Annotated in this window: 59 protein-coding genes (1 of these 59 only partly in view); 22 read left to right on the top strand and 37 right to left on the bottom strand. The window is 68.5% G+C overall.

What is annotated here, in order from left to right; all coding sequences use genetic code 11:
- The 4 genes in view from RIE08_10150 to pknB are tightly spaced (at most 47 nt apart) and all read left to right on the top strand, a layout consistent with a single transcriptional unit that may run on beyond the window.
- Positions 1–41, top strand: the end of a protein-coding gene (locus tag RIE08_10150; GenBank protein ID MEQ8717960.1) for a Stp1/IreP family PP2C-type Ser/Thr phosphatase. The gene continues 865 nt to the left of window position 1, outside the view; the window shows 41 of its 906 coding nt (coding positions 866–906); the start codon falls outside the window, past its left edge; it ends in the stop codon at positions 39–41.
- Between the two features lie 5 nt (positions 42–46).
- Positions 47–1,363 carry an FtsW/RodA/SpoVE family cell cycle protein gene (locus tag RIE08_10145; protein MEQ8717959.1) on the top strand — a complete coding sequence of 439 codons (1,317 nt, stop codon included), beginning with the start codon at positions 47–49 and terminating at the stop codon, positions 1,361–1,363.
- Complete coding sequence (locus RIE08_10140; protein ID MEQ8717958.1) at positions 1,360–2,847, top strand: penicillin-binding protein 2; 1,488 nt, start codon at positions 1,360–1,362, stop codon at positions 2,845–2,847. The genes RIE08_10145 and RIE08_10140 overlap by 4 nt, the downstream gene beginning before the upstream one ends.
- 47 nt (positions 2,848–2,894) lie before the next feature.
- The gene (gene pknB / locus RIE08_10135; protein MEQ8717957.1) at positions 2,895–5,003 is read left to right on the top strand and encodes a Stk1 family PASTA domain-containing Ser/Thr kinase; all 2,109 of its coding nucleotides are present in this window, start codon (positions 2,895–2,897) and stop codon (positions 5,001–5,003) included.
- A gap of 147 nt (positions 5,004–5,150) precedes the next feature.
- On the opposite strand, the gene RIE08_10130 is transcribed toward pknB, so the two are convergent.
- Positions 5,151–5,420, bottom strand: coding sequence for a cell division protein CrgA (locus tag RIE08_10130; protein ID MEQ8717956.1), 270 nt, complete (start codon positions 5,418–5,420; stop codon positions 5,151–5,153).
- A 51-nt stretch (positions 5,421–5,471) separates the two neighbouring features.
- On the bottom strand, positions 5,472–5,729 hold the full coding sequence (locus RIE08_10125; GenBank protein ID MEQ8717955.1) for a hypothetical protein: 258 nt from the start codon (positions 5,727–5,729) through the stop codon (positions 5,472–5,474).
- Positions 5,730–5,791: 62 nt separating this feature from the next.
- Here RIE08_10125 and RIE08_10120 point away from each other — a divergent pair, with 62 nt between their 5' ends.
- The gene (locus tag RIE08_10120; protein ID MEQ8717954.1) at positions 5,792–6,334 is read left to right on the top strand and encodes a DoxX family protein; all 543 of its coding nucleotides are present in this window, start codon (positions 5,792–5,794) and stop codon (positions 6,332–6,334) included.
- Between the two features lie 3 nt (positions 6,335–6,337).
- Here the strand turns inward: RIE08_10120 and RIE08_10115 are convergent, their stop codons facing one another.
- The 3 genes from RIE08_10115 to RIE08_10105 are packed head-to-tail and all read right to left on the bottom strand — an operon-like array spanning position 6,338 to position 8,267.
- A complete protein-coding gene (locus RIE08_10115) occupies positions 6,338–7,327 on the bottom strand; it encodes an SDR family NAD(P)-dependent oxidoreductase (protein ID MEQ8717953.1) in 990 nt (329 codons plus the stop codon).
- Positions 7,324–7,767: an SRPBCC family protein gene (locus RIE08_10110; protein MEQ8717952.1), complete on the bottom strand. Its 444-nt coding sequence runs from the start codon at positions 7,765–7,767 to the stop codon at positions 7,324–7,326. Before RIE08_10110 ends, RIE08_10115 begins: the two co-directional genes overlap by 4 nt.
- 8 nt (positions 7,768–7,775) lie before the next feature.
- On the bottom strand, positions 7,776–8,267 hold the full coding sequence (locus tag RIE08_10105) for a MarR family transcriptional regulator (GenBank protein ID MEQ8717951.1): 492 nt from the start codon (positions 8,265–8,267) through the stop codon (positions 7,776–7,778).
- A 106-nt stretch (positions 8,268–8,373) separates the two neighbouring features.
- Here RIE08_10105 and RIE08_10100 point away from each other — a divergent pair, with 106 nt between their 5' ends.
- From RIE08_10100 to RIE08_10085, 4 genes are all read left to right on the top strand, one after another.
- On the top strand, positions 8,374–8,946 hold the full coding sequence (locus RIE08_10100; GenBank protein MEQ8717950.1) for a YceI family protein: 573 nt from the start codon (positions 8,374–8,376) through the stop codon (positions 8,944–8,946).
- Between the two features lie 121 nt (positions 8,947–9,067).
- Positions 9,068–9,385 carry a MarR family transcriptional regulator gene (locus RIE08_10095; protein MEQ8717949.1) on the top strand — a complete coding sequence of 106 codons (318 nt, stop codon included), beginning with the start codon at positions 9,068–9,070 and terminating at the stop codon, positions 9,383–9,385.
- A gap of 32 nt (positions 9,386–9,417) precedes the next feature.
- Entirely contained in the window at positions 9,418–9,597 is a 180-nt protein-coding gene (locus RIE08_10090) for a DUF5522 domain-containing protein (protein ID MEQ8717948.1), read from the top strand.
- A gap of 42 nt (positions 9,598–9,639) precedes the next feature.
- Positions 9,640–10,572, top strand: coding sequence for a TIGR03560 family F420-dependent LLM class oxidoreductase (locus RIE08_10085; GenBank protein ID MEQ8717947.1), 933 nt, complete (start codon positions 9,640–9,642; stop codon positions 10,570–10,572).
- Here RIE08_10085 and RIE08_10080 read toward each other — a convergent pair.
- The 4 genes from RIE08_10080 to RIE08_10065 are packed head-to-tail and all read right to left on the bottom strand — an operon-like array spanning position 10,562 to position 14,651.
- Complete coding sequence (locus RIE08_10080) at positions 10,562–11,158, bottom strand: hypothetical protein (GenBank protein ID MEQ8717946.1); 597 nt, start codon at positions 11,156–11,158, stop codon at positions 10,562–10,564. The two genes, RIE08_10085 and RIE08_10080, sit on opposite strands and share 11 nt — an antisense overlap.
- A gap of 48 nt (positions 11,159–11,206) precedes the next feature.
- The gene (locus RIE08_10075) at positions 11,207–12,619 is read right to left on the bottom strand and encodes an NAD-dependent malic enzyme (GenBank protein ID MEQ8717945.1); all 1,413 of its coding nucleotides are present in this window, start codon (positions 12,617–12,619) and stop codon (positions 11,207–11,209) included.
- A gap of 49 nt (positions 12,620–12,668) precedes the next feature.
- Positions 12,669–14,234, bottom strand: a complete 1,566-nt coding sequence (locus RIE08_10070; protein MEQ8717944.1) for a peptide chain release factor 3 — start codon at positions 14,232–14,234, stop codon at positions 12,669–12,671.
- Positions 14,235–14,255: 21 nt separating this feature from the next.
- On the bottom strand, positions 14,256–14,651 hold the full coding sequence (locus tag RIE08_10065; GenBank protein MEQ8717943.1) for an ArsI/CadI family heavy metal resistance metalloenzyme: 396 nt from the start codon (positions 14,649–14,651) through the stop codon (positions 14,256–14,258).
- A gap of 89 nt (positions 14,652–14,740) precedes the next feature.
- Between RIE08_10065 and RIE08_10060 the strand changes: the two genes are divergently transcribed.
- The 3 genes from RIE08_10060 to RIE08_10050 all read left to right on the top strand — a co-directional run bounded on the left by RIE08_10060 (position 14,741) and on the right by RIE08_10050 (position 17,763).
- Positions 14,741–15,103: a metalloregulator ArsR/SmtB family transcription factor gene (locus RIE08_10060; GenBank protein ID MEQ8717942.1), complete on the top strand. Its 363-nt coding sequence runs from the start codon at positions 14,741–14,743 to the stop codon at positions 15,101–15,103.
- A gap of 49 nt (positions 15,104–15,152) precedes the next feature.
- Positions 15,153–16,658, top strand: a complete 1,506-nt coding sequence (locus RIE08_10055; GenBank protein ID MEQ8717941.1) for a nucleoside hydrolase — start codon at positions 15,153–15,155, stop codon at positions 16,656–16,658.
- Between the two features lie 88 nt (positions 16,659–16,746).
- A complete protein-coding gene (locus RIE08_10050) occupies positions 16,747–17,763 on the top strand; it encodes a pirin family protein (protein MEQ8717940.1) in 1,017 nt (338 codons plus the stop codon).
- A 2-nt stretch (positions 17,764–17,765) separates the two neighbouring features.
- On the opposite strand, the gene RIE08_10045 is transcribed toward RIE08_10050, so the two are convergent.
- Genes RIE08_10045 through RIE08_09985 form a run of 13 tightly spaced genes read right to left on the bottom strand, consistent with a single transcriptional unit; the run spans position 17,766 to position 30,079 of the window.
- Complete coding sequence (locus tag RIE08_10045) at positions 17,766–19,226, bottom strand: SDR family oxidoreductase (protein ID MEQ8717939.1); 1,461 nt, start codon at positions 19,224–19,226, stop codon at positions 17,766–17,768.
- A gap of 21 nt (positions 19,227–19,247) precedes the next feature.
- Positions 19,248–20,735: an ABC transporter substrate-binding protein gene (locus RIE08_10040; protein MEQ8717938.1), complete on the bottom strand. Its 1,488-nt coding sequence runs from the start codon at positions 20,733–20,735 to the stop codon at positions 19,248–19,250.
- A 51-nt stretch (positions 20,736–20,786) separates the two neighbouring features.
- Positions 20,787–21,626 (bottom strand): carbohydrate ABC transporter permease, encoded by an 840-nt coding sequence (locus RIE08_10035; protein ID MEQ8717937.1) that lies wholly within the window; start codon positions 21,624–21,626, stop codon positions 20,787–20,789.
- A complete protein-coding gene (locus RIE08_10030) occupies positions 21,616–22,503 on the bottom strand; it encodes a sugar ABC transporter permease (protein MEQ8717936.1) in 888 nt (295 codons plus the stop codon). Before RIE08_10030 ends, RIE08_10035 begins: the two co-directional genes overlap by 11 nt.
- Positions 22,500–23,567 carry an ABC transporter ATP-binding protein gene (locus RIE08_10025; GenBank protein MEQ8717935.1) on the bottom strand — a complete coding sequence of 356 codons (1,068 nt, stop codon included), beginning with the start codon at positions 23,565–23,567 and terminating at the stop codon, positions 22,500–22,502. The genes RIE08_10030 and RIE08_10025 overlap by 4 nt, the downstream gene beginning before the upstream one ends.
- 21 nt (positions 23,568–23,588) lie before the next feature.
- Positions 23,589–24,257 carry an EthD domain-containing protein gene (locus RIE08_10020; protein MEQ8717934.1) on the bottom strand — a complete coding sequence of 223 codons (669 nt, stop codon included), beginning with the start codon at positions 24,255–24,257 and terminating at the stop codon, positions 23,589–23,591.
- A gap of 17 nt (positions 24,258–24,274) precedes the next feature.
- Entirely contained in the window at positions 24,275–24,658 is a 384-nt protein-coding gene (gene mnhG, locus RIE08_10015; protein MEQ8717933.1) for a monovalent cation/H(+) antiporter subunit G, read from the bottom strand.
- Positions 24,655–24,915, bottom strand: a complete 261-nt coding sequence (locus RIE08_10010) for a monovalent cation/H+ antiporter complex subunit F (protein MEQ8717932.1) — start codon at positions 24,913–24,915, stop codon at positions 24,655–24,657. Before RIE08_10010 ends, mnhG begins: the two co-directional genes overlap by 4 nt.
- The gene (locus RIE08_10005; protein MEQ8717931.1) at positions 24,912–25,409 is read right to left on the bottom strand and encodes a Na+/H+ antiporter subunit E; all 498 of its coding nucleotides are present in this window, start codon (positions 25,407–25,409) and stop codon (positions 24,912–24,914) included. The genes RIE08_10010 and RIE08_10005 overlap by 4 nt, the downstream gene beginning before the upstream one ends.
- A 23-nt stretch (positions 25,410–25,432) precedes the next feature.
- Positions 25,433–26,968 (bottom strand): Na+/H+ antiporter subunit D, encoded by a 1,536-nt coding sequence (locus tag RIE08_10000; protein ID MEQ8717930.1) that lies wholly within the window; start codon positions 26,966–26,968, stop codon positions 25,433–25,435.
- The gene (locus RIE08_09995) at positions 26,965–27,426 is read right to left on the bottom strand and encodes a Na(+)/H(+) antiporter subunit C (GenBank protein ID MEQ8717929.1); all 462 of its coding nucleotides are present in this window, start codon (positions 27,424–27,426) and stop codon (positions 26,965–26,967) included. Before RIE08_09995 ends, RIE08_10000 begins: the two co-directional genes overlap by 4 nt.
- A complete protein-coding gene (locus RIE08_09990) occupies positions 27,423–27,845 on the bottom strand; it encodes an MnhB domain-containing protein (protein MEQ8717928.1) in 423 nt (140 codons plus the stop codon). Before RIE08_09990 ends, RIE08_09995 begins: the two co-directional genes overlap by 4 nt.
- Entirely contained in the window at positions 27,842–30,079 is a 2,238-nt protein-coding gene (locus RIE08_09985) for a proton-conducting transporter membrane subunit (GenBank protein ID MEQ8717927.1), read from the bottom strand. The genes RIE08_09990 and RIE08_09985 overlap by 4 nt, the downstream gene beginning before the upstream one ends.
- A gap of 305 nt (positions 30,080–30,384) precedes the next feature.
- Here RIE08_09985 and RIE08_09980 point away from each other — a divergent pair, with 305 nt between their 5' ends.
- On the top strand, positions 30,385–30,789 hold the full coding sequence (locus RIE08_09980) for an Hsp20/alpha crystallin family protein (protein ID MEQ8717926.1): 405 nt from the start codon (positions 30,385–30,387) through the stop codon (positions 30,787–30,789).
- Positions 30,790–30,870: 81 nt separating this feature from the next.
- Here the strand turns inward: RIE08_09980 and RIE08_09975 are convergent, their stop codons facing one another.
- The 3 genes from RIE08_09975 to RIE08_09965 form a co-directional block, all read right to left on the bottom strand.
- The gene (locus RIE08_09975) at positions 30,871–31,710 is read right to left on the bottom strand and encodes a YihY/virulence factor BrkB family protein (protein ID MEQ8717925.1); all 840 of its coding nucleotides are present in this window, start codon (positions 31,708–31,710) and stop codon (positions 30,871–30,873) included.
- A 2-nt stretch (positions 31,711–31,712) separates the two neighbouring features.
- Positions 31,713–32,600: an LLM class F420-dependent oxidoreductase gene (locus tag RIE08_09970; protein MEQ8717924.1), complete on the bottom strand. Its 888-nt coding sequence runs from the start codon at positions 32,598–32,600 to the stop codon at positions 31,713–31,715.
- A 64-nt stretch (positions 32,601–32,664) separates the two neighbouring features.
- Positions 32,665–34,326, bottom strand: a complete 1,662-nt coding sequence (locus tag RIE08_09965) for an FAD-dependent oxidoreductase (protein MEQ8717923.1) — start codon at positions 34,324–34,326, stop codon at positions 32,665–32,667.
- A 91-nt stretch (positions 34,327–34,417) separates the two neighbouring features.
- On the opposite strand from RIE08_09965, the gene RIE08_09960 reads away from it, so the two are divergent.
- The 5 genes from RIE08_09960 to RIE08_09940 all read left to right on the top strand — a co-directional run bounded on the left by RIE08_09960 (position 34,418) and on the right by RIE08_09940 (position 38,422).
- Positions 34,418–35,194, top strand: a complete 777-nt coding sequence (locus RIE08_09960) for a glucose 1-dehydrogenase (protein MEQ8717922.1) — start codon at positions 34,418–34,420, stop codon at positions 35,192–35,194.
- Between the two features lie 76 nt (positions 35,195–35,270).
- Positions 35,271–36,581 (top strand): cytochrome P450, encoded by a 1,311-nt coding sequence (locus RIE08_09955; GenBank protein ID MEQ8717921.1) that lies wholly within the window; start codon positions 35,271–35,273, stop codon positions 36,579–36,581.
- Between the two features lie 17 nt (positions 36,582–36,598).
- Positions 36,599–36,793: a ferredoxin gene (locus RIE08_09950; protein MEQ8717920.1), complete on the top strand. Its 195-nt coding sequence runs from the start codon at positions 36,599–36,601 to the stop codon at positions 36,791–36,793.
- Between the two features lie 46 nt (positions 36,794–36,839).
- On the top strand, positions 36,840–37,265 hold the full coding sequence (locus RIE08_09945) for a hypothetical protein (protein MEQ8717919.1): 426 nt from the start codon (positions 36,840–36,842) through the stop codon (positions 37,263–37,265).
- 98 nt (positions 37,266–37,363) lie between these two features.
- Positions 37,364–38,422, top strand: coding sequence for a class I SAM-dependent methyltransferase (locus tag RIE08_09940; GenBank protein ID MEQ8717918.1), 1,059 nt, complete (start codon positions 37,364–37,366; stop codon positions 38,420–38,422).
- 27 nt (positions 38,423–38,449) lie between these two features.
- On the opposite strand, the gene RIE08_09935 is transcribed toward RIE08_09940, so the two are convergent.
- Positions 38,450–38,878: an Hsp20/alpha crystallin family protein gene (locus RIE08_09935; protein MEQ8717917.1), complete on the bottom strand. Its 429-nt coding sequence runs from the start codon at positions 38,876–38,878 to the stop codon at positions 38,450–38,452.
- Between the two features lie 105 nt (positions 38,879–38,983).
- On the opposite strand from RIE08_09935, the gene RIE08_09930 reads away from it, so the two are divergent.
- Entirely contained in the window at positions 38,984–39,778 is a 795-nt protein-coding gene (locus tag RIE08_09930; protein MEQ8717916.1) for a SigB/SigF/SigG family RNA polymerase sigma factor, read from the top strand.
- Between the two features lie 18 nt (positions 39,779–39,796).
- Here the strand turns inward: RIE08_09930 and ilvE are convergent, their stop codons facing one another.
- Positions 39,797–40,777 carry a branched-chain-amino-acid transaminase gene (gene ilvE, locus RIE08_09925; GenBank protein ID MEQ8717915.1) on the bottom strand — a complete coding sequence of 327 codons (981 nt, stop codon included), beginning with the start codon at positions 40,775–40,777 and terminating at the stop codon, positions 39,797–39,799.
- Between the two features lie 139 nt (positions 40,778–40,916).
- On the opposite strand from ilvE, the gene RIE08_09920 reads away from it, so the two are divergent.
- On the top strand, positions 40,917–42,539 hold the full coding sequence (locus tag RIE08_09920) for an AMP-binding protein (GenBank protein MEQ8717914.1): 1,623 nt from the start codon (positions 40,917–40,919) through the stop codon (positions 42,537–42,539).
- A gap of 15 nt (positions 42,540–42,554) precedes the next feature.
- Here RIE08_09920 and RIE08_09915 read toward each other — a convergent pair whose 3' ends face one another.
- Together RIE08_09915 and RIE08_09910 are read right to left on the bottom strand one after the other, a co-directional pair.
- Positions 42,555–44,342, bottom strand: coding sequence for a hypothetical protein (locus RIE08_09915; GenBank protein MEQ8717913.1), 1,788 nt, complete (start codon positions 44,340–44,342; stop codon positions 42,555–42,557).
- Between the two features lie 146 nt (positions 44,343–44,488).
- Positions 44,489–45,361, bottom strand: a complete 873-nt coding sequence (locus RIE08_09910) for an SDR family NAD(P)-dependent oxidoreductase (GenBank protein ID MEQ8717912.1) — start codon at positions 45,359–45,361, stop codon at positions 44,489–44,491.
- Positions 45,362–45,516: 155 nt separating this feature from the next.
- On the opposite strand from RIE08_09910, the gene RIE08_09905 reads away from it, so the two are divergent.
- On the top strand, positions 45,517–46,281 hold the full coding sequence (locus tag RIE08_09905; GenBank protein ID MEQ8717911.1) for a class I SAM-dependent methyltransferase: 765 nt from the start codon (positions 45,517–45,519) through the stop codon (positions 46,279–46,281).
- Positions 46,271–47,437 (top strand): epoxide hydrolase, encoded by a 1,167-nt coding sequence (locus RIE08_09900; protein ID MEQ8717910.1) that lies wholly within the window; start codon positions 46,271–46,273, stop codon positions 47,435–47,437. The genes RIE08_09905 and RIE08_09900 overlap by 11 nt, the downstream gene beginning before the upstream one ends.
- A 31-nt stretch (positions 47,438–47,468) precedes the next feature.
- Here RIE08_09900 and RIE08_09895 read toward each other — a convergent pair whose 3' ends face one another.
- From RIE08_09895 to RIE08_09860, 8 genes are all read right to left on the bottom strand, one after another.
- Complete coding sequence (locus RIE08_09895; GenBank protein ID MEQ8717909.1) at positions 47,469–48,626, bottom strand: acyl-CoA dehydrogenase family protein; 1,158 nt, start codon at positions 48,624–48,626, stop codon at positions 47,469–47,471.
- A 54-nt stretch (positions 48,627–48,680) separates the two neighbouring features.
- A complete protein-coding gene (locus tag RIE08_09890; GenBank protein ID MEQ8717908.1) occupies positions 48,681–49,613 on the bottom strand; it encodes a DMT family transporter in 933 nt (310 codons plus the stop codon).
- A gap of 55 nt (positions 49,614–49,668) precedes the next feature.
- The gene (locus tag RIE08_09885; protein MEQ8717907.1) at positions 49,669–50,370 is read right to left on the bottom strand and encodes a hypothetical protein; all 702 of its coding nucleotides are present in this window, start codon (positions 50,368–50,370) and stop codon (positions 49,669–49,671) included.
- Positions 50,371–50,644: 274 nt separating this feature from the next.
- Positions 50,645–51,043, bottom strand: coding sequence for a DoxX family protein (locus RIE08_09880; protein ID MEQ8717906.1), 399 nt, complete (start codon positions 51,041–51,043; stop codon positions 50,645–50,647).
- A 347-nt stretch (positions 51,044–51,390) separates the two neighbouring features.
- Positions 51,391–52,962 (bottom strand): GMC family oxidoreductase, encoded by a 1,572-nt coding sequence (locus RIE08_09875; protein MEQ8717905.1) that lies wholly within the window; start codon positions 52,960–52,962, stop codon positions 51,391–51,393.
- Entirely contained in the window at positions 52,959–53,756 is a 798-nt protein-coding gene (locus RIE08_09870) for a hypothetical protein (protein ID MEQ8717904.1), read from the bottom strand. The genes RIE08_09875 and RIE08_09870 overlap by 4 nt, the downstream gene beginning before the upstream one ends.
- Positions 53,757–54,375: 619 nt before the next feature.
- Positions 54,376–55,365 carry a zinc-binding alcohol dehydrogenase family protein gene (locus RIE08_09865; protein ID MEQ8717903.1) on the bottom strand — a complete coding sequence of 330 codons (990 nt, stop codon included), beginning with the start codon at positions 55,363–55,365 and terminating at the stop codon, positions 54,376–54,378.
- Positions 55,362–55,535 carry a hypothetical protein gene (locus RIE08_09860; GenBank protein MEQ8717902.1) on the bottom strand — a complete coding sequence of 58 codons (174 nt, stop codon included), beginning with the start codon at positions 55,533–55,535 and terminating at the stop codon, positions 55,362–55,364. Before RIE08_09860 ends, RIE08_09865 begins: the two co-directional genes overlap by 4 nt.
- Positions 55,536–55,860 lie beyond the last annotated feature (325 nt).

Here is a 55,860-nt window from a genome sequence, read left to right as displayed (position 1 = left end):
GGCCCTGGTGGCGACGGATGTTCGGTCGCGGCGGCGCCTGAGCACCGTGCGCCGGAGCCGCCGCAACACCGAGCTCGGCCTTCTCGTCGGCGCAGCGGCCATCACGACGGGGATCTACGTCCTGGCCAGCCTCGGCCGGTTCTCGACGATCCCCGCCAATGTCGGCCCGTTCCTCGGCGTCGTGCTCGGGCTCCTGATCGTCGCCCACATCGCCACGCGGCGTCTCGCCCCCCAGGCCGACGGCCTGCTCCTTCCCCTGGCCGGGCTCCTCAACGGGATCGGCTACGTCTTCATCGCACGCCTCGATGACGGCCTGGCGGCACTTCAGTCCACGTGGACCTTCGTCGGTGTCGGGGCGTACGTCGCAACCCTCGTCCTCGTCCGGCGCACGCGTGACCTCCAGCGCTACCGCTACACGTTCATGCTCGCGGGACTCGTGTTGCTGGGGCTGCCGCTGTTGCCGGTGCTGGGCCAGGAGGTCAACGGCGCCCGCATCTGGGTGAACCTGGGCCCGCTGAACTTCCAGCCAGGTGAGTTCGCGAAGCTCGCCCTGGCGGTCTTCTTCGCGAGCTACCTGGTCGACAAGCGCGAGCTCCTTCGGGTCAGCACCTACAAGCTCGGGCCGCTGAACCTGCCCGAACCGAAATACCTGGGCCCGGTCCTGTTGGGCTGGGGGGCCTCGCTCATCGTCATGTTCTACGAGCGCGACCTGGGGTCGTCGCTGTTGTTCTTCACGCTGTTCCTCGTCGTGCTGTGGATCGCTACGGAGCGGGCCGCGTACCTGTTGATGGGCGGGACGTTGTTCCTCGGCGGGGCCGTGTTCGCGTGGAGCCAGTTCACCCACGTGCAGACCCGTGTCGACGTGTGGCTCGACCCCTGGCAGGACCCCCGGGGGGACGGTTTCCAGATCGTCGAGGCCGCCTTTGCCTTCGGTTCGGGAGGGCTCACGGGCACCGGACCGGGCCTGGGTGACCCCGGTCGGATCCCCTTCGCCGAGACCGACTTCATCTTCGCGGCGATCGGTGAGGAGCTGGGTCTTCTGGGCGCGACCGCTGTCCTGGTCACGTTCATGTTGATGATCGGCACCGGCCTCCGGATCGCCCTGGCCGTCGAGAACGACTTCACCAAGCTGCTCGCAGCGGGCCTGACCACGCTGCTCGGCGTCCAGGCCTTCATCATCATCGCCGGGGTCATCCGGGTCCTGCCGCTGACGGGCGTCACCTTGCCGTTCGTGTCCTACGGGGGCTCTTCGCTCGTCGCCAACTACGTGCTGTTGGCTCTGCTCGTGCGGATCTCCGACGAGGCCATCACGCTGCAGAAGGTCGAACCAGGCCGCCCGCGCGAGACCTTGTCACCGCGATGAACCGCCAGATCCGCCTGGTCGGGCTCGGCCTCCTCGTATGTTTCGCCGTGCTGTTCGTGCAGCTGAACCGGCTGCAGTTCTTCGAGCGGTCCGAGCTCGAGGAGAACCCGCTCAACACCCGTGACATCGTCCGCGACTTCGGCGAGCCCCGGGGCGACATTCTCACCATCGACGGTGAGATCGTGGCGACCACCGTCGATGTCGGCGGCCAGCTCCGCCGGGAGCGGCAGTATCCGTTCGGGGAGCTCTTCGCCCACGTCACCGGCTACTTCTCCTTCGACTTCGGCGCCGACGGTGTCGAACGGATCTACAACGACGAGCTCGCGGGACAGACGGCGGGCCAGCAGTTCGGCAGCTTCGCCGACCTGTTCCGCGACAACGACACCACCGGCGATCTGGTCCTCACCCTCGACGCCACGGTGCAGGAGGCGGCCCGCGCGGCTCTCGGTGACCGCAACGGCTCGGTCGTGGTGATGGACCCGCGCGACGGTTCGATCGTCGCTCTCTGGTCGTTCCCGAGCTACGACCCGGGACCCCTGTCAGGCACCGATCTCGCAGTGGCGCGTGCGGCCCGCGAAGCGCTGCTCGACGATCCGACGAAGCCGGACCTCGCCCGCAGCTACCGAGAGCGGTATCCGCCGGGTTCCACGTTCAAGATCGTCACGGCGTCAGCGGGCCTGAGTAGCGGGATCGTCGGTCTCGCCGATCCGGTGTTCCCGGCGGTGGCGGAGTACGTCCCACCGCTCACCACGGTCCCGATCACCAACTTCCGGGGGTCGATCTGCGGGGGCGCCCTGCCGGAGATCCTCCGGGTCTCGTGCAACACGGCGTTCGCGGAGATGGGTGCCGAGGTGCTCGGCCCCGAGGTCATGGTCGAGACGGCCGAGGACTTCGGCTTCAACGATGCGCCACCGGTAGACCTTCCCGCCGCGGCCGAGTCGGTCTTCCCCACCGACTTCGAACGCGACATCCCCCGACTCGCCCAGTCCTCGATCGGCCAGAACGACGTTGCGGCGACCCCTCTGCAGATGGCTCTCGCCACGGCGGCCATCGCCAACGGCGGGGTGATCATGGAGCCCCACGTCATGGATCGGATCGTTGCAGCCGACGGCGACATCATCGACGAGTGGGGGGCGAGGTCCTGGCGGCGGGCGCTGCGCGAGGTCGACGCGGCCACGATGCGTGAACTCATGATCGGAGTGGTCGAGGCGGGCACCGCGACGTCCATGGCGATCCCGGGAGTCGTCGTCGGGGCCAAGACCGGTACGGCCCAGACCACCGCGTCCGACGGCGGGACGGCCGACGACACCCACGCCTGGCTCGTGGCGTTCGCGGGGCCGGCGGAGGGCCCGGCGGAACTCGTCGTGGCGGTCATCGTGGAGGCGGTACCCGGCGGCGGGGAACAGACCGGTGGGGGCGTCGCCGCCCCGGTTGCGAGGGCTGTGCTCGAAGCGGCCATCGCCGCAGGCGGCGTGGGCGGGTGACTCTGTGCCACCAAGGCCGGAGTCACGGTCCCTAGACTTCGTCCACGATGTCCGACCAGGGACCCACCATCCTCGGCGGCCGTTACGAGCTCCACCGGCGGTTGGCTCGCGGCGGCATGGCCGATGTCTTCCTCGCCCGTGACCAGCTCCTCGACCGCGCCGTAGCGGTCAAGGTGCTGTTCGCGGAGTTCGCCGCGGACCCGACCTTCGTCGAGCGTTTCCGCCGGGAGGCGCAGGCCGCCGCGAACCTCAGCCACCCCAACATCGTCGGGGTCTACGACTGGGGCCGCGAGGGCTCCACCTACTACATCGTCATGGAGTACGTGGAGGGCCGGAGCCTCGCTGACGTTCTGCGCTCCGAGGGTCGCCTCCATCCCGACCGTGCCGCCCGGATCACCTACGAGGTGGCCGGTGCACTCGCCTTCGCCCACCGCAACGAACTGGTCCACCGCGACATCAAGCCGGGCAACGTCCTCATCTCGCCTCAGAACCAGGTGAAGGTCGCCGACTTCGGCATCGCCACCGCCATCGCCGCCGGCGTCAACACCGACCTCACCAAGGCCGGCACCGTCATGGGGACGGCGACCTACTTCTCCCCTGAGCAAGCCCAGGGCCAGCGCGTCGACGCCCGTAGTGATCTCTACTCGCTCGGCGTCGTCCTCTACGAGATGTTGACCGGCGAGGCGCCGTTCACCGGTGATTCGCCCGTGGCCATCGCCTACAAGCACGTACAGGAGGCGCCGACACCTCCGAGCCAGTCGGGAGCCACAGTTCCCCGGCCGCTCGAGGCAATCACGATGCGGCTCCTGTTCAAGGACCCCGAGCGCCGCTACCCGTCCGCCGACGCCCTGCGTGCCGATCTGCGCCGCTACCGCGACGGGGCAGCCGGGCCGGGTCGGGCCGCGGGCGCAGCCGGTGCAGCCGCGGCGCCGGGATCGACCGACCCGACGACGGTCTCGCGCCCCGTGTCGGGTTCACAGCCGGCCTCGGGCTCTCAGCCGACGACGGCGTTGCCGGCCAACCGGGGTAAGCGGCAGGCGGGTCGCCCGTCGGGTCAGACCCCGGCGAACTACGCTCCGCCGGCCTACCCCCCCGGCTACGACGCGGCGACGCCGGTGTACCCCTACGGCGCATACGACCGCACGGGTCAGACCCGCCGCACGGGGCTGTTCGTCCTCGGCGTGGTCCTGTTGATCCTCGCGATCGTCATCGCCGCGGTCATCCTCGTGCAGGTGCTGGAGGACTCCAGCGGTAACGGCAACGACGACGGCGACACGGTGGTCGACGTCGGCCAGATCGCGGTCCCGTCCGTAATCGGCCTGGACCAGTTCGAGGCGATACGTGAGCTCGAGAACGCCGGGTTCGTGGTCCGGCCCGAACAGGTGGAGAACGCAGAGGTCCCCGAGGGCCAGGTCTTCGCCCAGAACCCCCAGGGCGGGATCCGGATCGACGAGGGCTCGGTGGTCACAGTGACGGTGAGCGCGGGCGCCGAGGCGGTCGCGATCCCCAACGTCGTCGGTCAGCAGGCCACCGACGCGGCGCAGCTCCTGGACAGTCTCGGGTTCACGGTCGTCACCGAGGAGATCCCCGACGAGGACGCCGAGCCGGGCGAGGTACTCGCCCAGTCGCCGGCCCCGGGTGAATCGGGGAAAGAAGGCGACGTGATCACCCTGACGCTGTCGGAGGGCCCCGAAATGCGCCCGGTGCCGAATGTGGGCGGCAACGACCCCGCCACGGCGGCCGCGGCACTGACGGCTGCCGGATTCCAGATCCTCCAGGAACGTGAGACCTCGCTCGAGGTCCCCGAGGGCCAGGTCATCCGCACCGAGCCCGCCGCCGGTACGGAGTTGGAGAAGGACGCGGTCGTCACCATGTTCATCTCCGACGGCGAGCCGCTGGCGACGGTGCCCAGTGTCGTCGGCCTCGACGTGAGCTCGGCCATCGCGCAGATCTCCGCGGCCGGCCTCGAGGTGTCCCAGAGCGAAGCGGTCACGACCGATGCCGCCGAGGGAACCGTGATCGACCAGTCCCCGAACGCCTTCGCGGAGGTCGAACCCGGATCGGTGGTGGGCATCGTCGTGGCGAGGGCCCCCGACCCGACACCGACGCCGACTCCTTCGCCATCTCCGACCCCGACGGCGACGCCCGGGGCCTAGTCGCTGTCCACCGGAGTTGTCCACAGGTTGTGGATCAACCTGGGGGAAATGACAGTTCTGTGATTACGACAGGGTTGCCTGCAGGCAAACCGCACCTGTCGCCCGACCGAATATAGACGCGAAGCGGTTAGATCATCACGCAGGGCGTCAATGCCACTGGGTGGCGGTGATGATCGAGGCGAGAACGAATCCGAGGCCCAGCAGCAGGTACCAGTTGTCGGTCTCGCCGAAGGCACCGAGGTAGTTGAGGATGATGACCAGGCCGCCGACGGCCATGAACACGGCCATGAGAACCGGCACCCACGTGGGAGAGATCTTGTCGGCGTTCGAGGTGGGCGGCGTGTAGCGGCCGCTCGGTTGGGTCCCCTTCTCGGTCACCCGACCGCCCTGGACCTTGCGTTTCGGAGGCTTGGCCATGCCGCAAGGATAGAGGCTCGGGCAGCGGTCGGCCTCCCGGGCCGTGTCGAGCTACTCGATGGGCGCGACGAGGTCCATGTCCTCGAGGCAGTGCCGGGGCGGCGGGGGGTCCTCGTCGGGGGCGACCGTCATACGGACCTCGGTCCCACACATCGAGCAGCGGAACGCGATCTTCACCTTCCGGAGCTCGCCGGGAGGGGGAGGTTCGGGCATCGGTTGGGCCAGGGCCCGCAGCACGGCCAGGCCCGACCAGATGATCGCCACACCGATCGCGATGGCGATCAGGATCTGGATCACGGTGCCGAACATGGTCTCCAGGCTAGGTTCGGGCCGGCGACGTCGGACCGGTACGCCGGAGTAGGGGAGCACACGTGATCGCAGACGCGGATCTCGACGCCATCAACCTGGCACTGCTGATGCTGCGGGTCGTCCTGGGTGTCGTCATGGTCGCCCACGGGTACAACCACGTGTTCGGCGGTGGGAAGATCAAGGGAACGGCGGGCTGGTTCGAGAGCATGGGCATGCGGCCCGGGATCGTCCATGCCTGGACGGCGAGTATCACCGAGATGGGAGCGGGCGCTCTGCTCCTGGCAGGTTTCCTCACCCCCGTCGCGTCCGCAGGCGTCATCGGGGTCCTCGTGGTCGCCTGGGTCACCAACCACCGCGATGCGGGTTTCTGGGTCTTCAACCGCCCGACCGAGGGTTGGGAGTACCTCATGACGCTCACCGTCCTCTCGCTGGTGGTGGCGACGCTGGGGGCGGGGCAGTGGTCGATCGACGACGCGACCGGATTGGACGACCTGACGGGCTGGACCGGACTGCTGATCGCGCTCGTGGCCGGGGTGGGTGGCGCGTTGATCACACTCGTGGCCTTCTGGCGCCCTCCCGAGGCCACCGACGGTGGGGACGACTGAGCCTCAGACGAGCGAGGCGGGATCCACGCCGGCCAGCTCGCAACAGCGCTCCCACAGGCGGGCGCGGCGTTCGGGCGTGTCGCTGCGGCGGGTCGTCGGGAGCTTGTGGATGGAACGGCGACGCCGGTCGAGCCAGAAGTCGCCGGAGCTGGCCAGCGGTTCCCCGTCGTCGGCCGCGAGCCACACGAGCGTGTCCGCGCCGTCTTCGGGTGTGCGTAGCAGCGGTCCGACGATCCGCCTGAACGTCGGCAGCGACGCCTCCACCCCCGGGGTGTCGGCCCAGCCGGGGTGCAGCGCGTGGAACCGGACGCCGGAGCCGGCGAAGCGCTCCGCCCACATCTCGTTGAGGGTCACCTGGGCCCGCTTCGCGCGCGCGTACTGCTCCGAACCGCCGTAGTCGTCGAGGCTCATCTCGAGATCGCTGACGGTCAACGGCGCGGCGTACATCCCGCCTGAGGCCATCGTCAGCACCCGGGCCGGACTCGACGCCTCGAGTCGGGCGAGGAGTAGTGAGGTCAACAGGAACGGCCCCACCACCTGACTCGCGATGGTCACCTCGGTACCGGCAGCCGTCTCGCGGCGCTCGTCGGAGAGCGCGCCGGCGTTGTGGACGAGAACGTCGAGTCGGTCGTGGTCGGCGAGGATCGTCGCGGCAGCCGCCCGTACTGCATCGAGGTCACCGGTGTCGATCGTGACCGTGGTGAAGCGGTCCGAGCCGGTTTCGGCGACGAGCTCGCTCCGCACACGGGCCGTCTTGTCCGGGTTCCGGCCGGCGAGGACGACGGTGGCTCCGCAGCGGCCCAGTTGGCGGGCGGCGGCGAGTCCGAGTCCGGAGGTGGCGCCGGTGATCACGATGACCCGGCCGCCGAGGTCGTAGTCGTCGAGGTCGGTCCAGTCGTCGAGGCGTCGGCGCAGCGAGGACCCGATGCTCGTGAAGGAGGTCACCACGGGGACCTCCAGCGCCGTGTCCGCGAGGTCCGTCCAGCGGCTCACGGTCGTGCGTCGGCGTCGAACACCCGCCGCAGGCCCGCCGCGGCCTTGTCCCCGGTGCGACGGAAGGCCCGCTCGAGCAGGCTGTCGAGTAGCGAAAGGCCCGACGGCAGATGGAGAACGGCGTCGTAGGTGATCTCGCAGCCCGCTCCCACCGGGGTCACGTTGATGGTGTCGATCGAGGTGAGCAGGCGGCTCTCGGCTTTCACTCGTACCCGGCGCGGCGGATCGTGGACCTCGGTGCGGTAGCGCAGGGTGAGCGTGCGTGGCCCGACCTCCACGCTGACGTCGAATTCGGCGTCGGGGCCCGGTTCGGTGCCGGTGACGAGGTCGGCCCGGCTGACGCTCGGGTCCCACTCGGCGAAGTTGCGCAGATCCGCCAGGTAGGCGAACGCGTCGTCGGGGGAGCGCGAGGTGCGGAGACTGGTGACGTATCGGGCCATGGTGGATTCTACGGGTGGCTCTCGCGCAGGGATGCGGCCACCTTCGAGAGCCATCGACCCATCTCGAGGAAGTCGGCCCGGTCGAAGTGGGCGACGAGGTGGTCACGTACCCCGGTTACGTGAACCCGCGCCGCCCGTTCGAGCAGGGCGAACCCCTCGTCGGTGAGGCGGGCGTGGATTCCTCTGCCGTCGGTGGGGCACGCCTCGCGACACACGAGGCCCGCCTTCTCGAGTCGGTCGATGCGGTAGGTGAGACGCGACTTCGAGGTGAGCAGTCGGTGAGCGAGATCGGTCATCCGGGCCCGGCGCTCGTCGCTCTCGGAGAGGAACACGAGGATCTCGTAGTCGTCGAGGGTGATTCCGAACTCACGGAGGTCGTCGTCGAGTCGCTCGGTGAGGCGGCTGAGCGCCTCGATGGTGGCGCGCCATGCGACCTGCTCGTCGGCGTCGAGCCAGTCGACGTCGACGTCGGCGTCGGTGCGGTCGGGCGGGGCTTCCATACGGACAGCCTAGCCGACGGGTTGTCAAAGTTTGAACTACCCGCTACGGTGGACATACAAGTTCAAATCTAAACAGATTGGCCCTCGGGCCGGGAGGACGACACCGATGAGCACCCCCACAGCCACCACGACCCACGAAATGCCCCTCGCCGCCGGCACCTGGTCGGTGGACACCGTCCACAGCGCGGTCGAGTTCACCGTGCGCCACCTCGGCCTCGCCAAGGTCCGAGGCCGTTTCAACGACTTCTCCGGCGCCGTCGTGGTCGGGGACTCCGTCGCGGACACCCGGGTGGACGCCGAGGTCCAGATGGCGTCGGTCGATACCAACAACGCCGACCGCGACGCCCACCTGCGCTCGGGCGACTTCTTCTCCGTCGACACCAACCCGACCATGACGTTCCGCTCGACCGGCGTCGTGGCCGACGGCGACGACTACCGCCTCGACGGTGAGCTCACCCTCGCCGGGACGACCCGACCGGTCAGCTTCAGCGTCGAACTCCACGGGACCGAGGTCTACCCGATGGACGACTCCACCAGGGCCGGCTTCTCGGCGACGTCCGCGATCAGCCGGAAGGACTTCGGCATCAGCTTCGACGTCCCACTCGGAGCGGACAAGGTCGCCATCGGCGACAAGGTCACCATCGAACTGGAGATCCAGCTCGTCGCCCCTTCTGACTGAAGCGGGTGCGAAATCGGGCGACGTCGAATACCATCTACTGAACAAGTATGTTCAGCAGGGTCTGTCCCTTCAGCGGGGTCTGTCCCTGTGTCGACCAACCCGAGGAGTTGAGCCGTTCCCCATGGCGGACGAGACCTGGACCTTCCTGACGAACCACGCCCATGTGCTCCTGGTGATCCACAGGGAGCCCGGCCTCCGTCAACGGGACATCGCCGAGATGGTCGGGGTGACGGAGGGTGCGGTTCAACGCATCGTCGGCGAACTCGAGGCGGGTGGCTACCTGCGGCGGGAACGCCAGGGACGCCGCAACGTCTACAGCGTGGCATACGACGCGACTCTCCGGCATCGCCTCGATGCAGGCCGCACCGTCGGTGAGCTACTCGGTGCGCTCGATCCGGTGCTGGAGCTGAGTCACCTCGGCGCCGACGCCGCCGGTTGAGCGTCCCCGAGCCTCATCCGTCGCGCTTGGCGGTGAATCACCCCCGCCGGGGGGAGATCCTCGACGCACACCGGCGTGCCGTTGATGCGGGCGAACCCGGCTACATCGATCCGCAGACGGGCCTCTTCGTGATGACGGCCGCCTATCTCCTCGACCGGGGGGCGTGCTGTGACACGGGATGTCGGCACTGCCCCTGGGCCGGCGGGGACTAGTGCGCCGAGTGTGAACAGGACCAGCGCCTAGCCTCTGACGACATGCGGGTCAGCCACTGGACGAGCAGCATGAACACCTGGGACGACATCGTGACGTCCTGTCGCCATGCGGCCGACACCGGCTGGGACGGGATCTGGGTCCCCGACCACTTCATGCCACCCGAGTCGGGATACGGCGACGAACCCGAACCGGCGGTCGACCCGGAGCTCACGGCGACGTTGGAAGGGTGGACCCTGCTCGCCGGGCTGGCGGCATCGGTGACCCGGGTCCGCCTCGGCGTGCTCGTCACGGGTAACACGTACCGGCATCCGGCACTGGTGGCCAAGATGGCCGCCACCGTCGACCACATCAGCGGTGGGAGGGCCGTTCTCGGCCTCGGGGCAGGGTGGCAGGAGAACGAGCACCGCCACTACGGACTCGCCTATCCGTCCCCCGCCGGGCGTGCCCGTCGCCTCGACGAGGCCTGTCGGGTCCTGCTCGGTCTCCTGGGGCGCGAACGCACGGACTTCGTGGGACGCCATTACCGGCTGGACTCGGCGCCGGCCGAGCCGAAGCCCCTCGGTGAGCTGCCCCTGATGCTCGGCGCGCAGGGCGAGAAGCTGATGATGCCCGTGGTCGCCCGCCATGCCGATGAGTGGAACCTCTGGGCCGATCCGGAGCGCTTCGCCGCGAAGAGCGCCGTCCTCGACCGGTTGTGCCGCGATGTCGGGCGAGACCCGGCGGAGATCCGACGAAGTGCAGCGGTGATGATCCAGATCCACGACGATCCGTCTGCGGCTGCCGCTGCCCGTGAGGTCCACTCGGGTCCGAAGATGCTGATCGGTACCCCCGAGGAGTTGCGCGCGGTGATCGCGCGCTATCCGGGCCTCGGCTGTGACGAGTTGATGGTCGCCGACTTCAACGTCCACCCCGATGATCGGATCGCCCGGATGGATCGTCTGATGGAGGAGATCATCCGCCCCGCTACGCGCTGAGGTGGGCCATCCAGTCCGAGCGGGCGTCCTGCGCGCTGAGCACGTCGGCGGGGTCCATCAGCGTCACGCTGCCCGGCGGGTTGTGCCACCACACGATCTCGCCGGTGAGCAGCACCTCCCCGTCGAAGCTGTCGTAGGTGAACAGCGCCGACGAGTCGATCTGCACGAGGTAATGGGCGTCGTCGTCGATGCCGCCCAGATGGCTGTGGTCGTAGTCCTGAGGGCCCCACTCGAGGAGGTGTCGTCCGGGGATCTGGTGTTTCACGAGCGTGTGGAACGAGATGCCCCAGTCCGCGAGCGCGATGTGGCGGGTCTCGGACTCGATGATCGACGCGGCCGTCGTGAGCCCGTCGTACATCTCGGCGACGGCCTCGCGGCCCTCGAGAACGAGGTAGCCCCAGGGCCCGCCGTGCAGCACGTAGCGGGGGTTCGGCGCCACGGTCGCCATCAGATCATCGATCTGGCACAGCCCCTCGTAGCGGAAGTGCAGGATCGTCAGTTCCAGGATCCGGCGGTGCAGCGGATCGGTGGTCTCCGCGAGCAGCTCCTCGTACGGCCTTGTGCTGATCCCCGGCTGCAGACGCATGTTCGTTCCCTCTGGTCGACTGTCGTGGTGTGGGACCGTAGTGCGGGTTCAGTCGGCGATGCGTCGAGCCACGCCGTCGGCCCGTGCCGCCGCGGCCACCGCCGGCGCCACCTGCGACACCACGGACTTGTCGAACACGGAGGGGACGATGAACTCCGGTGAGAGGTCTTCGTCGGAAACCGCCGCCGCGATGGCCTCCGCAGCCGCGAGCTTCATGTTCTCGGTGATGTCGGTCGCGTGCTCGTCGAGGGCGCCACGGAAGATCCCGGGGAACGCGAGGACGTTGTTGATCTGGTTCGTGTAGTCGGATCGGCCGGTGGCCATCACGGCCGCCACGCCGTCGGCGTCTTCGGGGCGGATCTCCGGGTCCGGGTTCGCCATGGCGAACACGATCGGGTCGGCCGCCATCGTGCGGAGGTCCGCGGCGGTCAGCAGCCCCGGCGCGCTCACCCCGATGAAGACGTCGGCGCCGCGTAGAGCATCGGTCAGCAATCCCTGGAGGTCGTCGGTGTTGGTGTGGGACGCGAACCACTCCTTGGCGACGTTGAGACGGTCCCTGCCCTCGAAGATCGTGCCGACGCTGTCGCAGCCGATCACATCGCCCACGCCTGCGTTCAGGAGGATCTTGCCGATGGCGACGCCGGCGGCACCGACTCCCGAGATCACGACACGCAGGTTCTCCATCGACTTGCCGGTGATCTTCAGGGCGTTGTTCAGCGCGGCCAAGGTGACCACAGCGGTGCCGTGCTGGTCGTCGTGGAACACGGGGATGTCGAGGGCCTCCTTGAGACGTTCCTCCACCTCGAAGGCCGCCGGCGCGGCGATGTCCTCGAGGTTGATGCCGCCGAACGTCGGTGCGAGGCGCATGACCGTGTCGACGAGCTCGTCGGCGTTCGCGACGTCGAGACAGATCGGAAAGGCGTCGACGCCGGCGAAGGCTTTGAAGAGCAGTGCCTTGCCCTCCATGACGGGCATGGCCGCCTCCGGGCCGATGTCCCCGAGTCCGAGCACGGCGGTCCCGTCCGAGACGATCGCGACCGTGTTCTTGCGGATCGTGTACTCATGGGAGAGTTCGCGGTCGTTCTGGATAGCGGTGCACACCCGGGCCACGCCCGGGGTGTAGGCCATCGCGAGGTCCTCTTTGTCGTTGACCGGACACAACGGCAGCACCTCGATCTTGCCGCCCTCGTGCATCGCGAACGTCCGGTCCCACCAGTCGATGAGCTCGACGTCGCCCACGGCGCGCACGGCTGCCACGACGCGGTCCTGGTGGTCCGTGTCACGGCAGTGCACGACCAGTTCACGGTCGAGGGTCGGTCCACGGACGTCGAACCCGTCGGCGGCGCCGATGTTGCCGCCCGCATCGCCGATGGCGACGCACAGTCTGCCGAGAACGCCCGGGACGTTCTTCAGGCGGACCTTGAGGGCGATCGAGTACGCGGATGTCGGGATCTTGGCCACGGACCGACGGTACTCGCCCCGGGGGGGAGGAACCGCCTCGCCGGGGCGGTCAGCTCAGCGTCTCGAGAGTGAGCTCGGGGTGGTCGGCCTCCACCCGGCGGAGCCAGAACGGGCTCTCGAAGAGCGCGAGGAGCGCGCCGTCGGTGCGGGTCAGCACGGCGACGCTCGACATCCGGGCGAGTCGGGGGGCGGACTCCTCGTCGGTTCGCCGAGCGGCCTCGTAGGGCAACGGCGACAGGTCGACCTCGGCACCGAACTCGTGCTCGAGGCGGTAGGCGGTGACGTCGAACTGCATCCGACCGACGGCGGCGAGCACCGGCGCGACATCGCTGGCGATATCGCGCCGTAGCACCTGCACGACGCCTTCCTCCTCGAGTTGCTCGAGGCCGCGGCGGAACTGCTTGAAGCGGGAGACGTCGCGGGGCCGTGCCTCGCAGAACACCTCGGGGACGAAGCGCGGGATCGGGGGGAACTCGACGGGAGCGCCGTCGTAGAGCGTGTCGCCGATGCGGAGATCGGCTGCGTTCACGAGTCCGATCACGTCGCCGGGCCAGGCTTCGTCGATCGTGTCGCGCTCCGAGCCGAACACCGACGTCGCGTACTTCGTGCCGAACGGCTTGCCCGAGGGTCCGTGGATCAGCGTCATGCCCCGCTCGAAGCGGCCCGAGTGGACCCGGACGAACGCGATCCTGTCGCGATGGGCGGGGTCGAGGTTGGCTTGGACCTTGAACACCGTTCCGGCGAACGGCTCGTCGAGAGCCCGAGGGACGCCGGCGCGGTCCTCGGTGGGGGAGGGAGGCGGGGCGTAGGAGACGACGGCGTCGAGGAGGTGGCGCACACCGAAGTTGGTCAGAGCCGAGCCGACGAACAGGGGGGAACTCTCGCCGGCGAGAAAGGACTTCTCGTCGTAGTCGGCCCCGACGGCGTCGAGCAGTTCGGTCTCCTCGACCGCCTGTTCGAACGCCTCGCCCTCTTCGTCGATGGCCCGCACCGCGTCGACGATCTCCTCGGGCGCGGCCGTGGCGCCGCGGGCGGTGCGGGTGTAGCGGATGAACTCACCGCTACGACGGTCGATCACCCCGCGGAAGTCACCCGGGATGCCGACCGGCCAGGTGATCGGGGTGGCCCGCAGGTCGATCTGGTCGCTGATCTCGTCGATGAGCTCGAGCGGTTCGCGCCCGGGCCGGTCGAACTTGTTGAGGAACGTGAGGATCGGGACGCCGCGCGCCCGGCACACCTCGAAGAGCTTGAGGGTCTGGGCCTCGATGCCCTTGGCGGTGTCGAGAACCATGACGGCGGCGTCCACCGCGGCGAGAACCCTGTAGGTGTCTTCGGAGAAGTCGCGGTGGCCCGGCGTGTCGAGAAGGTTGATCACGTGGTCGTCGTAGTCGAACTGCAGGACGGTCGAGGCCACGGAGATGCCGCGTTGCTGCTCCATCTCCATCCAGTCCGAGGTGGCCGAACGCCGCCCGGAGCGGGCTTTCACGGCTCCGGCCTCGAGGACCGCCCCGGAGTAGAGGAGGAACTTCTCGGTGAGCGTGGTCTTGCCGGCGTCGGGGTGGGAGATGATCGCGAAGGTGCGCCGGCGGGCGGCCTCGCGACTGATGTCGGACACCCCCCGACGCTACCGCCGTCGTCAGGTGCAGCAGGCGGCGTCCGGGCTGACCACCTCGGCGTCGGCGTTCTTGACGTACCACTCCCAGCGGGCTCCGTCGGGACCGTCCAGCCAGGTCTCGGTCTTCTCGGCGTAGCAGCACACGGTGTCATCGACCCCGGTGGTGGTCAGTCCCGAGTCGGTGAGTCGCCCGTCCGCAGCCGTCACCTCGTCGGCGGTCGTGGCCTCGACGCCCAGGTGGTTGATCCCGCCGGCGTTCGCCGGGTTCTCGAAGAGGACCAGCTTGAGAGGTGGGTTCTCGATCTCGAAGTTGGCGTAGCCGGGCTTCCGCTTCGAAACGGGGGTGGCGAACATCTTCGAGTAGAAATCGACGGCCTCGTCGAGGTCGCTGACATCGAGGGCGAGCTGCAGGCGCATGAGGGTGCTTCTTCCATTCAGATCGATAACTGTCGATGTGAGAGTGGCAGACACTTCGACATCTGTCAATACGTTGCTAGGGTGACGTCATGGCCGACCCGGAGCCGACCTGCTGCGCCGAGGACTGCTGCCCGCCCCTGTTCGGTTCTTTGCTGGGCGAACCGGAAGCGGCGGAACTGGCGGCTGTCCTCAAGGCTCTGGCGGACCCGGCCCGCCTGCGAATCCTCAACTGCATCGCAGCGGCACCGGGCGGCGAGATCTGCGCCTGCGACCTGCCGGCCGTGCTCGACCGGTCCCAGCCGACCGTCAGCCATCACCTGTCCCAGCTCGTGAACGCCGGAGTTCTCGAAAGGGAACAGCGTGGGAAGTGGGCATGGTTCCGCATCCGTGCCACGCGTCTCGAAGAACTCACCGCGGCGATGACACCGCCGGTCGCCACCTCCGGGAACTGATCCTCACGGCGACGTCACCCGGGACCGCGCCGCGACCGTCTGTAGGGGCATGGACATCTCGAAACTCCTGGCGACAGTCGTCGTTGCAGGACTCCTCGCGACGGGATGTGGTTCCGGTGGCCCATCCGACGCGAACGCGGCAGGAGACGACGGAGCAGACCGCGTTCCGCTGATCGTCGACTACAGCCCCACGCTCTCCGACGTGCCTGCGTTGATGTACCTCGCAACGCACCCTGGTTCCGATCTGGTGGCGGTCACGCTCGCGGGGACGGGCGAGTCCGAATGTGGCCCGGGTGTTCGCAACACCGTGGCGCTACTGCGCATCACGGGCCACGCCGACGTTCCCGTCGCCTGTGGCCCCGAAGAGCCGCTCATCGGTTCCCATCACTGGCCGGCCGAGTTCGTCGAGGCATCACGCACGGTCCCGGGCGTGGTCCTTCCCGGGATCGCGGGCGAAGTCCCGGTAGGCGACGCTGTTGCGACGCTCGTCTCGGCTCTCGAGGCGGCGGAGGATCCGGTGGTCATCGTCGCCCTCGGGCCTCTCACCAACCTGGGGATCCTCGTCGCGGAGCGGCCCGACCTTCTCGCAGCCATCGACCGGATCGTGATCATGGGCGGAGCCATCGACGTGGCGGGCAACGTGCCCGACTCGCCGACCGTGGAGTGGAACTTCTACATCGACCCCGAGGCGGATCAGCGGGTCCTCGGGTCAGGGGTGAAGATCGTCGTCATCCCGCTCGATGCCACCGTCGACGTGCCGGGCTCACGGGCGATTCAGGCCCGGCTCGATCGAGCGAGCGCTCTCGAGCCGGGCGGCGAGGCCGTCCGTCAACTCCACGACGCCGCTATCGACGTGATCTCGTCCGAGGGCTGGTTCTTCTGGGACGAACTCGCCGCCGTGGCGGCGACGGATCCCGAGGTCGTGACGCTGCGGAGCATGGCCCTGCTCGTCGACGCGGATGGGGCGACGGTGAACGACCCGGCCGGGCCGACCGTCCTCGTCGCGACGGCGGCCGACCCGGCTCTGTTCGCGGACCGGTTCGCGGATGTTCTGTCGGGCGGAACGGCACCCACGGTGTCACCCCTCGACGACGCCGAGCGCGCCTATCTGTCCCGTCTCGACGAGCTCGGGGCCACACTGTCGGCCGCGACCGACGCTGCGTTCACGATGCTGTTCTCGTTCGAAGGCTCCCAGACCGTCGTCTCCCTCGGCGACACGCCGGTGGTCGCCGTGGAGGATGTCTTCGACGCCTTTGCCGACTTCGCCGCCGGTCTCGCGACCATCGACCCCCCTCAGCTGTTCCGTACCCAGCACGAGAACATTCGCCAGTCGCTGGGCACCTTCGCGGCACTCCGGGAGGGGCTCGTCGACGGTGTACGGGAACTTCTCGATTCTGCCAGGGCCATGACGGCCGACGAGTTCCTCACCGGTCTCGAGCAGCTGGTTGCCGCGCGAACCGTCGACGATCCGTTGGCTTCGGTGGCGGCTGCGTGTGCGGAGGTCGAGCTCGAGGCCGAGCTGCGCGGGGTACAGGTCACGACAGGCTGCGCCTGAGCTCTTGTCAGGGCTCGCGCGCGATGAACGTGTAGCCCATCACGCCGAGGCAGCGGGCGTTGGCCTCGCCGCCCCTAACATCGACGGCGTGACCGACGCCGTGATCCGGACTTTCCCGCTGGGCGCGCCGCCCTGGCCCACCCTCGACCCGTTTCTGTTCTGCGTGCATCACCGTGACGACTACCCGGTGGCCAACGCTGAGATGGGCCCCGCCGTCTCGTTGGCCGGGCGCGCCATCGGCCAGGACTTCTCGGGTCGCGACGGTTGGAGCATGTACCACGGTTCCACGGTGCCCGGATTCCCCCAGCATCCGCACCGGGGGTTCGAGACCGTCACCTGGGCCCGAAGCGGTCTCATCGACCACTCGGATTCACTCGGTGCCACGGCCCGGTTCGGCCGCGGCGACACCCAGTGGATGACCGCCGGTGGTGGGATCGTCCACGCCGAGATGTTCCCGCTTCTCGACCGCGAAGGCCCCAACCCGGTCGAGTTGTTCCAGATCTGGTTGAACCTGCCCGCCGACGACAAGATGGTCGACCCTTACTTCACGATGCTGTGGGCCGAGGACATCCCCTCGTCGAGCTACACCGACGAGGCAGGTCGGAGCACCGAGGTGACGGTCATGGCGGGCGAACTCGACGGACTCCGTCCGCCGCCGCCGCCACCGGACTCGTGGGCGGGCCGCGCCGACACAGACGTCACGATCTGGCACATCGTGCTCGACGCCGGCGCCACCTGGTCGCTGCCGACCACGGCTCCGACGACGACCAGGGTGCTCTACCTCTTCGGTGGTGGTGCGCTCGACGTCGACGGCGTCGAATGCGAGACGTCGAGGGGAGTGGTTGTCCGCGGCGACGCGGCGGTTCCGCTACGGGCCGGGGGAGAGCGCGTCGAGTGCCTTCTCCTCGGCGGTCGACCGATCGACGAACCCGTCGCCCAGTACGGCCCGTTCGTCCTCAACGACGAGGCCGGCATCCGTCAGGCGATGCTCGACTACCAACAGACCGGCTTCGGGGGATGGCCCTGGCCGCGACCCGATCCGGTCCACGACCGCACGCAGGGCCGCTTCGCCCGCCACGCCGACGGGACCGTCGAGAGCCGCTGAGGTCAGGCGTTCTCCGCCACGGCGGCGAGCCGGCGAGCGAGTCGTCCGAAGATGACGGCGTGGAACGGCAGCATCGCCCACCAGTAGAGGCGCCCCGCGATGCCCCGGGGATGGAAACGGGCGTGTTGACGCAGAACCGACCCACCACCGTCGGTCGGTTCGATCGTCCACTCGAGCCAGGCGTCGCCCGGCACGAGCATCTCGGCGCGGAGTCGCAGCAGGCGGGGCGGGTCGTTGTCCTCGACGCGGAAGAAGTCGAGCGCGTCGCCGACCCGCAGGTCGTCGGGGTGGCGGCGGCCCCGCCGCATCCCGACGCCGCCGATGACCTTGTCGAGCCAACCCCGCAACGTCCACAGGGAGTTGGCGACGTACCAGCCACGGTCGCCTCCGATACCCGAGACCGCGGCGAACAGCGCCTCGGGGTCCGCGGCGGAGTGGACCTCCTGGCGGTTCTCGAGCATCGTCCCGCCCGCCCAGTCCGGGTCGTGCGGAGACGGCGACGCCGGGCTCGTCGACGTCGCGGCGCTGTCCATCCATGAGGTCGACACCTTGAGGTCCTTCACCTGACGCAGTGCGCGCCGCACGGCCTCGTCGAGGCCGATCGGCTCATGGGGGATCCAGAGCCGGATGTCGCGTTCGGGGTGCACGACCACGTCGTTGATGAGGCTCTCCACGAGCGGTCGGGCGAGGGCGTAGGGAAGAGGTGTCACGAGGTTGACCCAGTGCGACGACAGGCGGGGCGTCAGGACGGGGATCCTGATGATGATCCGCCTGCGCAGCCCGGCCACCTCGGCGTAGCGGTCCATCATGTCCCGGTAGGTCAGGACGTCCGGTCCGCCGATGTCGAGCACCCGGCCCGCCGTGTCGGCATGCTCCAGGACCGACACGAGGTAGAAGAGCACGTCCGCGATGCCGATCGGTTGACACCGGGTCCGCGTCACCCACCGGGGGCAGACCATGATCGGTAGCACCTCGTCGAGGTGGCGCAGCATCTCGAACGACGCGCTCCCGGATCCGATGATCACCGCCGCCCGCAGTTCGGTCACCGGGACCGGCCCGCTCGCGAGCACCTCGCCGACCTCGTGGCGGCTCGCAAGGTGCTGTGAGAGCTTCGTGGGGTCGTCCTCGCCGAGACCGCCCAGGTAGACGATGCGCTTCACGCCCGTGGAGGCCGCCGCGTCACGCAGGTTCTCGGCGCCCAGGCGGTCGGTCGTCTCGAAGTCCCCGGCGTGGCCCATGGCGTGGACGAGGTAGTAGACGGCATCGATGTCGACGAGGCCGGCCTCGAGTGACGCCCGGTCCAGGACGTCCGCGGTCACGACGTCGACGTCGTCGCGCCACGACACCGTGCCGAGACGTTGCGGGGTGCGGGCGAGACAGCGCACCTCGTGGCCGGCCGAGACGAGTCCGGGGACGAGACGGCCGCCCACGTAGCCGGTGGCACCGAGAACGGCGACTCTCATGTGGCGCTCATGGTGGGGAGGTCACCCGCCGATCCGCTCGTTGTATGCCTCGATGGCCTCGGTGGCCTCTGACTGGGCCCGTGCGAGCGCCTCAGCCGGGTCGAGGCCCTCGACCAGGTCCTCGAGGGCCTGCTCGACAGCTTCACGGAAGCCGGGGTAGTCACCCATCACCGGAAACCCGAGGGCGTCGGGCCCCTGGGAGGCGAGTTGATCGAAGGCGACCCGGTAGCCGGGCCGCTCCGACCACAGGGCGGCGAGTTCCGGGTCGTCCTGGGCGGCGACCTGGGTCGGGATGTAGCCGGTGAGGTTGGACCACTCGACCTGCTGGTCCGGTTCGTTCAGCCATGTCATGAAGTCCCACACAGCGGCCCTCTCGGCCGGGTCGGTGTCCTCGACGAGATACAGCGACCCCCCGCCCGCCGTGATGCCACCGTTGGTCGGGCCCGGCAGAGGCGCCACACCGATCTCGATGTCGGGGAACGCACCGAGCTGGGTGTAGATCTGACCCAGCGAGGCGGAGGTGCCGATCGTCATCGCCGCGGTGCCGAAGGCCACGGCGAGGTACTTGTCGAGAGCATCGTCGGTGCTGCGACCCGTGTTGTCGAGCAGGCCCTCGCGGGTCAACGTCGCGTACAGGTCGAATATCTCCGCAGCGATCGGCGTGTCGAGGTTGGCCTGCGTCGCCCGTCCGTCGCGGCCGTTTCCGTTGTCGACCACCGGCGTGCCCGACTTGGCGATCCACTGTTCGATCAGCCACGAGTCGATGTCGAGGGCGATCGCCGTCTCGACGGCACCGCTGGCGACGAGGGTGCGCGCCGCGTCGAGGAACTCGGCGAAGGTCTCGGGGAAATCGTCGGGGTCCAGGCCCGCTGCGACGAAGTCGTTGCGGTCGTAGTACACGACCGGGTTCGAGAGTTGGAACGGCAGCGACCACAGGACGCCCTCGATGCGGAACTGGTCGACGAGGCCGGGAAGGAAGCCGCCGAGGTCGTACCCGGATGCGTCCACACAGTCCTGTACCGCGACGATGCTGCGGCTGTCGACCATGATCTGCGCGCTGACCTCGCTGAGTTGGATGACCTCCGGCTTGTCGCCACCGCCGCGCACCGTGCCGATGTACTTCTCGCGGTTCTCGTCGTAGGTGCCCTGGAAGGCGGTCTCGACGCGTACCCGGTCCTGGCTCGCGTTGTATGCCGCTGCCAGCGAGTTGATGGCTTCCTCGTTCGAGCCCGACATCGAATGCCACAGCGTGATCTCCACCGAGCCCTCGGCGTCGTCGAGCGCATCCACGGGGCACTCGGTTCCGGCGGTGTCGTCGCCACCGGAGGCGGACTGGGCGTCGTCGGAACCAGCGGGCCCGTCATCCGCGGAGGTCTCGCCGCCGGAGGCCGTGTCGTCGCCGCCGGAGGCGGACCCACCATCGTCGGCAGGTTCGTCAGAGTCACCGCCGCAGGCGGCAGCCATCAGCGAGACCGCGAGCAGGATTGTCAACAACCCACGCCATCTCATGGGTTCTTTCTAGTCCGTGATGGTCACGGTCCATCACGCGGGGCCCGGAGCTCAGCCCTTGATGGACCCTGCCGTCAGTCCCCGCACGAGCTGGCGCTCGAACACGACGAGCAGCAGGAAGATCGGCAGCGAGGCCATGACCGTCGCTCCCATGACGACGTTGAGTTGCGAGCCGGCGTCGCTCGACAGTGCCTTCAGCCCGATCTGGACGGTGCGGAAATCGTCGTCGTTCGTCACGAGCAGCGGCCACAGGTACTGGTTCCACGCGAGCAGGAACGAGAACACCGACAGGGCGGCGATCGAGGGGCGCGCCATCGGCACCGCGACCCGCCAAAGGAAGCTGAGGTGGCCGTGGCCGTCCATGCGGGCTGCGTCGCGCAGGTCGCCGGGGATTCCGAGGAACGCCTGGCGCAAGAGGAACGTGCCGACCGCGAAGGCGGCGAAGGGAACCACGAGAGCCTGGTAGCTGTCGATCCAGCCGAGGCGCTGGATCGTCTCGAAGTTGGCGACGATCGTCACCTCCACCGGCACCATCAGGGTTGCGAGGAACACCCACAGCACGACGCGTCGACCGGGGAACCGCAACAGTGCGAGCGCGTAGCCCGCCATCACCGAGGTCATGACCTGCGCCGCGGTGATCGCGGTGGCGACGATCACCGAGTTGACGAGGAAACGTCCGAGCCGTGCGCTGCGGAACCCGTCGGTGAAGCCGTCGCTGTCGAACCCGTCGGGCACGAGCACCCCGAGGTCGCCCAACGCACGCAGCGGCTTCGACGCCACCATCACCGCCGAGTAGATGGGGAACAGCACGATCACAGCGCACACGGTCAGCAGCGCGTAGCGGCTGATGAGGCCCCAGCGGACCGACCGACGGCGGGCCTCAGTCTCCATAGTGGACCCGCCTGTCGAGCCAGCCGAACTGCAGTCCACTCAAGACGGCCATGATCGCGAACAGGACGACCGCCTGTGCTGACGCTGCGCCCGGGTCGGTCGGGAGTGTCTTGAACAGCTCGTAGACCAGCACGTTCGTCGCCTCCTGGGGTCCTCCCTCGGTGAGAAGGTCGATCTGGCCGAACGACTGGATCGCACTGATGGTGAGGACGACCGTGAGGAACATCAGCTGGGGCCCCAGGAGCGGGACCGTGATCCGGGTGAACCGTGAGATCGGCCCGTGGCCGTCCACCTCGGCGGCCTCGTGCAACTCGTCGGGGATGGACTGGAGCCCCGCGATGCACACGACGAACGCGACCCCGAGGTTCTGCCACACCGTCGTCGCGGCCACGGCGAACAGGGCGGTGTCGGGGTCCCCGAGGAGGTCCACCCGGTCCCGGCCGATCGAGTCGAGGAACGTGTTCACGATCCCCGCCGACGGCTGGAGGAGCACGAGCCAGAGCAGTGATGCCACGGCGACGGAGGTTGCGACCGTCGAGGCGAACACCGTCCGGAAGAACCGCATCCCCTTGAGGGGCTGATGGGCGAGGACCGCGAGCGCGAGTCCGGCGACGATCGAGGTCGGCACCGTGAAGACGGTGAAGAGGCCGGTCACCCGGAGGCTGTTGAGGAACGTGTCGTCGCTGATCACGTCGACGTACTGGTCGAATCCCACCCAGCGCCGGCTGATCCCGAAGGGGTCCTGGAGGAAGAACCCGAGGTACACGGTCCGCACGAGCGGGTAGAAGACGAAGACGCCGAACACGACAACCGACGGCGTGAGCAGGGCCGTCGCCAGCAGGCCCTCACGGCGTCGCGACCACGGCCTCCGGGTCACGGGCCGGCCGCTTCGATCCGTGCGCCGGTCGACACGTCGAAGAGGTGCAGCGCCGAGCCGTCGACGTCGAGGTGTGTCGCGTCACCGGGAGCAGGGCAGATCGCGTGCCCGTCGAGGCGCACGACCACGGGGTCGCCCGAGGAGCTGGTGGCGAAGACGAGGCGTTCGTGGCCGAGGTCCTCGGTGCGGTCGACCGTTGCCGGGAGTCCCTCGGCACCGACGGCGATCTCGTCGGGACGGATCCCCACGTCCACCGACGTTCCCGTCGCGCGGGCGGGACGCACGCCGGTCACCTCCACGCCGGCGACGGAGACGCCCGCGTCGGTCACCTCGCCGCGCAGCACGTTCATCGACGGGGTACCGACGAAGCGGGCGACGAACACATTTGCCGGGCGCCGGTAGACGTCGCCGGGCGTGCCGACCTGTTGGAGGTGGCCGTCGCGCATGACCGCGATGCGGTCCGCCATCGTCATGGCCTCGACCTGATCGTGGGTGACGTACACGGTCGTGGTGCCCGTACGAACGTGCAGATCCACCAACTCCGCGCGCATGTCGGTGCGCAGACGGGCATCGAGGTTCGACAGGGGCTCGTCCATCAGAAAGGCCTGCGGGCGCCGGACGACGGCCCGCGCGAGGGCCACGCGTTGCCGCTGGCCGCCCGAGAGCTGGGCGGGCTTGCGCCCGAGGAGTCCGGTCAGCCCGAGCATGCGGGCCGCCTCTGCCACGCCCGCATCGCGGTCGGCCCGTGAGAGCTTGAGTGGCTTGAGGCCGAAGGCGATGTTCTTCGCCACCGTCATGTGGGGGTAGAGGGCGTAGCTCTGGAAGACCATCGCGAGGTTCCGGTCCTTCGCGGCGACGCCGACGACGGACCGCCCGTCGATCAGGACATCTCCCGTGTCGGGGTCGGTGAGCCCCGCCACCATCCGCAGGGCGGTCGACTTGCCGCACCCCGACGGGCCGAGGAGCACGACGAACTCACCGTCGGATATCTCCAGATCCAGGTCCACCACGGCCGCGACGTCGTCGAAGCGCTTCGAGACCCCGCGCAGCTCGACCGACGCCATGGCGCGAACTCGGAGCCTGAGCTACACGACCCGGTTCGGCCGGGCGAGGAGGCGCTCGACGCCGAATGTCACGCCCGCAAGCTCGTAGCTCGCTTCATGACCGATCTCGCCCTTCACGAACTCGAGGCCGGTCGCGACATCGGGGAACCAGATCTGGTCGACGGCCGCGCAGATCGGCGCCACACGCCCCTCGTGCGCGGCGGTGTCGACGACCAGTTGGTGGTGCCGCAGCGGTTCGGCGTCGGACACCACCGCGGCGTACCGACCGGTGAGGACCTCCTCGAGACCCTCCGGCGTCGAGTTCGGGTGCAGCGGCAGGAACGAGAGAAGCTTCACCGCGTCGTCGGGAACCTCGCTGTCGATGATCACCCGACGGTGGGTCAACAGCATCGTCCAGCGTGACTTGTCGATGAGGGAGAACTCGTCCGCCGTCACCGCGCTGCGGTAGTGCTCCGATGCGAAGGCGGCGTCCATCGACGCGATGTCGTCGAAGCTGAGCTCGGAGCACGCGTCGAAACCGGGATAGGGGAACAGGGGCAGACCGTCGACGAGAACCGAGTGGTTCTGGATGTAGCTGCGGAGGCCCACGAGCTGACCGGCGAGGCCGGCGTGTTCGTTGCGCCAGTGTTCCTGACACGTCTCGTAGGTGAGGCCTGCGGCCCGGGGCGCCATTCCGACACGGGTGATCATCGCCACAACCTACGCGCTCAGCTGCTGTGGCGCCTCCGGCGCTGTTCGGCCAGTCCCTGGCCACCGTCGCCGATGACCCCGTCGGCGAGCTCGTCCACCGCCGTCTCGTCGCTCAGCTCGACCCCGGCCTGGTACGCGGCCCGTCCGACCATGTGGGCGCCGATCGGTGCGGTGATGAACTGGATGATCGCGACGAGAGCGAGTTTCACCGCCGTCTCGGGGTCGTCCGCTCGCATGCCCGCGCCGATGATCACCATGACCAGACCGAGCGTGGCGGGCTTCGTCGCGGAGTGCATGCGCGCGAAGACGTCGCCGAATCGGTGCAGTCCGATCGCAGCCAGGACGCTGAGGGCCACGCCGGTGAGCACGAACACGGACGCCGTGATGTCGACAGCGCTCATGCCCCGCGGTCCTCGATGAAGCGGGCGGTGACGACGGTTGCGACGAACGCGAGGAGTGACGCCACGAGCAACAGGTCGGCGAAGATCCCGTCCCCGGTGCGGGTGATGTTCACCGCGACGCCCATGATGACGACGAGGACGAGCAGATCGAGCGCGACCACCCTGTCTGCCAGGTTCGACGGCCGTAGCAGCCTGAGCACACACAGGAGGGCCGATACGGCGAGCGCGGCGAAGGCGACAGCGGTGACGGTGTTCACGGTGACTCCTCAGCGAGTCGTGTGTCGACCCGAACCGGCACGGGGCAGCCGAAGGCGCCGCAGGCGAGGTCCACCATGGCGTAGACGGCCTCGCGGGCGCCCTCCACCGAGTCGAGGTGCAGGACGTGGACGTACATGACGGTCGGGTCCCGCACCACCTCGAGGGTGAGCGTTCCCGGTGTGAGCGAGACGGCGTTGGCGGCGGCGGTGACGACGACGTCGGGTAGGTCGCCCAGCGGGACCGCGACGATGGCCTCCCGTATCCGGTTCTTCGGCGTGACGACCTCCCACGCCACGACGAAGGTTGACTCGACGAGCTTCAGCAAGAAGACCAGACCGAAGCGCAGCGCGCCGAGCGGCCGGATCCGGACGCCGCTGGTTCCTGTCGGGCTGACCACGAGGACGGCGAGGGACACCGCGACGCCCGACGCGATGTTCGCCCACGTGAGGTCACCCCACAGCGCGACCCACAGCGCGATCACGCTGAGAGCCATACCTGGTCGGGACAGTCGCCGCTTCATCGCCCGAGCACCGCCTCGACGTACCTCGCCGGGTCGGCGACGTCGGCGGCGGCGTCCTCGACCAGGCCGTAGAACGGACCGGCGCCGATGGCGAGGGCGAGACCGATCGCGACGAACACACCGGTGGTGGCGAGCATGAGTCGGCCCGGCGTCAGCCGTTCCAGCCCCGTCGCCTCCCGTGGCGGGGCCCACACGACGCCGGCCACCGTCGGGACCTCTTCGGGATCCTCCTCGATCTGGGGCTCGCCCCAGAACACGCCGGCCCATATCTTCGTCATGGACATGAGCGTGAGCAGCCCGGCGAAGAGTGCCGCGGCGATGATCGCCCAGCTACCGGTCTCGGTCCCGGCCTGCACGAGTGCCAGCTTGCCGACGAACCCGGAGAACGGCGGGAGGCCGGCGAGGCTCAGGGCCGACAGGCCGAAGAACGCGGCCGTCACCGGCGCCCGGTGCAGGAGGCCGTGGATCCTCGGCAGTGAGCCGGTCCCGCACCGCAGCTCGATCAACCCGCCCACCAGGAACAGGGTCGTCTTGATGACGATGTTGTGCACGACGTAGTAGATGGCCGCGGCGATCCCGGCCACGGTGAAGAACCCCAGACCCATGATCATGTAGCCGATCTGGCTGATGATGTGGAACGACAGGATCCGCTTCACGTCGTCCTGGGCCAGCGCCCCGAGACCACCGACGATCATCGTGGCGCCCGCGCACACGAGCAGCAGTGTCGACGGTCCGTCGGGCTGGAACAGCAGCGTCTGGGTGCGGATTATCGCGTACACGCCCACCTTCGTGAGTAGCCCGGCGAAGATGGCTGTGACTGGCGCGGGCGCGGTCGGATACGAGTCCGGTAGCCAGAAGAACAGCGGGAAGATGGCGGCCTTGACGCCGAAGACGACGAGCAGGAGCAGGCCGAGCGCGTCGCGCACCGGTTCGGGGATGTCCTCGAGGCGGACCGCGAGGTCTGCCATGTTCACCGTGCCGGTCGCCGCGTAGACGAGACCCACAGACGCGACGAACAGTGTCGAGGCCACGAGGCTGATGACGACATAGGTCATGGCAGGCCGGATCTGCTCGCGCCGGCCGCCGAGTGTCAGAAGCACGAAGCTCGCGCTCAGCATGATCTCGAACGCGACGAAGAGATTGAACAGATCGCCTGTCAGCAGCGAGAGCGCGATCCCCGTCGACAGGATCAGGTAGACGGGGTGGAAGACGAATCCCTCGTCCCGGGTGCGTGGGTGTCCGATGGAGAACACGAGCACGCCGAGCACCATCGTCGTCGACGCGACGAGCATGATCGCCGCGAACCTGTCGGCGACGAGGGTGATCCCCACCGGAGCACCCCAGCCGCCGAGATCGACGACGATGAAGCCCTGCTCGGCCACCCTCACGAGCACCGCGATCGACGCTGCCAGCGACGCGCTGAGCACCACCACGCTCATGGCCCGCTGTAGCAGCGGTCGACGGAACAGCGCCAGGGACACGCCTGCAGCGAGTAGGGGGATGACGATGGGGATCGTGACGACGAAGTTCACGATCCGGCCCCTGGGCTTCCGCTGCTGTCCGCCGGGAGTTCCCCGCCGGTCGGCTTGTCTTCGACGACGTCGGCGTCGCCGGGGTGGCGGAACTCGTCGCTCTCGCGCCGACGGCGGGCGATGCGCCTGTCCTCGATGTCGTTCTCCACCTCGTCGTCGTGGGTCAGCGTCCAGCTCCGGTAGGCGAGCGTCAACAGGAACGCCCCCACGCCGAAGGTGATCACGATCGCGGTGAGTGCGAGTGCCTGGGGGAGCGGGTCGCTGAACCCCTCGCTCACCCCTTCGGCGGAGACGAACGGCGCCTGACCGGCCCTTCCGCCGGAGGCCAGCAGGAGGAGGTTCGCTCCGTGGCCGAGGATGGCGATTCCGATCACGACCCGTGTGAGAGCACGCTGGAGGATCAGGTAGGTGCCCGCGGCGAACAGGACGCCCGAGGTGATGGCGAGCAGGACGATCATCGCCGCTCTTCCTCGCCGAGGAAACGCTGCGCGGTGAGCACCAGGCCGACCACTACGAGGTAGACGCCGATGTCGAAGGGAAGCGCCGACGTGGCCTTCACGACGCCGAGGACGGGGAGGTCCTCTTCGAACTTGCCGGCGTCGAGCAGTTCGTCCCCGCTCCAGAACCCCGCCAGAGCGGTGGCGGTGGCGATGACGAGACCCGTGCCCAGTACCACCGGCGCCGGTATCGGCACGACCCGGTCCAGGTCACCGGCGGGGCGCATGACGAGGGCGGCCCCGGCGACCAGGCCGGCCACGAAACCCCCGCCGGGGGCGTTGTGGCCCGCGAAGAGCAGGAACAGTGAGACCACGACAGCCAACGGGAAGACCGCCTGGATCGAGGTCCGCAGGATGAGCGAGTCGCGCCACCGGTTCATCGCGCGGGCTCCCGGTCGGCCGCGCGGTCCCGTCGGACAGCGAGTACGAGACTCGCGATTCCGATGGCGGTGACGACCAGAACGGTGATCTCGCCCAGCGTGTCGAGCGCACGGATGTCGGTGAGGATCACGTTGACGACGTTGCGTCCCCCACCGTCGGGGAGGGCTCGGGCGAGCTGTTCGTCCGACACCGGGTCGGCGGTGCGGGATCCGGCGGCGATGAGCACGAAGAAGGTGACGAACACGCCGACGGAGACGGCGACGAGGGCCCGCACGATCGGCTGGAACGTGAACGGTGACGACTTGAACCGTTCGGGAAGGTGCCGCAGGACCAGGACGAAGAGAACGACCGAGAGGGTCTCGACGAGGAACTGGGTCAGAGCCAGGTCCGGCGCCCCCTGCACGAGGAACAGCACCGCCACGGCGAACCCGACGGCGCCCAGCGCCATGACGGCCACGAAGCGCCGGGTGGCGATCGCCGTCCCCAGCGCTGCGGCCATCGCCACGGCCGCGGCCACGACCTGGACGCCGTTCTCCGCGAACGTCAGATCGTCGGGGAACGGCGCGTCGATCAGGGCCGATGTGGGGGCGATGACCGCCGTCATCAAGATGATGCTCAGGTAGACGGGCAGAGCGCCCGACTGGCTGATCGCCGCCGTCCGGTTCGCCAGCCGCGACACGCCGTTCATCATCATCTCGAACACACGACCGGCGTCGAGGGGGAAGCGCACGTGGCTGGCCCGAGCCTCCACGGCACGCCACACGAACCAGACGACCACGCCGCTGGTGATCGCGGCGACGGACAGCCACAGCGCCGGTTTGAATCCGGTCCACAGTGCGAGGTGCTTTTCGACCTCGGGACCGACAGAGGCCGTCGCCTCGAGGACCAGGCTCTCCAGCTGCAGGGGGACCAGGCCGAATGCGAGTCCCGCCGCGGCCGGGATGACGGCGGCGGTGACGAGAAGAGGGTGGGGCCGTGTCGCCGTGTCGACGGGTTCACCGTCGAGTTCGTCGGGTCGTTTCGTCGCGAACGCGCCGTAGACGAAACGGGTGCCGTATGCGAGTGTCAGCGCGGACCCCACGACGATCGCGATGGCGGTCAGTTCCGCCTGGCCGGGCAGGTAGGTCCAGGTGGCGTCGAGCGCGACCTCCTTGGACACGAATCCGAACAGCGGAGGGATGCCGGCCATGGACACGGCCGCCGCGGTGCCGGCGATGGCCGTGACGGGGAGCAGGCGGCCCATCCCCGTGAGGCGTCGGATATCGCGCGAGTGGGCCTGGTGGTCGACGATCCCCGCGACGAGGAACAGCGACGACTTGAACATCCCGTGGGCCAGCAGCAGTGCGGTGCCCGCGAAGGTCAGCTCGGGGACGCCCGCTCCGAGCAGCAGCACCATGAAGCCGAGCTGGCTGATGGTGCCGTAGGCGAGGAGCCGCTTGAGGTCGGTCTGTCGCAGCGCGATCGCCCCGCCGACGATCATGGTGACGGCGCCGAGGGCGACGGCGGTCGGGCGCCAGCCGGCGTAGGTGGCTGCGAACGCCGGTGCGACCCGACCGATCAGGTACACGCCCGCCTTCACCATCGTCGCCGAGTGGAGGTACGCGCTGACCGGGGTCGGCGCCGCCATCGCGCCGGGCAGCCACGCGTGGAACGGCAACTGAGCGGACTTGGTCGCCGCGCCGATGAGGACGAGGAACGCCGCGGTCGTCGCGGCGGCGCCGGTCGGCGGGTTCTCGAGGATCGCGGAGATCGAGTAGTCACCTGCGCCCTGACCCAGGATCACGAGGCCGGCGAGAAGGGCGAGTGCGCCGCTGCTGGTGATCACCAGCGCCTGACGAGCGGCTGCCCGGGCCTCCGCCTTTGCATCGTCGGTACCGACGAGCAGATACGACGTGATCGAGGTCAACTCCCAGAACACGAACAGGCCGAGCACGCCGTCGGCCAGGACGAGCCCGAGCATCGCTCCCGCGAAGGTCGTGAGGGTTCCCCCGAGGCGGGTCAACCCCGCCCGCTCCCCGAAGTAGCGCGACGCGTAGACGAACACGAGGACGCCGACCCCCGATACGAGGCTCGCCATCACCCAGGCGTACGCGTCGAGGCGCAGGCTGAGGTCCAGGCCCAGCGGCTCGACCCAGGTGATCTCGTCCCGCACGACGCCGCCGTCGAGGACCGTCGACAGTTTCGTGAGGAGCCAGATGAAGGTGGCGCCGGTCGGGAGCGCGCCGATGAGCATCGCCCGGGGTCCGAGGCGACGCGCGAAGCCGAAGCCGAGTGCGGCGACGACATGGGCGAGGATCAGCGCAGCCAGTTGAGGACTCCGTGGACGGGGTCGGTCGGGCGGGTGCCGACCAGGCTTCCCGGCGTTCCGAGTCCGAAGGCTACCGAGCGAGGGGGGCGCTCCGGACCAATCCGGGTCAGTACTTCGAGGACGACCTGCCTCCTGAGGTCTTCGGTTTGGGTGTTTCGGACCAGCGTCGTGTGGGCATGCCTGTAGACGTAAGTCCGCTGAACACTCCCAGGAGTGACCACACCTTGTTCATGAGAACAGACCCCTTCGAAGAGCTCGACCGCCTCACCCGTCGTGACCGCCGAATGCTCGCCATGGACGCCGTGCGTTCCGACGAGGAGGTTCTCGTGTACGTCGACGTCCCGGGTGTCACCCGTGAGGACATCGAGTTGACCGTCGAACGCAACCAGATCGACCTGAGCGTCCGTCGTAGCTGGCCCAAGACGAACGACGAACGGGTGCTCGCCTCCGAGCGGAGCCAGGGCGTCTTCTCGCGTCAGTTCGTCGTGGGTGACAACCTGGCGACCGACCAGTTGAAGGCGAAGCTCGAGAACGGTGTTCTCACGTTGGCCATTCCGGTGGCCGACGAGGCCAAGCCGAAGGCGATCACCATTTCCGAGAGTTCCGGCGCCCAGCCGGTCGAGGCAGCCAGCTGACCGCGTCGGCGGCCTGCCCGCCGAACTCTGTCGAACGTCGCCACGACCCTCCTCACGGGGGGTCGTGGCGCGTCGCGCGCGTCATGACGAGTGGTCGGCGTTCATCTGCTGGAGTTGCGCGTCGATCTCCGCGCCGAACAGGACCGAGAAAGCGGAGAGGTACAACCACCCGAGCAGGGCTGCCACTGTGCCGAGCGAGCCGAAGACGGATTCCGCGCTGCCAAGTTCGGCGGCGAGCTGCGCGAGCGCGAACGTCCCGCCGATCCACACGGCGGTCGCCACGGCCGATCCCGGCGTCGCGATCCCACGGAGGCCGGCGGGGGCCCTCCCGAGGACGAGCCGGTAGAGAAGGGACTGCCCCACGACGGATGCGGCGACGGCGAGTGGCCAGCGGACGATCGCGATGACGATCCTGACCTGGTCGCCCAGTCCCCACGTCGATGCGGCACGCGGTGTGATCGCCACCAACCAAAGGATCGCCGCGGCGCTCAGGATCGACAGCAGGCTCACCTCGATCGCGAAGATCCGACCCTGAATCCAGTTGTGGGGACTCGGCGCCTCATGCGCTATTCGGATCGACATGACGAGGGCGTTCATCGCGTTCGACATCGCCCAGATCACGGCGAGTGCACTCACGAGCAACCCCAGCGTGATGCGACCGTTGGTCAGCGACGTGGCGTTCGTCAGCTGGCGGATGACGAGGTCGGCGACCTCCTGGGGGAGGGCGTCGGTCAGTGGCGCGAGCTGGTCCTCGACCTGTGCGGGGCTCGAGAAGAAGCTGTACACGGTCACCAGCGCGATGACCCCGGGCACCAGCGCGAGCATGGAGTAGAACGCGACTCCGGCCGAGACGAGCATCGTGTAGTGGGCGGTGATCGCCCGGACGAGCCGGATCGCGAGTTCGCGGGCTCGGGCCTTCACGGTCAGGTCACGGCACCGATGAATGTCTCGAGTGCCCCGATGTGCGCAGCGGGGGTGGCGAGCTCCACCGCCGGATAACCCGCCCACTCGGCCGTCGAGCTCATCGCGTTGACGGTGACGTGGCCGCAACCGGCCGCGGCCACCTTCGAGATGACGTCTTCCCACCGGTCCGGGCCGAGCCCGTAGGGAAGGGTCACCTCCTTGTCGAAGGCGCCGGGGTCGCGCCCCTCGTTGCTCAGCGCCCGGTCGAGATCGGCGATCTGATCGGCGAGGCGGCGGGTTGCGCCGCCGAACACGAACCCGTCACCGAGGCGGGCGGCGCGCCGCATGGCGGGCAGGGTTCCACCGCCGAACCACAGCGGGATCCGTCGGTTCGGCCGGGGGGCGATCCCGGCGCGGTCGACCCGGTGGAACTCGCCGTCGAAGTCGACGACGTCGTTCTCCCACAACGCCCGCATCAGGTGGACCTGTTCGTCGAAGCGTCTTCCACGGGTGGCCCAGTCGACGCCCAGCGCCTCGTATTCGACGGGGTTCCAGCCACTACCCACCCCGAGTCGCAGGCGGCCGCCGGAGAGGATGTCCACTTCGGCCGCCTGTTTCGCGACGAGGGCCGCCTGGCGCTGGGGGAGGATGACGATCGAGGTCTCCAGCACGATGTCGCGGGTGGTCGCCGCGAGGAAGCCGAACAACACGAACGGCTCGTGGAACGGGTGTTCCTCGGAGTACGGGCCCCACAGCTTCGGCTCGCGGCCCTCGTGGACGGCCCCGAGGACGTGGTCGTAGGTGGCGATGTGGGAGTAGCCGAGCGCCTCGGCCGCCTGGGCCCAGTCTCGTATCGCCACCGGGTCGTCGCCGATCTCGTTGGTCGGAAAGACGGCTCCGAACCTCATCGATCAGTCGACTCCTACTCGCAGGTCTGGTCCGTGCCACGGACTCCGGGGGACGCCTTCGACGCTACAGGCCCGACGGGCCACGCTCGGGTCCGGTCGCCGCGTGGCGGGCGGCGATGGCACCGAAGGTGACCGCTGGGCCGATGGTGCCGCCGGGTCCCCAGTAGGTCGTGGCGGCTGGCGAGGCGACGCAGTTTCCGGCGCCGTACAGGCCGGGGATGGGTTCGCCGGCGGAGTCGAGCACCCGGGCCTGCTCGTCGGTGACCGGCCCGCCCTTCGTGTCGAGCGCACCGGGCCCCAGGATCACGCAGTAGTAGGGGCCATCGTCGGCGAGCGGTGCCATCGTCCCGTTCGCCAGCCCCGGACGCGGGTCGAGTCCCCACACCTTCTCGATGGGTGTCTCCCCCCGGTGGAAATCCGGGTCCACCCCCGCCGTGGCGTGGTCGTTGAAGCGCTCGACGGTGTCCAGCAGTGTGGGCAGGAAGTCGTCGTCGAGGCTGAGCCCACCGGTGTGTGGCGTCAGGGTCTCGAGGCGGTCGGCCAGCGCCACCGCGAGGTCCTCCATCGTCGCGGCGCGGATGACGTAGTACCGCTCCTTGTGGTCGAGCGGCACGGGCCAGCGGAACATGTCCTTGTGGGGGTTCTGGACGAGTGCCTCGTCGAAGATCATGAAGAGCAACAGGTTGGGGTACTCGCCGCGGTGGGGGTCCCAGGCGTGATGGGCCTGACCGCGCTCGTTGTAGGGCGCCTTCTCGTTGACGGCGCGCCGGCCGTAGCGGTTGACCATCAGCATCGAGTCCCCGAACGGCGAGTAAACGTCGCCGATCGTGGCGCGGTTGCGCAGCGCCATCTCGACGACGACCTGGTCCCACCACGCGTGGGCCATGTTGCCGAGACGGGCACCCACCTCGTTGCCGATCCGCACGAAGTCCCCGGTGGCGTAGGGCGACGCAGCTCCGCCGAACACCGGTCCCTTCAGGTAGTCGAGTACCAGTCCCTCGTCGTGGAGGAATCCGCCGGACGCGAAGATCACACCGCGGCGGGCGCCGATGAGCTCGGTGCGCCGGCCGACGCGGACCTCGACGCCGATGACCGCTCCGTCGCCGCCTCGCACGAGGTGAACGACCTGACGATCCACCAGCAGTTCGGCACCGTGCGCGGCGGCGAAGGCCATCAGATCGTCGACGAACGTCTGACCACCGGACGGGTCGCGCCCGGGAACGTGGTCGTCGGGCAGCACCGGCTGGATGGTCCGGCCGATTCCGATCGTGTCCTCGGGGAGATGGGAGTAGTAGCTCGGGTAGGCGACGGGTTCGATGTCGATCGCGCCCTGTTCCACGTAGAAGTCGATGGTCGGTGCCGCGGCGTCGTAGAAGGCCGCGAGCATGCGATGGCGGTCGGGTGGGATACCGAGGGTCTCGTCGTCGGGGTCATAGAGCGCGGGGTAGGCCGTGCGCGCCATATAGCGCAGCGCGCCCGCTCGGTCGTCGACGCGGCCGGACTCGCGGATGAAACGGTTGTTCGGGATCCACAGCTGACAGCGCGACGCGGAGGTCGTGCCCCCGGACTGCGGGGCCTTCTCCAGAACGAGCACGGAAGCACCCTGTGAGGCCGCCGTCGCGGCCGCGGACGCACCGGCCGCGCCGCAACCGACGACGACGACATCGCTGACGCGGTCCCACTCCTCACCCCAGCTGTTCTGCGCGGTCTGCGACGGGTCTGTCATCCCGTTCTTGTACCACCGTCCCCGGGTTCGGCGCGTCTTCTACGATCGTCGTGGTGACGCGGATCCGCTTGCGTCACCAGGGGGTTCTGCGATGACCGAGGCCGACGTCAGACCGCTCGCCGGGCGGGTCGCGATCGTCACCGGTGCCGCCGGCGGGATGGGCGCGGCGATCTGCCGGTGCCTCGCCGAGGCCGGTGCCGCGGTCGTGCTCGCGGACATCAACGTCGCCGCCGGCGAGAAGGTCGCCTTCGCGATCCGCGCCGCGGGAGGCACCGTCGACTTCGTCGAGACCGACGTGTCGGCCGCGGCCGACTGCGAGGCGCTGGTCTCCCACACCGTCGACCGTTTCGGCCGCCTGGACTGCGCGGTCAACGGCGCGGCGCTCGAGTTCGAGACGGCGCCCCTCGCCGACATGGCAGACGAGGACTTCGACCGGATGATCGCCGTGAACCTGCGCTCGGTGTTCCTGTGCATGAAGCACGAGATCCGGGCCATGCTCGCCGGTGACGGCGGTTCCATCGTCAACATCGCGTCGACCAATTCCTTCCGGGCGCAGGTGGAACAGCCCGCCTACACCGCCTCGAAACACGGGGTCCTGGGCCTCACCCGCAGCGCCGCTCGCGACTACACCGCGGCGGGGATCAGGGTGAACGCCGTCGCTCCCGGCGCGATCGACACGCCGATGCTGCGGGGCGCCATCGAACGACGCGGCCTCGATGCTGACCGGACAGCACGCCAGCTGACTCTCGCGGGTCGGTTCGGTTCCCCCGACGACATCGCGCGGGCTGTGCTGTGGCTGTGCTCGGACGCCTCTTCGTTCACCACCGGGCAGACGATCGTCGTCGACGGCGGCCTCCTCACGAAGTGAGTCCGGCCGAGTCCTGAACTACGGTGCGGTCTGACGGCAGCACAGTAACCAGGCAGTAATCAGGGGGATCACGCGAATGACCGACACCGGCGAGAAGATCAGCTTCTTCGATCCCGAGACGCGCGACTGCCCGTGGCACGCGTACAAGCGGCTGCGGGACGACCAGCCCATCTGGCAGGACCCGAAGACGGGCATGTTCTTCATGACCCGCTACGAGGACATCAAGGCCGCCCTCGCCAACATCGAGGTCTTCACCAACGCCGTCGGATCGGCTGCCGGTCTCACCGAGAAGGCGATGAAGCCGACCGACCCCGAGGAGCTCGCCGCCTTCGAACAGATGCAGCGGGAGGAGAAGCAGCTCCAGGCCATGTACGAGGAGCACGGTTGGCTTCCCGCCCCCACCCTCGACGCACTCGACGAGCCCAAGCACAACGAGCTGCGTCGGATGTTCGACCACGCGTTCCGCCCGGGCCGCATCAAAGAGCTCGACCCGTTCGTCGAGGAGCTGACGAGGGACCTCTTCGCGGCCTTCGCCGACAAGGGCCGGTGCGAGTTCGTCTCCGAGTACGCGATCCCGCTTCCGCTCTACACGATCGGCAAGCAGATGGGCGTCCCGTCAGAGGACATGCCGATGATCAAGGCGTGGACCGACGCATGGGTGCAGCGCATGGGTCTCGATCAGACCTTCGAGGAGCGCAAGTGGTCCGCCGAGCGTGAGATCGAGGCACAGCAGTACTTCCAGGCGATCTTCGAGCGCCTCCGTGAGAAGCCCGAGGACACCGTCCTGTCGGATCTGGTGAACCGTGTCATCCCCGAGTGGGATCGCCCGCTCAACGACAACGAACTCCACGCCGAGATGATGGCCGACCTCTTCGTCGGCGGCTCGGAGACCACGACCAACGCACTGTCCGGCGGCGTGCGTCTGCTCATCGAGAACCCCGACGTGTGGGACAAGCTCAGCTCGGACCCCGACAAGTACATCCCCGTGTTCATGGAGGAAGTCGTCCGCCTCGAGGGACCGGTGCAGGGTCTGCTGCGCGAGCTCTCCGAGGAGGTCACCATGCACGGCGTGACGATGCCGGCCGGGTCGATCGTCAACATGCGCTTCGGCGCCGCCAACCGGGACGAGCGCCACTTCGGTGACGACGTCGACGAGGTCAATCTGGAACGTCCGAAGCCGAAGGGCCACCTCGCGTTCGGCTTCGGCAACCACTTCTGCCTCGGGGCGCCGCTGGCCCGCAGGGAGATGTACTGGGGCTTCAAGGTGATCACCGACAACGTCGAGGAGATGTGGTTCATCGAGGGCGAGAACGACTTCGCCATCGCGAAGAACTATTTCCTGCGCGGCCTCGAGAAGCTGAACATCGGCTTCACGCTCAAGGGCTGAGGGGGTCGACGATGGGGATGAGACTGCACCTCGACAGTTCCAAGTGCGAGGCCCATGGTCTGTGCTATTCGCGCGCGCCGCAGCTCTTCGACAGCGACGACGACGGCAACGCCGTCCTCATCGATGCCGAGCCATCCGAGAAGGACAGGAACTTCGCGGAGCTGTGCGTCCAGACCTGCCCGGAGGGCGCGATCACGCTCACCGAGGAGTGACGGGACACCGGTCCGGGCCGTGACCGCGATCCCGACCTCGCCTCGGATGGCCCCCGCCTACTTCGTCACCGCCCTGGCCGATCACGATCCACAGGACAGCGCGTTCCATGCGGCGGTGCGCCAGCGGGCGGCGGCGACCGGCGAGCGGGGCTGGCAATCCGTCCGCGACGAGATGGCCGCCGCAACCGGGCACCTTCGCGAGGTCGGCCTGGAGAATCAGCCACCGATCCGAGTCCTCGACGGCCTCGCGATGGAGGTGGACGACTACCTCCGCACCCGGCTGGTCGAGTTGTGCGTCCACTGCACGGACCTCGCCGACAGTCTCGGTTGCGACCCGCCGGAGTTGCCCGACCAGGCGTGGTCCGAGGTCGCGCGGGTGGTGGGCGAAACGGCGATTCTTCGCAACGGACCCACGGCCTTCACTCTCGCGCTGTCGCGTCCCGGGCGCTTCGGCCCCGCTGCCGCCTTCTGAGAGTCGGGGTCGGCGTAGCCGTTTCGCCCTGCGGGCGCGTCGCGTGGTGGTCTGTACCGAGTACCGCGGGCACGGCCGGCATCACCCAGGGGGACACGATGGACATCGACGAGACACGCCTGCATGCGTTCATGGGATCTCTGCTCGGGGACATGGGTGGAGCCGTCACGGTGGCCATGATGTGCCTGGGCGAGGAGTTGGGCCTCTACGAGGCCCTCGACGGGCAAGGACCGACGACACCGGACGACCTGGCGGCGCGTGCGGGGTGCAACCCTCGCCTCGTGCGCGAGTGGGCCGACCAGCAGACCGCCGCCGGCTACCTCACCTATGAGGAGACCACCGACGCGTACGAGCTACCCGTCGAGCACGGTCTGGCTCTCGCGCAGCGCCAGTCACCGGCCTACGTCGCCGGCGGCGCGTGGCTGTTCGCTTCGATCTTCGCGGACCTCGACCGCCTCGTCGGAGCTTTCCGTGGTGACGGGGGTCTGGCGTGGGGCGATCACAACCCACACCTGTTCCGGGGAACCGCCGAGTTCCTCCGGCCGATCTATCAGCACAACCTGGTCGATGCCTGGATCCCCGCGCTCGACGGAATCGAGCAGCGCCTCCAGGCCGGCGTGTCCGTGGCCGACGTCGGCTGTGGTCACGGAGTGACGTCGATCCTGATGGCCCAGCGGTTCCCGGCGTCCACCTTCCACGGCTTCGACGTCCATCCACCATCGGTCGACTCGGCGCGTGAGGCCGCGGGAATCGCCGGTGTGGCCGACCGCGTGCACGTATCGGTCGCGCAGGCGGATACCTACGGCGGCACCTATGAGCTCATCTGCTTCTTCGACTGTCTCCACGACATGGGTGATCCCGAGGGCATCGCCCGTCACGCCCGCCAGCACCTCGACGAGGGGGGTTCGGTACTGCTCGTCGAGCCCTTCGCGCTCGATGCGCGCTCGGAGAACCATTCAGTGCCGACGGCCAAGATCTTCTACGGCGGCTCCACCGCCGTGTGCACGCCGGCGTCTCTCGCTCAGCCCGTAGGGAAGGCGATGGGCGCGCAGGCAGGCCCTGCGGCGATGAGGGACGTGTTCGCGCGAGCGGGGTTCTCGGTGTTCGAAGAGCGGGCGCGCACGCCCTTCAACGTGGTGTACCAGGCTCAGGTCTGACCCCGCACGACACTCTTACGCCGGCGCCTACTCTCCCGGTCGGACGGCGACGACGGCGCCCTCGCCGGGGTCTCCCTTCAGGAGCCGCAGAGCGAGTTGGCCGTTCGCCAATGTCGCCTGGCCTGTGGCTCCCCAACCCGTCGGGATGTCCACGATCCGCGTGTACGGACCGTAGGTCCACTCCTCGAGCAGGTAGTCCTTGCCGGCACCGGCGCGCAGGCGTGCCTCGATGCGGACATGGCCGGGAGCGATGAGGATCTCGACGTCATCGGGCATGACGCCGGGCAGGGGTGCGACGATGACGAGCGCATCGTCGGTCTCATACATGTTGACCGGGACGCGCTGGGCTGTAGCGGTGGCACCCTTCTCGGAGTTCGCCGCCCGCACAGCGGCGGCTTCGCTCAGATCGGGGCGGGCGGAGCTCTCGGTGGAGGGTCGGGTCTGTGTCGGTGTCATGTCCGCCGCATACCCGGCGAGCTGATTCCGCACACATGTCGCTGTACACGCTTCGTGTCGCCCTCGGGGCGACTGATCGGCCAGATCGGCGCCAGACTGGAGGCGATGGAGCAGGACACCGGCACCGACGAGTCGCGCAGCGACCCTCTCGACGCGTTCCGCGAGGCGAAGCGGACGGGATCGCCCGAGCTGCGCGACGATCTGGTCACCTCCCATGTTCCCTTCGCGAATCACATCGCCCGCCGCTACAGGGACCGGGGTGTGCCCGACGAGGACCTCCGACAGGTCGCGCTCGTCGGTCTGGTCAAGGCCGTCGACCGTTTCGACCCGGATCACGGCGCAGCGTTCACGACCTATGCGGGCCGCACGATCGAAGGCGAGATCAAGCGGTACTTCCGGGACAAGACCTGGACGGCGCGTGTCCCACGGTCGTTGAAGAACCTCAACGTCAAGGTCCGCCAGGCCCGCAGCCGCCTCGCGCTCGAGCTCGGCCGGACCCCTCGCACCGAGGACATCGCCGTGGACCTCGACGTCACCCCCGGTGAGGTGCGGGACGCGTCGGCAGCGGCCAATGCGTATTCGCCGCCGAGCCTGGACCAGCCGCGCCCGTCGGGGGACGGGGAAGCGACTTCCGCCGAGAATCCGGCCCTGCGGTCGGTGGATCGGGATCTGGAACGAACCGACGACCGGATCGTCGCCGAGGGGTTGGTGGACACGCTCGAGGCGCGCGAGCAGCGGATCGTGCGTCTCCGCTTCTGGGAGGGCCTCACCCAGCGCGAGATCGCGGAGAAGGTCGGGCTGAGTCAGATGCACATCTCGAGACTGCTGCGTCGCAGTCTCGAACAGATGAGGTCCGTCGCGCGTCGTGGTCGACGTCGTGGCCGTCCGAAGTCCGCGTAGAGAGCGGGCGCCGTCGGCCTAGGTGAACTCCAATCGGGTAACGCCTGTCTGGACGTCGATCAGGGCGTTGCGCAGCTCGGTCGAGCGGTCGTTGACGCCGGGGGTTCCGACAGCGAGCGCTTCGCCGTCGATGACCACGGTTCCGACCGACGCCACGACGGCCGCTGTCCCGGTCAGGGCGAGCTCGGCGGTCGGCCGGCTGATCCGGTCCCGGAGTTCGTCGACTGTCACGGTGCGTTCCTCGACGGTCCAGCCGCGTGCGACGGCGAGCTGCAACAGCGAGTCCCGCGTCACGCCGTGCAGGAAGCCGTCGGTGAGTGCGGGTGTCAGGAGCGTCTCGCCGTCGATCAGCACGACGTTGGCCGCCCCTGTCTCGGAGATGACGCCACCGGGGGCGAACAGGACCTGGTCCGCGCTGTCGGCGGCCCGCGCCTTCTCGATGACACCGAGGGCCATCGCGTAGTTCGCCCCGGTCTTCACTGAACCGAACTGGGGAGTGGTGCGCGGCATCGTCGTCTCGACGGTGACCGTGAGCTGTCGGGGTGGCAGGTAGTCGCCCACCGGGCATGCGAGCACGTAGAGGATCGCCGTCGTGCTCGGGTGAGCGGCGGCGCCGATGGTCTCATCGGTACCGAGCAGCGTCGGGCGCAGGTACAAAGAACCCGGTGGGTCGGGTGTGTCGTCACCGCACGCGGCGAGCGTGGACTCGATGAGTTCCGCAACGACCTCTGTGGTCGGCACGGGCAGACACAGACGCCTGGCGCTGTCGCGGAGTCGGGCCGCATGGCGGTCCGCCCGGAAAGCCACCACGGTTCCGTCCGGTTGGCGGTGGGCCTTGAGCCCCTCGAAACACGAGCTGCCGTAGTGGAGCGCGTGCGACCCGGGGTGAAGGCACAGCGTCTCGGACGACTCGAGCTGGACCGGCGACCACAGCGTGCCGTCGAAGCGTGTGGTGGCCATCGACGACGCGAAGACGCTGCCGAACGGAGCGCCGCTCATGATGTGACCGGGGAATGGGAGAAGTTCATCGGGAGATACTGGCTCATCGGGCCGGGCCCCGCCCGCGAGTTCGGCCCGAAGAATTCTGCCGGGCGTAGAGTTCGCCCTGTAGTGACGACGTGGGGGCGATGTGAATCCGATGGAAGCGCAGACGAGGGGACTGACCGACGTCGCGCTGCTGGAGCAGACCATCGACGCGAATCTCGCGCGGGCAGTGGCAACCTGGCCGGACCGCGACGCGCTCGTCGTGTGCCATCAGGAACTCCGGTGGTCCTACGCCGAGTTGGACCGCCGGGTCGACGAGCTCGCCCGGGCCCTTCTCGCAAGTGGTCTCGAGGCGGGTGACCGGGTCGGGCTCTGGTCGCCGAACTGTGCCGAATGGGTCGTGGTGCAGTATGCGACAGCGCGCATCGGGGCGATCATGGTGTGTCTCAACCCCGCCTATCGCGCTGTCGAACTCGAGTACGCCCTGAACCAGTCCGGTTGCCGCCTTCTCTTGGCGGCCCCGTCGTTCAAGGCGAGCGACTACGTCGCGATGTGGGCCGATGTCGCCGACCGGTGTCCGAGCGTCACCGAGGTGGTCTTCTTCGACTCGGCCAGCTGGGCCGAGCTTCTGGAGCGCCACGCGGCGGTGTCCTCCGAGGAGGTGTCCGCTCGGACGGCGACGCTCGACCCCGACGATCCGATCAACATCCAGTACACGTCGGGTACCACGGGACTGCCGAAGGGTGCCACCCTCACTCACCGCAACATCTTGAACAACGGCTACTTCGTCGGCGAGTTGCTCGGCTACACCGAACAGGACCGGGTCTGCATCCCCGTGCCCTTCTACCACTGCTTCGGAATGGTCATGGGCAACCTCGCCTGCACCTCGCACGGCGCCTGCATGGTCGTGCCCGACCAGTCCTTCGAACCGGTGAGCGTGCTGAGGGCGGTCCGGGACCAGCGGTGCACGAGCCTCTACGGCGTGCCGACCATGTTCATCGCCGAGCTGGCGGTCGCCGACTTCGACGCCTATGACCTCACCTCGCTGCGCACGGGGGTGATGGCGGGGTCGCCGTGCCCGACCGAGGTGATGCGCATGGTGATCGACAAGATGCACATGGACGAGGTGGCGATCGCATACGGGATGACGGAGACATCGCCGGTGAGCACCCAGACCCGATGCGACGATTCCATCGACAAGCGTGTCGGCTCTGTGGGTCGCGTCCATCCCCACGTGGAGATCCGCATCGCCGATCCGATCACCGGAGCGGTTGTGATGCGCGGTGTCGAGGGCGAGTTCCAGACCCGGGGGTACTCCGTGATGAAGGGCTACTGGAACGATCCGGAGCGCACCGCGGCGGCCATCGACGAGGACGGCTGGATGCACACCGGCGATCTCGCGGTCATGGACGAAGAGGGCTATGTCGCCATCACGGGCCGGATCAAAGATCTCGTCATCCGGGGCGGCGAGAACATCTCGCCGCGCGAGGTCGAGGAGTTCCTCTACACCCATCCGGCCATCGTCGACGTCCAGGTGATCGGCGTGCCTGACGACCGCTACGGGGAGGAACTGTGCGCGTTCGTGCGGCTGGGCGGAGGCGCCGCAGTCGATGCGGACACCGTTCGGGAGTTCTGCGAAGGCCGGATCGCCCACTTCAAGATCCCGCGGTACGTCATCGCCGTCGACGACTTTCCGATGACGGTCACGGGGAAGATCCAGAAGTTCAGGCTACGGGAGATGGCAGCCGCCGAGCTGGGGATCGAACCGGTCCGCTAGCTGGGGCGGCGCTGGTCAGCCCCCGAGCCAGACTTCGGCTCCTGCGTCGCCCGTGAGGCCACGGAAGGCGGCGAGGTTGAGAGTCCCGACCGCCAGCCCGAAGTCGGTGGAGACCATGGTGCGGCCTCCGGCGTTGAGCGTGTTGTCGAATCCGGTGGTCATCACATCGACGAAGCTCGGGGATTGTCCACCGGCTGTCGCGACGATGTCGAAGCCGTCCGGGGGGGTCGCCCGGTCGAGGCCTGAGACGTAGAGCAGCCCGTCGTGCTCGGTCATCTGCCAGATGTAGCCGGTGGTGGCCGATGCCTGGAGCCGCTCGAACCCGATCCACTCCCTGACGAGCGGATGGATGGCGTCCCAGTCCGCTTCGATGGGTGAGGGGACGGCGAGGTCGACGCCGTCGATCGCGTTGAGTTCGGTGTACAGCTGGAGAACTCGGGTGTTGTAGGCGCCCTCGCTGAATCCCGGCGGTGCCTGCGCGGGGGAGGGAACGTCGCTCATGCCGACCCCCCGGTCGCCGGAGGGTGAGCAGGCGGGATCGGCCGTGTCGGCCGCGGGGTCGCACGAGTTCCCCTGCAGCGGGTACGGAACTGAGGTCTCGGGCCCTGCAGTGAAGAACGTCGTGGCTGCGATCCCGGCGTCGAGGTCGATGGCCGCGTAGGAGGACGCGCTGCCGCCGATCGCGCCGAGGTCCGAGAAGTCCGCCGGAGTGTTGTATCCCGGCCACGGGGACCGGGACATCCCTGTGACGAGCTCCCACGTGCCATCCGGGTGGAGCCGGACGATCTCGCCGAGCCCCACGCCATCGCCACTCGAGGCCGCTGAACTGAACCCGATCCAGACGTCCCCCTGGTACTCCGTCATCCACCCGGCACCGGCGTTGTGGGGGCCCCAGTCGCCCGAGCGCACCCACGGTGGCTCGAAGGGACGCCCCGCTCCGGCGGAGATGAGCTTCTCCCAGCGGTTCTCCGCGCCGGCGCACGTCAACAGCGCGCATGGCCTCTCATTGACCCAGACCTGGGCGCCGGTCGTGTTGTTGACAGTCGACGCCACGAGGGTCTCGGCGTCGCCGTCGCCGTCGCGGTCCCACGTGGTCATCGAGAAGATCGCCTGGTTCGCGTCGTCGCCGAAACCGGGGTCGTTGATCTGGACCCAGGGCCTCGTCAACGGGTCGGCGTTCGCGAAGACGAGCGGCGGGGTCGGCGCGATGTCGGGGTTGGTGCTCGTTCCGATCGGGGATGTCACGAGCGTGCCGTCCAGGCACTCGAGCGCCCGGTAGCCGAGTTGATCGGTCGGGAGGCCCGTCAGGTTGACCTGACCGAACGTCTCGCCGTCGGCCGAGAAGAGAATGCGTGGGGCGATTCCGTTCGTCGTGACGAACAGGCGGCCGTCGCAGACCGTCATGGCGCGGTAGCCGAAGTCCTTCGGGAGGCTGGGCAATATGCCGAACAGTGGCACGAGCGGTGACCGGTACACCCGGGTCCAGTGGCCCTCGCTGCCGTCAGCGCCGCCGAAGTCGTACCGCCAGATTTCCGCGCGCCAGCGCTCGAGAACCTCTGGTGGTGATGTCGTGAGCGCACTCGACCTCGGGATCGTCCCGGTACCCACGAACAGCGCACCGTCGTAGTAGGCCATCGACCAGGCGAAGACCTGGAACTCGTTGCCGATGCCGCTCGGGACCAGCCCGGCGTCGCCGTCGACGATGTCGGTGAAACCACCGGTCGCCAGGGGCGTGAAGTCCCCGGGGCCGAGGGGGCCCTCCTCCGCGCCGCTCGTGGTGGCGCTCGCGAGGCCGACGGCCATCAGAGCCAGCACCGTGAGTGCGACCGGAAGCGAGGCTGATCTCGGCCGTAGCATGTGCCCTCCCAGAGCCATATGACCACTGTCCCGTACCCAGCGCCACGCTAGCCGACCGTCGTCGGGGGCTGCCAGAGGACCCGGCCGGTCCGCTAGGAGTCCTGTACGCCGCGCCAGGCCAACGTCCCGCCGTCGACGGTGACGCAGTTGCCCGTCATGAAGCTCGCGGCCTCGCTGGCGAGGAACAGGACGACCTCCGCGATCTCCTCGACGCGACCCAGCCGGTGGATCAGGTGGGTGTCGATCATCTGCCGCATCAGGTAGTCCCGCTGATCGTCGGGCGCGCTGTCGTAGTACTCCGAGACCATCGGCGTGTCGGTGTTCCCCGGCGAGTAGCACACGACCCGGATCGACTTCGGCGCGAGCTCCAGCGCCATCCCCCGGGTGAGCTGGATGACCCCCGCCTTCGACGGTCCGTAGGCCGACCCCATCGGATAGCCGACCATTCCGCCGATCGACGCGGCGTTGACGATCACGCCGCCGCCGGCTGCCTCCAGGAGCGGGACGGCGTACTTGGAACACATCCACGTCCCCTTCAGGTTCACGTCGATCACGCGGGTCCACGCGTCGTCGTCGAGCTCGTAGCTCGCCGCCTTCTCCGTGAGCTTGGTCTCGTGGATGCCGGCGTTGTTGTGCAGGACGTCCAGGCGGCCGTATTCGTCGGCGACCGCTGCCATGAGTGCGCGGACGCTGTCCGGGTCCGCCACATCGGTCTCGACGTGGAGGCACGAACCGCCGTCGGACCGGATCTCTGAGGCAAGTGCGGCGCCGAGCTCGGCGGAGAGTTCGGCGAGCACGACCGAAGCGCCCTCCTGTGCGAAGGCCAGTGCCGCGGCGCGACCGATCCCCTGTCCGGAACCCGTGACCGCGACGATCTTCCCGTCGAAACGCCCCATCTCATCCCCCGTCTCCGCGCCGCCCTCGGCGGCGGCTGTCGTGGCCGCCGACGTTAGTCGTCCGGTCACGGGAGTCGATTCGTCCTAGTGTCGGGTGGGTGGGAACACCGGATGATCTCGCTCCCCCGTCTCCGTACCGGTGCCCTGTCTGTGAGACCGACGTTCACGAGTGGGACGGCGGTCCAGCGGGGTCGACCGCAGCGGTGTGCCCGCACTGTGGGGCGGTGGTGCGCCACCGGCACCTCGCTCTGATCCTGGACCGGCTGGCGCCAGTCGTCTCCACGGCAAACGTCGCGCTCGAGTTCGGTCCGACGAAGATCGGCAGGCGGCTGTTGGAGCGGTACGTCGACGATCGCTACCTTGCCACCGACATCGGTCGGCACCGCGATGTGGACTTCCGTTCGGACGCGTGCCGGATGGGCCTGCGCGACGGCGCCGTGGACGTGATCGTCTCGTTCCACGTCCTCGAGCACATCCCCGACGACCGGACGGCCATCGCGGAGATGGCGAGGATCCTCTCGCCCGGTGGGGTCGCGTTGATCCAGGTCCCCTGGCGACGTGATCGTCCGACCGACGAGGATCCGACGGCGCCGCCCGAGGAACGCAGGCGCCGTTTCGGCTTCCCCGAGCACCTCCGGTTCTACGGCACCGACCTCGAGGACCGGTTGCGTGAGGGCGGTCTCGTGGTGCGCCGCTGGGATGCGGGCGCCTACCTGCCAGCGGACGTGGTCGAGCGGGCAGGTCTGCCTCCCGAGTCACCGTTATGGGTGTGCAGGCCGGCGAGGCGGCACGTTCCGGCGGTGACGACGTCTGGATCCTCCGGTCCGGGGGTGCGTTGGGACCGCCGGGCGTCGCGGTGGGTCCGGCATCGGGTCGCGCTTGTGGCTGAGCGTGCGAAGGCGGCGCTGACGGCGCGGGTCCGGGTTGCGCTGGGTCGACTGCGTTCGTACACCCGCACGTCGCCAACGGGAGGGCTCCGTGAGCATTGAGGACTTCACGATCGCCGTGTCCGACGAGGTGATCGACGATCTCCGTCGTCGCCTCGAGGCCACCCGCTGGCCGGTGGACTTCGCCAACGACGACTGGCGCTACGGGGTCGCGCGCGGATACCTCGAAGAGCTTGTCGCCTACTGGCTCGACGGATACGACTGGCGGGTCCACGAGGCGGCGATGAACGCCTACTCCCACCACCGGACCGTGATCGACGGGATTCCCGTGCACTTCATCCGCGAGCCCGGCGTCGGCCCGAACCCGAAGCCGCTCATCCTCTCGCACGGATGGCCCTGGACGTTCTGGGACTTCCAGAAGGTCATCGGCCCGCTCGCCGATCCCGGCGCGCACGGTGGCGACCCCGCGGACGCGTTCGACGTGATCGTTCCGTCGCTGCCGGGGTTCGGGTTCTCCACGCCGCTCACCGAACCCGGTGTCGACTGGATGCGTACCGCTGAGCTGTGGGACACGTTGATGCGCGACGTGCTGGGGTACGACCGGTATGCCGCCTACGGCGGCGACTGGGGTGGGCTGATCACCGCCCAGCTCGGCCATGTCCATCCCGACCACGTCTACGGCGTGCACCTCGGCGTGTGTTGCCCGATGACGTTGTTCGAGAAGGGCCTGCCGACCGAGGACGAGTACGCGGACCACGAGAAGCACCGTTTCCACCACACCGCGCAACGGATGGCAGCTGTTGCGACCAGCCACCTCGTGGTCCAGAGCGACGACCCTCAGACCCTCGCCTATGGACTGCACGACTCGCCGGTCGGTTCGCTCGCGTGGATCCTCGAGCGCCGCACCCACTGGAGCGATTCAGGCGGCGACCCCGAGGCCCGATTCTCCAAGGACGACCTCATCACGACCGCGATGCTGTACTGGGTCACCGACTCGATGGTCACGTCCATGCGGTACTACTGGGAGGCTCAACACAACCTGTGGCAGCCGTCGCATGACCGCGAGCCCGTCGTCGAGGCGCCGACGGCGATCACCCTGTGGCCCCAGGAGCTGATGTTGATGCCGGAGGCGCTGATGCGCAGCTTCTACAACCTGACGCGTCTGACTGAGATGCCCTCCGGAGGGCACTTCCACCCGATGGAGGAGCCCGAACTGCTGATGGGCGACATTCGGGCGTTCTTCCGGGACCTCAGCTGAGTCACGGAGCCGGGGAGGGTGTGCCCGTGCCTCAGAAGGACCGGGGCATGCCCATCGACATGGCGATCTGATTCCGGGCCATCTCGTTGGTGATGGGCGCAATCCGGAAGATGCGGACATCGCGCCAGTACCGCTGAGCCTGGGTCTCGGCCGAGTAGCCCATGCCGCCGAGGATCTGGAAGTACGTGTCGGCAGCGGTGAAGGCCTCCTCCGAGGCGACGACCTTCGCCATGTTCGCCTCGGTCCCGCACGGCAGGCCCTCCTGTTGCATCCACGCGGCGCGGTAGGTGAGCATCTCGGACTTGGCCTGCCCCATGGCCATGTTGGCGAGGTGATGCTGCATCGCCTGGTACGAGCCGATCGGGTTGCCGAAGGCGTGGCGGTCGAGAAGGTACTGCCGCGCCTCCTCGATGCATCCGTCGATGATTCCGGTGCACAGCGCAGCGAGCATGATCCGCTCGTTGTTGAGCGAGGTGAGCATCTGGTACCACCCGCGACCCACCTCACCGATCACGAGATGGTCGGGGACGAACACGTCGTCGAGGAACACCTCGCACGAGCTCATGCAGCGGAGGCCGACCTTGTCGATCGGCCGGGCCGTGTAGCCCTCTGTGCCCGTCGGGACGAGGAACGACGTCAGGCCCCGTGAGGGCTTGTCCTCGTCGGAGGTCCTCGCCAGCAGGACCAGGTAGTCGGCCGTGTCGGCCATCGTCGTCCAGATCTTCTGACCGGTGATCGACCAGCCGCCGTCCACCCGGCGGGCGCGTGTGCGCATCGCGCCGAGCACGTCGGTGCCTCCGCCCGGTTCGGTTACTGCGATGCCGAGGCGGTTCTCGCCGCGCGCGAGCCGGGGGAGGATCTCGGCGCGGGCCTCGTCACCCGCGTACTCGGCGACGGTCTTCGCGCAGAACGAGGAGGTACCCCAGATCCAGGTGAGCCCGGAGAGGTTCTTCGCGAGCCCGCGCGCGAGGAGCATCTGGGTGGTGATGTCGGCCCCCCCGCCGCCGTACTCCTCGGGGAGGCTCAGGGCGTGGAACCCGGCCTCGCCCATCTTGTCCCACATGGCCTGGGGGAACTCGTGCTCCCTGCGCTCGAGCTCGAGCGCGACGTCCTTGGGGAACTCCCGGTCCACCCAGTCGTGGACCATGTCGAAGAACATCTGCTGCTCGTCGTCGAGTTGGAAATCCATCGTCGAAGCGTGTCACGTCCCAACGGCGGCTGCACCAGCCGATGGCGCCCTGCGTCAGGCAGGCGCCGCCGCACGCATGCGGGCGGAGTAGCGCGTGTGTGAGGTGAGGGCGATGACGACGACGGCGATGCCGACACCCTGGCCGGTCGTGATCGACTGATCCAGGAAGGCCCATGCCATGAGCGCGGCGCCGACCGGTACGAACAGCTGGAAGACGCCCAGCACGGCGAGCGGAAGACGGCCGTTCGCGAAGTTGATGAACATGTGTCCGAATCCGACGATGAAGCCGAGCGCGGTCATGCGGAGCCATTCCTCGCCGTCGGGTGGGACCACGTCCTGTCCGGAGATCAGCGCGATGGGAGCGATGGTGAGTCCCGCCCAGAACAGCAGACCGGTCATGAAGACGTCGGTGTCGAGCGTCGCGCGCGCCCGCTTGCCGAAGATGAAGTAGCCCGCTGACACGACGGTGGCTCCAGCAGCTATCAGGTCACCGCGGATGTCCGCCGTCCCTCCGGAGTCGGCCGACAGCACCATGACGGTCGCGCCGCCCAGTGCGAGGGCGATCCACCCGAGATCCGGCACGCCGATCCGTTCGGAGAACATGAAGCGGGCCGCGATGACGAGCGGCAACGGCTGCATCACCGTGATCAGGGTTGCGTTGGCGACCGAGGTCAACTGGACAGCGCTGAAGTAGAGGGCCGTCGCCCCTCCGAAGCAGATCCCCGCGCGGGCGGTGAGCCGCAGCAGAGTCCAGCTATGGCGGTGTCGGCCAGCCGTGATGGCTGCGAAGACGACCGCCGGGATCCAGAGGCGCCACAAGGAGACAGCGAGCCCCTCGAGGCTCGCTCCGGCGACGAGCACAGGTGTGGCCGACGCAAGGGTCATGCCGACGGCGAGGGCGCCGACGCTGATGGCGGCCGCGCGTGCGTCGACGACGGCGGCCTTCGGTTGCATCGGCCCCTTCGGGGTCTGGTCGGCGGCCGTCACCGCCCACGACACTAGCTGTCTGATCGAGACACTTCGCCGGACTTCTGTGCGTGCGTCAGTCGAGCTGTGTGGAGAAGGCGGTCAGTATGTCCGTGGCCACGGCGGCGCCTTCGTCGGCGCCCATCCACTCCTCGAGCTCCTCGGCCGTGTCGGCCAGTCCCGCGGGTCCGAAGGATGGCGAAACGTTGATGGAGATGATGTTGGTCCCGTCGTGGGCGATTGCCTGATACACGTTGGCTGTGGAATGGCCGTTGTCCCGGTCGACGAAGCTGCGGAAGTAGGCGGCCAGTACCGTCCGACCGGCGAGCTCGTCGGAGCCGATCTCCTCGACCAGGTCCGGGTTGTCGATGTGGATGAGGGGAAGGAGGCTGCGGATGTTCGAGCGTTGCCCCTCGCCCGGCTCTGACGCGAGATCGAAGCAGATGAAGGGATCGCAGTCCTGGAAGGTCACGCGGGCCGACAAGGCGACCGGCCCGGCGGGGTTCTCCTCGACGTACTCGACGCGGGCGTTGCCGAACTCGGTGACCGTCGGGTTCTGGAGTGTGTAGCCCTCCACCTCGATGCCGACGAGCCGTTCGAAGTCGACGTCGGTCCACGCCTCGCCCGAGGTGTCCTGCCCGGTGCTCTCACCTGATGCGCCTTCGGAGGAACCGTCACGACCACCACCGTCGTCGCTGCATGCGCCTGCGACGAGGAGGGCGAGGATCGCCACGAAGAGGGCGACCGTGGACCGGGTATCGAGCCGCTTCACCACCATGGCCGTGGAAACTAGCCCCGCCGTCGGGCGGACGCGAGTCGTGGCGGGAGCCGTCGATCCACCGGGGCGGCGCTGCGATCGCACGCTCGGGTCACGAGAGAGTTACACAATGAAAAAGCGAACCCTCATGTTCCTGGCAGCGCTCCTGGCACTCGTCCCGCTGGCCCTCTCGCTCGGCCTGGACGCGTTCGGGTGAGAATCCATGACGCGCCACGCCTGATGATGCCGGCCGCGCTGCTCGGTGGGTTGAACGCCGTGCTGGTGGTTCTCTTCGTCAGCTCGTAGCGGCTTCGGGCCGCGGTGGCCTTCCGTTGAGGATCGCGGATATCGACGCGAGGGAGAAGACCGACAGCGCCGGGAGGTAGCGCTTCAGCGGGTCCCCGACCTTGATGTGCATGCCGACGGCGCCGGCCATGAACATGGCGAGGCCGATCGAAGCGGGCCGGACCAGCCGCGGCGCGGCGTGCCCGGCCAGGAGCAGGCCGGCGAGAGTCACCTTCGCGGCGCCGACCGCGTACATCGTGTTCTCGGAGAGCCCGTACTCCTCGAACTCCTCCTTCATGTTCTTCGCGTCCCCACCTCGATAGCCGGTGTCCTTGTCGAATCGGTTGAACCACACGTTCAGAATCCAGAGCGCAGCTGCTGTCTGCGCCAGCTTGCCGATCACCTTCATGAGTTCTTGGCCCTCCGGTGGATGCTTGGCGCGACTCTACGGGATGGCGTCCGAAGCCCGTGCGTCGGAGGCGGGACCGTGAACGGGCAGGGCGGCGTCAAAAACGCATATCCAAGGTGGAACTGGATCAGCCCATCCCGATCCTAGATGTCAAGCCATCGACGGCTCGACGGCAGGTCGCGTCACGCGGGCACCCGAGGGCTGTAGCCGACGTTTCGCTGTGGACTCACCTGCCAGGACCCGGATGGGAACTGGCTGTTGGCCAACACGGCGCCAGCATCTGATCCGTAGCCGGCATCGCGGCCTGGCGCCGAGCGCGTTCTTCGTCGGCGAAGGTTCCAGCACGGTCAGGGTCGGGACTGCGGAGCCCGCTGGAGGTGTTCAGCGAGGCGCAGAGCGAAGGCCGTGATGGTCATGGTCGGGGGACTGAAAGTCCCGCGACAGAAGACCGAGGCGCCCGCGACGAACAGATTGTCGACGCCGTGGACCCGGCAGTCCCCGTCGGTCACACCGTCACGGGGCGAGGTGCTCATCCGCGTCGTGCCCATGTGATGCCAGTACGTCGATCCCCGCTCGCTGAGGACCTCCAGAGAGGTCGGCTCGGCACGGATCCGGGTGGCCCCGACCGCTTCGAGGTACCGCAGCGCCTGGTGCTGGCCCACCTCGAGGGTGCGGGCGTCCACGTCATCGAGCCGCCAGTCGATGGCCGCCCGGCGACGGCCCAGGCGGTCACGGTCGTCCACGAGCACGACACGGGAGGAGCGATTCGGCGCCTGCTCGATGCGGTGATTGAGGACGAACTCGCGCCCGGCGCCGAGATGGTGCACGAGCGAGCGTGCCGCGTTCAGAGGGTCGCCGGCGGCACGAGCTGCTGCGCCGGCGACGGTGCGGGCCGAGCGGCGCCCGTCACGTGAAGCCAGCTGGGATATGGCCCGTCCCCCTGTCGTCGTCGCCTCAAGAGGTATGAGACGACAGAAGTACTGAAAACAGCCGGCCTGGTCCGTTATCGCTCGCGGGGCGGTGAGACACGTGGTGAAGCCGCTCGGGGCGACAGCGGGCATCACGAGGTGCCTCGGCACGTTCCCGTCGAAGCGGACCCGCCCCGACTCGAGGTGTGGATGGTCCGCGAGACAGCGGCCGAGGAGGCCCGATCGGTTACCGATCCCACCCGCAGACACGTCATCGGAGTCCAGCAGCAGTCGGGCGTTCTCCACGGCCCCGCACGCCAGGACGTACCGGCGGGCGCGCACCGTGAATGGACGGCCGCTGGCCGTCCCGACGTCGAGGCCACCGACATGATCCCCGCCGGGGTCGAGGCGGATCTTCGTCGCCACGGCGTTGAGCAGGACCTTCAGTCGCCCTGCGTCGGCGAGACGCCGGCCGAGGATGTCCGGGAACGACCGCTTCCCAACAGGGAGGATCGCGAAGAGATCCGTCCCGGCGAGCTCCGCCCGGATCGGCGCTGGCGGGAGCCCGACGCCGGCTAGTCGTCGTTCGACGGAGAAGTCTGCGCGTGTGAAGCCGAGCAGAGCGATCGCCTCGTCGATCCAGGGCGCGATGTCGTCGTGGGTGATCGGCCAGCTGGCGAGCGGTTGTCCCGGCACCGGCGCGAAGTCTCTGTCCGTGACCGGTCGGCAGAACCCTCCGTACTCCCAGGTCGTGCCGCCGAAACGGTGGCTGCGGCACTCACTGACGTGGTGGTAGGGCATGCCGACGTTGGTCGCGTCGAACAGTTCGGTCGTCCACGGTTCGGGTACAAGGTCGCCGGCCTCGAGCAGGAGTGTGTCGTGGCCGGTCTCGGCGAGTCGGACGGAGAGCACGATGCCCGCGGCACCTGCACCGACGACGCACACGTCCGTGTCGATGACCCGGCCCCCGTCGAGTTCCCGGGCGTCGCCGAACTGATCGGCGTGTGTCACCGGCCTCGGGGGACCGCGCGTCGCAGAACCTCGAGCGGGTCCCGGACAAGATGATCGACCTCTTGCAAGAGGCGCCTCGGTGTGGAGGCGACCGTCTGCCGCCGCCAGGTCGGGTACCTGGACGCGTACCGGGCCTCGTACCAGCGGAGGAGATCGGGACACGCCGCTTCGACGACGGCCCTGGTCCTCGTGCTCACGGGGCGAAAGACGCGGTGTGGGTCGATCCGGGTCGTGGAGACGTTCCCGCCGCCCCATGCCGTGATGTAGGTCTCGTCGAGAGCCGCCAATGTCCTGGCATCCTCTTCGATCTCGTCGAGATGCCGGCTCATCGTCCACGCGTCAAGCGTCAGCCGGGGAGCGACGGGCCGCAGGGCGTCGACAGCGACAGCGGGTTGCAGGACGACGTCCTCGTAGCACACGACCGCGTCGAAGCTCGCCCGGGCGGCGAAGGTCTCCTCGAGCCGGGCGAGCTTGGCGTCGATCGGGCCACCGTCGGATGCGTACGGCTTGCGGCACAGCGAGGCGACGGTCTGACACGGGTGACGTAGGACCAGCACCGTTCGATCGGGCCGGAACGAGCAGAGATGGTCGTCGAGTGTCCGATCGGCCGCCACGGTCGCCTTCGCGACGACACGACGGTCCGGCGGAAATACCCCGGCCGGCATCGCCACCTGCCCGCAGAACACATCGGGTACCGCGAGCGTGGTGTGGTCCTGGGACAGCAACACCACGACCAGCGTGGCGCCGCTCGATTGCATGCCGAACACGAGCAGGCGCTCGTTCTCCGCTCCCACAGCGCGATCGTACGCGGCTGGCGGAGGGACCCCTCCCGACCTGCCGTTCGGACTCCGTGACTGCGGCGAGACGCTGCTCGTTCTTCGCGCCGAGATCGGGAAGCCGATCGACCGCACGGACGCCGCCGTCGTCATCGGCCAGGAGCCGGTGGCCGACGGGCCGTGTGCCTCGTGGAGCTGATGGGACTCTCTCGAAAAACCCACTCTCGGGGCCTGACGGCAAGCCCGGAGGACGAGTCGACGACTGGGCAGCGTCGGCTGCGGTCGGGACGGATGAGGATCGAACCATTGGCCCGCTCGAAGACCCACGGTTGGGTGTTGCGTAACTGAGGTCAACGGCCTATCGACCGATGGGCAAGAAGGCGAAGCGAATCCCTGCCGTTTCTGGACGCGCTTCGCACGCCGCACAGGGCTCCGGGCGGGGACGGCGTTCCCAGGCACCTGGACCGCCTCGCCCCCGAGCGGCACTCTCGGGGCAGTGTCCCCGGCACGCCGCGTTGCTGTTTCGCCAGCCCTTCGGGCCCGCGGAACACACCTGGGACGGACGGGCAGCTGCCCGAGTCGGCTATGGCCCTGAAACTGCTGGAGTCTCGACAGCGACGAGGCGCAGCGACGCAGTTCAGGGCAATACGACGAGCTTTCCGGTGGCGCGGCCGGCTTCCATGTCGGCGTGGGCTTGGGCGATCTCGTCAAGTCGGTAGGTGTGGTGGATCGGGACGTGGGCCTCACCGGCGGCCACGGCGTCGAGGAACTCCTGAAGCACTGCCGGTGGGAGGTCGCTGGCGTCGCCTCCATAGGCGGTGAGACGCACCCCCCGGGGCAGGTAGTCGATCGGGTAGAAGTCGGGGACGGTCCACTGGTTGGAGAGCATGCCGGTGAAGCACACCACTCCGTGGACGCGTGTGGCCCGGAGCGTGTCCGGCAACGTCGACGTGCCGACCAGTTCCAAAGCGGTATCGACTCCTCCGGGGACGATGCGCCGGACCTTGGAGGCCACGTCGCCGTCGTCGATCAGCGGATGCTGGACACCGATCGCGTGCAGGGCTTCGATCCGATCGGGGTTACGGGTCGTGGCCAGCACAGTCATGCCGAGTCGCTGCGCAAGCACGGCGGTGGCCATCCCGACCGAGGAGGTGCCACCTCGAATCAGGATCGACTGGCCCGATTTCGCGTCCAGCCCGACGGTGAGCGAACCGTGTGCAGTCTGCAGCATCTCGGGCACGGCACCGAGCGTTGCCCAGTCGAGGTCGCTGGTGAACGGAACGGTCTGTTGAACCGGGACGCAGGTGTACTCGGCGTATCCGCCGTCGAAGGTTCGACCCATTCCGCCCATCAGTGCAGCGACCTGGTCACCGGGTTCGAGCTCGCCTCCGGGACAGTCGACGACGACGCCGGTCGCCTCGATCCCGAGCACGCGGGGGAAGACGACACCTTCGGCCATGCCGAGCCGCGTGTGGAGTTCGGAGCGGTTCAGTCCGAACGCCTTGACTTCGATCAACACCTGCCCGGGGACTGGCGCGTTCACGGGTACGTCGCGGATCTGCAAGGCCTCGGGTGGTCCAGGTGCGTCGAGCACGACAGCGCGCATCGAAGCCGGAACCTCGTTCATCGTGTCCCCTGTTCGTCGGCGAGGTGGTGTCGCACAGCCCGAAGGGTCGCGGCGAAGGCGGCGAGTTCTTCGGGTGGCACTGCGGCTCCGAGCCTGCACTCGAGTTCGTGCTCGAACGACAGGCGAGCGGCGGCGAGTCGGCGACGTCCCGCTCTCGTCAGCTTGAGCACCGACGAGCGGGCGTCGGCGGGATTCGGCGTGCGATCGCACCAGCGCGCCGCCTGGATGCGGTCGATCAGCTTGCTGGTGCCCCCGACCGTGATCGACAGCGCCTGGGCGATGTCGGCGACGCGGCACTCGGGAACCCGATCGATGACCTGAATCGGCTCGAACCACGACAGCGGCAGGTCGTGATCTAGTGGTGCGTCGTTGAAATAGCAAGGTGGGTTATGGTGGCAGTATGCCGGTGATGGTTGCTGCTGCGTTGAAGGTCTCCGACGCCGATCGGGTTGCGTTGGAGCGGATGTCTCGGTCGTCGTCGTTGCCGCACCGTCG

The organism is Acidimicrobiales bacterium (assembly GCA_040219085.1).
In the GTDB taxonomy this organism is placed as follows: Bacteria; Actinomycetota; Acidimicrobiia; order Acidimicrobiales; family JAVJTC01; genus JAVJTC01.
This window is presented reverse-complemented; position numbering and strand designations above follow the sequence as displayed.

Bases quoted from the DNA above. Each gene is read 5' to 3' on its own strand.
- RIE08_10140 (MEQ8717958.1), top strand. From the start codon at position 1,360: ATGAACCGCCAGATCCGCCTGGTCGGGCTCGGCCTCCTCGTATGTTTC.
- pknB (MEQ8717957.1), top strand. From the start codon at position 2,895: ATGTCCGACCAGGGACCCACCATCCTCGGCGGCCGTTACGAGCTCCAC.
- RIE08_10130 (MEQ8717956.1), bottom strand. From the start codon at position 5,420: ATGGCCAAGCCTCCGAAACGCAAGGTCCAGGGCGGTCGGGTGACCGAG.
- RIE08_10125 (MEQ8717955.1), bottom strand. From the start codon at position 5,729: ATGTTCGGCACCGTGATCCAGATCCTGATCGCCATCGCGATCGGTGTG.
- RIE08_10110 (MEQ8717952.1), bottom strand. From the start codon at position 7,767: ATGGCCCGATACGTCACCAGTCTCCGCACCTCGCGCTCCCCCGACGAC.
- RIE08_10105 (MEQ8717951.1), bottom strand. From the start codon at position 8,267: ATGGAAGCCCCGCCCGACCGCACCGACGCCGACGTCGACGTCGACTGG.
- RIE08_10100 (MEQ8717950.1), top strand. From the start codon at position 8,374: ATGAGCACCCCCACAGCCACCACGACCCACGAAATGCCCCTCGCCGCC.
- RIE08_10095 (MEQ8717949.1), top strand. From the start codon at position 9,068: ATGGCGGACGAGACCTGGACCTTCCTGACGAACCACGCCCATGTGCTC.
- RIE08_10085 (MEQ8717947.1), top strand. From the start codon at position 9,640: ATGCGGGTCAGCCACTGGACGAGCAGCATGAACACCTGGGACGACATC.
- RIE08_10080 (MEQ8717946.1), bottom strand. From the start codon at position 11,158: ATGCGTCTGCAGCCGGGGATCAGCACAAGGCCGTACGAGGAGCTGCTC.
- RIE08_10065 (MEQ8717943.1), bottom strand. From the start codon at position 14,651: ATGCGCCTGCAGCTCGCCCTCGATGTCAGCGACCTCGACGAGGCCGTC.
- RIE08_10060 (MEQ8717942.1), top strand. From the start codon at position 14,741: ATGGCCGACCCGGAGCCGACCTGCTGCGCCGAGGACTGCTGCCCGCCC.
- RIE08_10055 (MEQ8717941.1), top strand. From the start codon at position 15,153: ATGGACATCTCGAAACTCCTGGCGACAGTCGTCGTTGCAGGACTCCTC.
- RIE08_10045 (MEQ8717939.1), bottom strand. From the start codon at position 19,226: ATGAGAGTCGCCGTTCTCGGTGCCACCGGCTACGTGGGCGGCCGTCTC.
- RIE08_10040 (MEQ8717938.1), bottom strand. From the start codon at position 20,735: ATGAGATGGCGTGGGTTGTTGACAATCCTGCTCGCGGTCTCGCTGATG.
- RIE08_10035 (MEQ8717937.1), bottom strand. From the start codon at position 21,626: ATGGAGACTGAGGCCCGCCGTCGGTCGGTCCGCTGGGGCCTCATCAGC.
- RIE08_10025 (MEQ8717935.1), bottom strand. From the start codon at position 23,567: ATGGCGTCGGTCGAGCTGCGCGGGGTCTCGAAGCGCTTCGACGACGTC.
- RIE08_10020 (MEQ8717934.1), bottom strand. From the start codon at position 24,257: ATGATCACCCGTGTCGGAATGGCGCCCCGGGCCGCAGGCCTCACCTAC.
- mnhG (MEQ8717933.1), bottom strand. From the start codon at position 24,658: ATGAGCGCTGTCGACATCACGGCGTCCGTGTTCGTGCTCACCGGCGTG.
- RIE08_10005 (MEQ8717931.1), bottom strand. From the start codon at position 25,409: ATGGCTCTCAGCGTGATCGCGCTGTGGGTCGCGCTGTGGGGTGACCTC.
- RIE08_09995 (MEQ8717929.1), bottom strand. From the start codon at position 27,426: ATGATCGTCCTGCTCGCCATCACCTCGGGCGTCCTGTTCGCCGCGGGC.
- RIE08_09990 (MEQ8717928.1), bottom strand. From the start codon at position 27,845: ATGAACCGGTGGCGCGACTCGCTCATCCTGCGGACCTCGATCCAGGCG.
- RIE08_09985 (MEQ8717927.1), bottom strand. From the start codon at position 30,079: ATGCTCATCGGCGCGCTCCCGACCGGCGCCACCTTCATCTGGCTCCTC.
- RIE08_09980 (MEQ8717926.1), top strand. From the start codon at position 30,385: ATGAGAACAGACCCCTTCGAAGAGCTCGACCGCCTCACCCGTCGTGAC.
- RIE08_09970 (MEQ8717924.1), bottom strand. From the start codon at position 32,600: ATGAGGTTCGGAGCCGTCTTTCCGACCAACGAGATCGGCGACGACCCG.
- RIE08_09965 (MEQ8717923.1), bottom strand. From the start codon at position 34,326: ATGACAGACCCGTCGCAGACCGCGCAGAACAGCTGGGGTGAGGAGTGG.
- RIE08_09960 (MEQ8717922.1), top strand. From the start codon at position 34,418: ATGACCGAGGCCGACGTCAGACCGCTCGCCGGGCGGGTCGCGATCGTC.
- RIE08_09955 (MEQ8717921.1), top strand. From the start codon at position 35,271: ATGACCGACACCGGCGAGAAGATCAGCTTCTTCGATCCCGAGACGCGC.
- RIE08_09950 (MEQ8717920.1), top strand. From the start codon at position 36,599: ATGAGACTGCACCTCGACAGTTCCAAGTGCGAGGCCCATGGTCTGTGC.
- RIE08_09945 (MEQ8717919.1), top strand. From the start codon at position 36,840: ATGGCCCCCGCCTACTTCGTCACCGCCCTGGCCGATCACGATCCACAG.
- RIE08_09940 (MEQ8717918.1), top strand. From the start codon at position 37,364: ATGGACATCGACGAGACACGCCTGCATGCGTTCATGGGATCTCTGCTC.
- RIE08_09935 (MEQ8717917.1), bottom strand. From the start codon at position 38,878: ATGACACCGACACAGACCCGACCCTCCACCGAGAGCTCCGCCCGCCCC.
- RIE08_09930 (MEQ8717916.1), top strand. From the start codon at position 38,984: ATGGAGCAGGACACCGGCACCGACGAGTCGCGCAGCGACCCTCTCGAC.
- ilvE (MEQ8717915.1), bottom strand. From the start codon at position 40,777: ATGAGCGGCGCTCCGTTCGGCAGCGTCTTCGCGTCGTCGATGGCCACC.
- RIE08_09920 (MEQ8717914.1), top strand. From the start codon at position 40,917: ATGGAAGCGCAGACGAGGGGACTGACCGACGTCGCGCTGCTGGAGCAG.
- RIE08_09915 (MEQ8717913.1), bottom strand. From the start codon at position 44,342: ATGGCCGTCGGCCTCGCGAGCGCCACCACGAGCGGCGCGGAGGAGGGC.
- RIE08_09895 (MEQ8717909.1), bottom strand. From the start codon at position 48,626: ATGGATTTCCAACTCGACGACGAGCAGCAGATGTTCTTCGACATGGTC.
- RIE08_09885 (MEQ8717907.1), bottom strand. From the start codon at position 50,370: ATGGTGGTGAAGCGGCTCGATACCCGGTCCACGGTCGCCCTCTTCGTG.
- RIE08_09880 (MEQ8717906.1), bottom strand. From the start codon at position 51,043: ATGAAGGTGATCGGCAAGCTGGCGCAGACAGCAGCTGCGCTCTGGATT.
- RIE08_09865 (MEQ8717903.1), bottom strand. From the start codon at position 55,365: ATGAACGAGGTTCCGGCTTCGATGCGCGCTGTCGTGCTCGACGCACCT.